The following is a 55,087-nucleotide window of genomic DNA, read 5'->3' as shown; positions in this document are numbered from 1 at the left end:
TTCGGTACGCTGCTGGCGTGGCTGGTGACGCGTTTTAACTTCCCAGGTCGCCAGCTGTTGCTGACGTTGTTCGATATTCCTTTTGCGGTGTCCCCGGTGGTTGCGGGTTTGATGTACCTGCTGTTCTGGGGGATCAACGGCCCGGCAGGTGGCTGGCTGGACGCACACAATATCCAGATTATGTTTGCCTGGCCCGGCATGGTGCTGGCGACCATTTTCGTTACCTGTCCGTTTGTGGTGCGCGAACTGGTGCCGGTGATGCTCAGCCAGGGCAGTAACGAAGATGAGGCCGCGGTGCTGCTTGGCGCATCCGGCTGGCAGATGTTCCGCCGCGTCACGCTGCCGAATATCCGCTGGGCGTTGTTGTACGGCGTGGTACTGACCAATGCCCGTACCATCGGCGAATTTGGTGCGGTCTCGGTGGTATCGGGATCGATTCGCGGCGAAACCTATACTTTGCCGCTTCAGGTTGAATTACTGCATCAGGACTACAACACCGTTGGCGCATTTACTGCCGCCGCGCTGCTGACCCTGATGGCGATAGTGACACTGTTTCTGAAAAGCGTGGTGCAGTGGCGTTTAGAGCATCAGCGGAAACGCCAACAGGAGGAAAATCATGAGCATTGAGATTAAACAAATTAACAAATCGTTTGGCCGCACGCCGGTGTTGAACGATATCTCTCTGGATATTCCTTCCGGCCAGATGGTGGCGCTGCTGGGTCCATCCGGTTCGGGTAAAACCACGCTGCTGCGTATCATCGCCGGTCTGGAACATCAGAACAGCGGTCAAATCCAGTTCCACGGTAAAGACGTCAGCCGCCTGCACGCGCGCGATCGCCAGGTGGGGTTTGTCTTTCAGCATTACGCGCTGTTTCGCCATATGACGGTGTTTGACAACATCGCGTTTGGTCTGACGGTGCTGCCGCGCCGCGAGCGTCCCTCCAGCGCGGAAATCAAACAGCGCGTGACCCGTCTGCTGGAGATGGTGCAGTTGAGTCATCTCGCCAGCCGTTTCCCGGCACAGCTGTCGGGCGGTCAGAAACAGCGCGTCGCACTGGCGCGTGCGCTGGCCGTAGAACCGCAAATTTTATTGCTGGATGAACCCTTCGGTGCGCTCGATGCCCAGGTGCGTAAAGAGCTGCGTCGCTGGCTGCGTCAGCTGCATGAAGAACTGAAATTCACCAGCGTGTTCGTGACCCACGATCAGGAAGAAGCGATGGAAGTCGCCGACAGCGTGGTGGTGATGAGCCAGGGCAATATTGAGCAGGTCGGCACACCCGATGAAGTATGGCGCGATCCGGCCACCCGCTTCGTGCTGGAGTTCCTCGGCGAAGTTAACCGCTTTGATGGTGAAGTGCATGGCTCGCAATTCCATGTTGCTGCCCATCGCTGGCCGCTGGGCTATACTCCGGCGCACCAGGGTCCGGTCGATCTGTTCCTGCGTCCGTGGGAGATTGATGTATCGCGCCAGAGCAGCCTGGAAACGCCGCTGCCTGTGCAGGTGCTGGAAGTTAGCCCACGCGGACATTTCTGGCAGCTGGTGGTACAACCGGCTGGCTGGCAGAGCGAACCCTTTACGCTGGTGTTTGATGGAGAGCAAAGCGCCCCGATTCGCGGCGAGCGTTTGTTTGTCGGCCTGCAACAGGCCCGGCTTTACCAGGGCACCACACCGCTACGCGCGGTTGCCTTTGCCGAGAGCGCCTGATATTTTTGACACTCCTTCGGGCGGGACTTTCCCGCCCGATTTCTTTGCCCCTCTTTCTCCGGGAATCTGACCGTGACCACACTGGAAAATACCATCGGTAATACGCCGCTGATTAAGTTGCAGCGCCTGACGCCTGACAACGGCAGCGAGATCTGGCTAAAACTGGAAGGTAATAATCCTGCGGGTTCGGTCAAGGATCGGGCGGCCTGGTCGATGATTCATCAGGCGGAACTGCGCGGTGAGATAAAACCAGGCGATACGCTGATTGAAGCCACCAGCGGCAACACCGGTATCGCGCTGGCGATGATTGCGGCAATGAAAGGCTATCGTCTGCGCCTGCTGATGCCGGAGAATATGAGCCAGGAGCGCCAGGACGCGATGCGTGCCTATGGTGCGGAACTGGTGCTGGTCACGCGCGAACAGGGTATGGAAGGGGCGCGGGATTTGGCGCAGGAGATGGCGGCGCGCGGTGAGGGCAGGGTGCTGGATCAGTTCAATAACCCCGATAATCCGCTCGGCCACTATCTGACCACCGGCCCGGAAATCTGGCAGCAGAGCCAGCAACGCATGACGCATTTCGTCTCCAGCATGGGAACGACCGGCACCATTACCGGTGTGGGACGCTACCTGCGCGAGTCTGCGCCGACGGTGAAGATTATTGGTTTGCAACCGCAGGAAGGCAGCAGCATTCCCGGTATTCGTCGCTGGTCGAGTGCCTATTTGCCCGGCATTTTTCGCCCGGAGCTGGTAGACGAAGTGATGGATATGACCCAGCAGGAAGCGGAAGAGACCATGCGGCTACTTGCACGGCGTGAAGGTATTTTCTGTGGTGTCAGTTCTGGCGGTGCGGTAGCCGGGGCATTGCGCGTTGCGGCGGCTCAGCCGGGTAGCGTGGTGGTGGCGATTATTTGCGATCGCGGCGACCGTTATCTCTCCACCGGTGTTTTCCACTAAACTCTCTTCTGGTACGACTTCGTCACGGCGCGATTTATCGCGCTGTTTTTCTGCGAGATAAATTCGCGCGATAAATCACGCTGCGACAGAGTCACCTTGTAAGGATCGAGTAAAACCGGCTGCGTTCGGGACGAACTCAGGACAAAATAGCGGCAATTTTGTACGAGAGATAAAGATGAAAATTCTGCTTGTTGATGACGATTTAGAGCTTGGTACTATGCTGAGCCAATACCTGATTGCGGAAGGCTTTGATGCACAACTGGTTTTAACCGGAAGTGCTGGAGTTGAAGGTGCGCTTTCAGGCAATTATACCGCCATGATCCTCGATATCATGCTGCCGGATATGAGCGGAATTGATGTGCTGCGCCAGGTGCGGCAGAACAGCCGCCTGCCGGTGATCATGCTGACGGCCAAAGGCGACAATATTGATCGCGTGATTGGCCTGGAGATGGGTGCGGACGATTATGTGCCGAAACCCTGCTATCCGCGTGAACTGGTGGCGCGCCTGCGCGCGGTGCTGCGTCGCTTTGAAGATCAGGCACCGTTGCCCGATAAAAAAGAAGTGCTGCGCTGGGGCGATTTAAGCCTCAATCCGGCGACCCGTATCACCGAGTGGCAGGGCAAAGCCTTTGACCTGACCGCTTCAGAATTCAATCTGCTTGACCTGCTGATGCGTGCCCCGGATCGTGTGGTATCGAAAGATGAACTGTCGGAGAAAGGGCTGGGCCGTCCGCGTGAAGCCTATGACCGTAGCGTCGACGTACATATCAGTAATATTCGTCAAAAGCTGGCGGCGTTAACCGCAGACAACGTCAACATTGAAACCGTGCGCAGTATTGGTTATCGCATTCGATGAAGCAGCACAGCTATCGTGGCCGGATGTTCTGGAAGATCCTGCTGGGCTTCTGGATCGTATTTGTGATTATCAGCCAGCTGCTGTGGCTCGGTTTTTCTCTCTCCGGTAATCGCCATGAACCCCCTGAAATCGTGGCGATTCGGCGCATTGTCAATTTGCAGATGGCGTCGGCAGTGTCGGTGCTGGAACGCGGTGGGCCAGGTGCACTCGACGATATGATGGCTGACTGGGAACCGAACGATCGGCAGTTCTTTTCGGTGATTCAGCACAATAAACCGGTAACCAATCAGAATACGCCACCCGAGGGTTTGCCACCGGAAGGGTTTAATGAACCCTTCCACGGCCCTTTCCCGGATGTGATTGTACGCTGGGTCAAAGGGTCTGACGGCAAAGAGTACGAACTACGCTACGATGTGAAAGGCCTGCGTGAGGATAGTTCAATGGGCGTGGGCGGCCCGCGTCGTATCCTGAATATTCCTGAGCCGATGTTTACCTTCGCGGGTGCGCTGGGGCTGCTGTTTAGCCTGCTGCTGGCGTGGAACCTGACGCGTCCGATGCGTCAGCTGCGTGAAGGTTTTGCCCGCGTGAGTAGCGGTGATTTGAGCGTGCGTCTCTACCCGGTGATGCGTAAGCGTCATGATGAGTTGTCCAGCGTGGCGCAGGATTTTGACGCCATGGTGGAACGGCTGGATACGCTGGTGAAAGCGCGTGAGGAGCTGTTGCATGATATCTCCCATGAATTGCGTTCGCCGCTGGCGCGTCTGCAACTGGCAACCGGTCTGGCGCGCCAGACGCCGGAAAGCGTAGAAACTTCCCTGAACCGTATCGATGAGGAAGCGCGTCGTCTCGATAAGATGATTGGCGAGTTGCTGACTTTGTCGCGTGCCGAGCACGAAAGTATGCCTGGGGAGCAGTATTTCGACCTCACCGGCCTGCTGCATGCGGTGGTGACCGATGTGCGCTATGAGGCACAGATTCCGGGCGTGAAGGTTGATTTTCAGGTTGATGAAAATGCCGACTACACCGTACACGGTAATGCGGAGCTGATTCGTCGTGGGGTGGAGAATGTGCTGCGTAACGCGCTGCGTTTCTCCCATCGCGGCCAGCATATTCAGGTGCGTTTGCAGGCGGAGAACCAGTGGCTGGCGATTCGTGTACGCGATCAGGGGCCGGGTGTCGATGACGAGAAGCTTTCCAGTATTTTTGATCCCTTCGTGCGGGTAAATTCACCGCTGATGGGCAAAGGTTATGGCCTGGGGCTGTCCATCGTTCGTAAGGTGATCCTGGCGCATCACGGTGAAGTGCAGGCGGTTAATCGCCCGGAAGGGGGCCTGGAACTGACGCTGAGGCTGCCACGCTGGAAGCAGAATTAAGTTCCTCGTAAACAAAAACGGCACCCATCGGGTGCCGTTTTATTATCCAGACTGCGAATTATTTCTTGATACGAATCACCGGGGTTTCACCCACGGTTACCGGACCAGAGAGTTTGATCAGGTCTTTGATCTCATCCATATTAGAGATCACAACCGGCGTCAGCGTGGACTTTGCTTTCTCTTCCAGCAGCGGCAGATCAAATTCGATCACCACGTCGCCTTTTTTCACTTTCTGGCCTTCTTCAGCGATACGTTTGAAGCCTTCACCTTTCAGTTCAACCGTGTCGATACCGAAGTGGACAAACAGCTCGATGCCGTTGTCAGACTCGATTGAAAATGCGTGATTGGTTTCGAAAATTTTGCCGATGGTCCCATCAACTGGTGCAACCATTTTGTTGCCTGAAGGTTTGATGGCGATACCGTCACCGACAATTTTCTCCGCGAATACCACATCTGGTACGTCTTCAATATTCACGATTTCGCCTGACAGAGGCGCTACGATTTCAATGGTTCCGGAAGCGCTTTCTGTTTTGTCGCCAAAAAGTTTAGAAAACAAACCCATGATCTTCTCCTAAGCAGTAATTTGGGGCCAGCGTCTCGCGGATCAGCAGAGCGTTTTTTCTTTAATAAACTTGTTAACCAGGTTCATCAAATCATCTGCTGTGGGTTGAGCCAGAGCCTGCTCCGCCAAAGCCTTCGCATCTTCAAAATTGGTATTACGAATAATTTTCTTGATGCTCGGGATTGAAATGGCACTCATGCTGAATTCGTCCAGCCCCATTCCCAGTAACAGTAGTGTAGCACGTTCATCACCAGCCAGCTCACCACACATGCCGGTCCATTTCCCTTCGGCATGTGATGCATCGATCACTTGCTTGATGAGGCCCAGAACGGAAGGCGACATTGGGTTATAGAGGTGAGAAATCAAATCATTACCACGATCGACCGCCAGAGTATACTGCGTCAGGTCGTTTGTCCCAATACTGAAGAAATCGACTTCTTTCGCCAGGTGGTGAGCGATAACCGCGGAAGCCGGTGTTTCTACCATGATGCCCATCTCAATGGTCTCATCAAAGGCTTTACCTTCTTCACGCAATTGCGCTTTCAGCATTTCCAGTTCGGCTTTCAGGAAGCGAACTTCTTCCACGGAAATGATCATCGGGAACATGATACGCAGTTTGCCAAACGAGGACGCACGCAGAATCGCACGCAGCTGGGCGTGCAGAATCTCTTTGCGGTCCATGGCGATACGAATCGCACGCCAGCCGAGGAACGGGTTTTCTTCTTTCGGCAGGTTCATGTATGGCAGGTCTTTGTCGCCGCCGATATCCATGGTACGAACGATAACCGCCTGGGAGCCCATGGCTTCAGCGACGGCTTTGTAAGCCTGGAACTGTTCTTCTTCAGTCGGCAGTGAATCACGGTCCATAAACAGGAACTCGGTACGATACAGGCCCACGCCTTCGGCACCGTTACGCTCGGCACCCGCCACATCACGGACGGTACCGATATTGGCGCACACTTCAACCTGATGACCATCCAGCGTGATTGCCGGCAGATCTTTCAGTTTCGCCAGTTCATGTTTTTCAGACAAATATTGCGTCTGGATGGCTTTCAGCTCTTCCAGTACGTCTGCTGTCGGGTTGATGTAAACTTTGTTGTTTACGCCATCCAGAATCAGAAAATCGCCATTGTTCACGGTGGCGGTCACGCTACCGGTACCGACAATCGCAGGCAGTTCAAGCGAACGCGCCATGATGGAGGTGTGCGAGGTACGGCCACCAAGATCGGTGATAAAGCCCAGCACCTTTTTCAGGTTCAGCTGTGCGGTTTCTGATGGTGTCAGATCTTTCGCCACCAGAATGGATTCTTCCTCGATGGCGCTCAGGTCAACGATATGCAGGCCAAGGATATTTTGCAGCAGGCGCTTACCGATATCACGCACGTCAGCCGCACGTTCTTTCAGGTATTCGTCATCCAGTTCTTCCAGCGCTTTCGCCTGGCCTTCAATGACGGAGTGGGCCGCAGCATCAGCAGTCGCGTGATCTTTCTTGATCAGGTCGATGATTTCCTGCTCCAGCTCTTCGTCTTCCAGCAGCATGATGTGACCTTCAAAGATCGCCGCTTTTTCTTCACCGAAGGTTTCACCGGCTTTGATTTTGATGGCTTCGAGCTGAGAAGCAGCTTTGCTGCGTCCATCAAGGAAGCGCTGTACTTCCTGCTCAACCTGGTCATCAGAAATCTTTTTACGGCTGATGACGATCTCATCTTCCTTCAGCAGCAGTGCTTTGCCGAAAGCGATACCCGGTGATGCTAAAATGCCTGAAATCATAACTCTACCTTTATAATCACGATGGCTCGTTGACCCGATGCATTGCCATTGTCGCGGATAAGTCAATCTACGGAAGCAATAACGCGGACAGGTTGTCCGCGATCAAGATGTTTGCACTCAATGGGGCAAAGGAGTCGGTTTAGTTACAAACTGAGCGGATTACTCCAGCTCAGCCATCAGTTTTACCAGGTGTTCAACCGCTTGCTGCTCATCTTCACCTTCGGCAGACAGCGTAACAACCGTACCCTGAGTCAGACCCAGTGTCTGCAGTTTGAACAGGCTTTTCGCGCTGGCGGATTTGCCATTGGAGGTCACTGTGATTTCTGACTGGAAAGCCTTGGCTTCTTTAACGAACTGAGCTGCAGGACGAGTGTGGAGGCCGTTAGGTGCGGTAATGGTAACTTCTTGCTGGAACATTCTATTTCCCCAACTTTATCAGGTTTGGTGTTATGGATCTAAAGTCTAGCCTGGAGCCGTAACTTTAGCCTGTGTAGGTGCGCGGGTCAGGCATCACGGATGACCAAAAAATGCGCATGAATGAGAGCGTCATTCCAGGTGAAGGATCAAAAGCAGAGATGATCGCTCCATCTGCTCATTATGCCGTGATTCGCCGTATCGCCAAATCAGTAAATCGATTCAGCTTGATCCACTTCAAAGCCTGATTAATTTCAGGCATCGAAATAATTGGCTGCTTAAATACCAGACCCTCGTCACTGAAAGCAATCTGCCAGGTGGTAAAAGTGAGATCTGAGCCACAAAAAAGCACCCATTCGGGTGCTTTTTTCGCCATTTTCAGACTTTGACCGTCACTGTTGCAGCTCTTTCTCGGTGAACAGATCGGCAAAAAGTGCAGTGCTCAGGTAACGCTCGCCAGAGGAGGGCAGGATCACCACGATATTTTTGTTGGCGAATGCTTCGTCTTCCTGCAGCTTCAGCGCGGCGGCGACGGCGGCACCTGAGGAGATACCGGCGAGGATGCCTTCTTCTTCCATCAGACGACGTGCGGTGCTGATGGCTTCCTCATTGGTGATGGCCACCACACGGTCAATCAATTTCAGGTCAAGGTTGCCTGGGATGAAGCCAGCACCGATACCCTGAATTTTGTGCGGGCCAGGTTTGATCTCTTCACCGGCCAGCGCCTGAGCAATCACCGGGGAATCGGTGGGCTCAACTGCCACCGAAATCAGATCTTTCTTCCCTTTGGTGTTTTTGATGTAGCGGGTCACACCGGTCAGCGTGCCGCCAGTACCAACACCGGCGATAAACACGTCCACAGCACCATCGGTATCTTCCCAGATCTCCGGGCCGGTGGTCTTTTCGTGGATTTCCGGGTTAGCCGGGTTGCTGAACTGCTGCAACAACACATATTTATCCGGATCGCTGGCAACAATCTCTTCCGCTTTGGCGATAGCACCTTTCATGCCTTTCGCACCTTCGGTCAACACCAGATTGGCACCGAGCGCTTTCAAAAGTTTACGACGTTCGACCGACATGGTCTCCGGCATGGTCAGCGTCAGCTTGTAACCACGCGCTGCGGCCACGTAGGCCAGGGCGATACCGGTGTTACCACTGGTCGGTTCAACCAGTTCTACGCCAGGTTTCAGGATGCCGCGTTTTTCTGCGTCCCAAATCATATTGGCACCGATACGGCATTTGACGCTGAAGCTCGGGTTACGGGACTCGACCTTCGCCAGAATGCGGCCGTTACCGATGCGGTTCAGTCGAACCAGCGGCGTATGACCAATTGTCAGCGAGTTGTCTTCATAGATCTTACTCATAGCTCGTCCTTAACTGTATGAAATATTGGGAACCCTCAGAGCATACCTTTTCTGCCCGAGTGCGGAAGGAAAGAAATCGTATATCTATATAGCCCACAACCATAAGCCCCATGCAAAAAAGCATAAGGCTCTGTGATGGATTAATGGCGGCGATGCTGCAGGCGATAACGATCCACCCACATCGCCGTGGCACCACAAACGGCCACCGGCATGATGGCCAGATTCACAATCGGGATCATGGTGAACAGGCTCACCAGCGCACCAAACTGCATATTGGCGGTTTTGTGCTGGCGTAACGCATTGCGCATTCGGGCAAAACTCACTTTGTGGTTATCAAAGGGATAATCGCAGTATTGCACTGACAGCATCCAGGCACTGAACAGGAACCATAAAAGCGGTGCCACGGTTTGACCAAAACCCGGAATAAAATGGAGCAACAGCAGGCCGAATGCGCGCGGCAAATAGTAACCCAGCTTCTGCATTTCACGTTTCATGATGCGTGGGACGTCTTTCAGCATGGCTACCCAGCCGCTATCAGGCAGGGGATTTCCGGTTAAACGTCCTTCCAGTTGTTCCGCCAGCAGGCCACAAAAGGGGGCCGCAATTAAGTTGGCAATGGTGGAGAAGAAGTAGCTGAATATCAGCACAATCGAGATCACCGTCAGCGGCCACAGCAGGTAGCTGAGCCACTGTAGCCAGTCGGGAATGTGCGCCATTAATTGCGGAATCCACTGTCCGAGGCGCTGAAACAGCCAGATAAAGGCACCACCGAGCAACACAATGTTGACCAGTAAGGGAATGATGACGTAACGGCGAATGCCGGGCAGGCGCACCAGTTTCCATCCTTCGGCGAAGTAATGAATACCATTAAATGATGAGACCGAATTCTCAGCGGGCATAGCGGGCCTTTCTCCATATGTGTGCGGGCGCAAACATCATAACCTGGCTTTTCCTGGCTTTTTATCGGCAACAGGGTCTCTTTGCGCGAAAAAACAGCAAAAAAGCGTGGGGGAGCTATCTTATTTGTCAGAAAATACTGCACAGACTTGCACTTGTGTAGCTGGGCAAATACAGTTAGAGGGTAAAGTTTGCCGTGGTGGCAAGGTATTGGAACAACAGAGAATACAATGATGCAGGATTTGCGTCTGATATTAATCGTTGTTGGCGCGATCGCCATAATAGCGCTGCTACTTCACGGACTGTGGACCAGCCGTAAAGAGCGCTCTTCTGTTTTTCGCGATCGCCCGCACAAACGTCTGAAACAACGCGAAGAAGCGGACGATGATCTGCTGAGCGACGATGATGAAGGCGTCGGCGAAGTCCGTGTTCGTCGCGATCATGACACGCACGATGAACCTGAGTTTGGCGGCTATGCTGAGAAGAAGCCTGCCAGCGCGCCGCGTGCGCCTGAACCTGTTCGTCAGCCTGCACCGCGCCAGGAAGCGCCAGTCGCGCACGATCCGCTGTTTGATGCGGAGCCTGAAGTGCGCCAGCCGCCTCAGCCGCCAGTGGCACGTCCTGCACCGCAGCCTCAGCCGATTCAGGCCGATCCGCTGCTGGACCAGGAACCACTCGCCGCCACCCAACCGGCACCTGAATTCCAGGCCGCAGAGCAACCCGAGCCGCATGAAGCTGCGCCGGTTGCCCATGAAGAAAAACAACCTCAGCCTGCTGCTGGCAGCAAGAAAGAAGCGGTGCTGGTATTGCATGTTGCTGCCCACGCGGGCGGCGTACTGAATGGCGAAGCGTTGTTGCAGGGGATTCTGCAGGCAGGCTTCCAGTTCGGCGAAATGAATATTTTCCATCGTCACCTCAGCCCGGCAGGTAGCGGTCCGGTGCTGTTTAGCCTGGCCAATATGGTGAAACCTGGCTCGTTCAACCCGGATGAGATGGGTGATTTCAGCACCCCTGGCGTGTCTATCTTTATGATGGTGCCGTCGTATGGGGATGCGAACCAGAACTTCAAACTGATGCTGCAATCCGCACAGCGTATTGCAGATGACGTCGGTGGCGTGGTGCTGGATGACGAGCGTCGCATGATGACACCGCAAAAGCTGGAAACCTACAAAGCGCGTATTCGTGAGGTTATCGGCTGATAACCCACGCAGGCGTCAAAAAACCTATACTTATAACCCCCGCCTGTCGGGGGTTTTTTATCGGATGAGGCATTATGAAATCGGTTCAGGAGCAGATCACCGCGCTGCGCACCACGTTACGTCACCACGAATATCTCTACCATGTGATGGATACGCCGGAAGTTCCGGATGCAGAGTATGACCGATTAATGGCGCAGCTGCGTGAGCTGGAGGCCGCGCATCCCGATCTGGTCACGCCGGATTCGCCGACGCAACGCGTCGGTGCTGAGCCACTGGCGGCGTTCGACCAGGTACGCCATGAAGTTCCTATGCTGTCGCTGGATAATACTTTCGACGAAGCTGGCTTCCTCGCCTTTAACAAACGCGTTCAGGATCGTCTGAAAAGCAGCGATGACCTGGTCTACTGCTGCGAACTTAAGCTGGATGGCCTGGCGGTAAGCCTGTTATACGAAGATGGCGTACTGGTGCGTGCTGCGACCCGTGGTGACGGCACCACCGGGGAAAACATCACCGTTAACGTTCGCACCATTCGTGCGATTCCGTTGCGCCTGCACGGCAACAACATTCCGGCGCGCGTTGAGGTCCGTGGTGAAGTCTTTATGACGGAAAGCGGTTTCGAAAAACTTAATGAGGAAGCGCGTCGCACCGGAGGCAAGGTTTTTGCTAACCCGCGTAATGCGGCCGCAGGTTCACTGCGCCAGCTCGATCCTCGCATCACCGCTAAGCGTCCACTGACCTTTTTCTGCTACGGCCTTGGCCTGCTGGAAGGGGGAGAAATGCCTGCCAGCCATCTTGGTCGTCTGGAGCAATTTAAGGCCTGGGGATTACCGGTGAGCAACCGCATCCGCCTGGCAAACAATGCGGCTCAGGTGCTGGAATTCTATCGTCAGATTGAACAGGATCGCCCAACGCTCGGTTTTGATATCGATGGTGTCGTTATTAAGGTTGATTCGCTGGCATTGCAGGAACAGCTGGGTTTTGTCGCGCGTGCACCGCGCTGGGCCGTGGCGTTCAAGTTTCCTGCCCAGGAACAGCTGACCTTTGTACGCGATGTTGAGTTTCAGGTAGGGCGTACCGGGGCCATTACCCCGGTGGCGCGTCTGGAGCCGGTACAGGTCGCCGGGGTTATCGTCAGCAATGCGACGTTACATAACGCCGACGAAATCGCCCGTCTCGGGCTGCGTATTGGCGATAAAGTGGTGATTCGTCGCGCAGGCGATGTCATCCCGCAGGTCGTGAATGTGGTGGAATCCGAGCGTCCGGCCGATACGCGCGAAATCGTGTTCCCCAGCCACTGTCCGGTTTGTGGTTCTGATGTTGAGCGTGTCGAAGGGGAAGCCGTGACGCGCTGTACTGGCGGCTTGATTTGCGGCGCCCAGCGCAAAGAAGCGTTGAAGCACTTTGTGTCGCGCCGTGCGCTGGATGTCGATGGCATGGGTGACAAAATTATCGATCAGCTGGTGGAAAAAGAGTACGTCAAAACGCCAGCCGATCTGTTCCGTCTTACCGCCGGTAAACTCACCGGGCTGGATCGTATGGGGCCGAAGTCGGCACAGAATGTGGTCGATGCGCTGGAGAAAGCCAAATTCACCACCTTGCCACGCTTCCTCTATGCGCTGGGCATCCGCGAGGTCGGCGAGGCCACTGCTGCGAATCTGGCAAACCATTTTGGCGAGCTGGAAAAGGTGATGGATGCTGATCTGGAGGCGCTGATTGCGGTACAGGATGTCGGCAAGGTGGTGGCCAGCCACGTGCGTAATTTTATGGATGAAGAGAGCAACCGGGAAGTGATCCGCGAGCTGACAGAACAGATGGGCGTACACTGGCCGCAGGTGGAAGTGGTCAATGCTGAAGAGATTGATAGCCCGTTCGCCGGTAAAACCGTGGTATTGACCGGCTCGCTGTCGCAGATGAACCGGGATGATGCCAAAGCGCGACTGACGGCGCTGGGTGCCAAAGTCAGCGGTAGCGTATCGAAGAAAACCGACCTGTTAATTGCCGGTGAGGCCGCAGGTTCCAAGCTGGCGAAGGCCCAGGAACTGGGCATTGCGGTGATTGACGAAGCAGAGATGATTCGCCTGCTCGGAGCCTGATATGGAAAAGCAGCAGCTGATTGAGATCGCCAACACGCCGATGCCTTTTGGTAAATACAAAGGCAGAATGTTGATCGACCTGCCAGAGCCTTATCTGCTGTGGTTTGCCCGTGGCGGTGAGTTCCCCGCCGGTAAACTCGGTGAGCTGATGCAGATAACGCTGGCGATCAAAATCGAAGGACTGGAAGGTCTGGTGAAGCCGCTGAAACGCAGTGAATAACAGAAGAAGGCCCGCATGCGGGCCTTTTTATCAGGATTTTTGCGCTTCAGCCCCTTGCTGTTGCGCCAGATGTTTTTCGTTGCTGGCTTTATAACGCTGTGCGATGAATGAACAGACCATCAGTTGTACCTGGTGGAAGATCATCAGCGGCAGCACGATAATCCCCACGCTGCTGGCCGGAAACAGGATATTGGCCATCGGCACGCCGTTTGCCAGGCTCTTTTTCGAGCCGCAGAACAACACGGTGATCTCGTCAGCACGTTTGAAGCCGAACAGACGTGAGGCCCCGAGGTTAATCAGCAGAACCACCACCAGCAACAACAGGCTGCCAGCCAGAATCCACAGCAGGGTATCCACACCCACGCGATGCCAGATGCCGTTCACCACCGCTTCACTGAAGGCGGAGTAAACCACCAGCAGAATCGAAGTCTGGTCGGTTTTGCCAATCAGGCTGCGATGTTTTTCTACCCAGCCCCCAATCCAGCGGCGTGAGATGTGACCAAGCACAAAAGGCACCAGCAATTGCAGCATGATTTTACCGATCTGCTCCAGACCATTACTCGGCGCATCGCTGTGTACATTCATCACCAGGTTGACCAGCAGCGGTGAAACAAAAACGCCGAGCAGACTGGAAGCAGAAGCGCTGCATACCGCTGCGGCGACGTTACCACCCGCCATTGAAGTAAAGGCGATGGCCGACTGTACGGTAGCAGGCAAAATGCACAGATAAATAAAGCCGGTGTAGATNTCGGTGCCAACATCAACCGGATGCCACCACACCAGCAGCAGGCCAAGGATCGGGAACAGTACAAAGGTGCTGCACATAATCCATAAATGCAGCCGCCAGTGGCTGCTACCGGCGATGATTTTTTCGCGTGATAGCTTAGCGCCATGCATAAAGAACAGCAGGGCGATGGCGGCGGTGGTCAGCCATTCGAAGAAATCGACAAACCCGCCTTTGGCCGGGAAGAAGCTGGCCAGCAGCACGGTGATGATGAGTTTGACCATCATCGGGTCGAGTCGTAAAAATCCCATTGTTACAATCCGGTTAAGCAAAAAATGATGTTGCTGATTGTGCGCTAGCTGGGTTTAGAAATAAAATTGATTTATTGCATCAATCTATGAGCGCTATCGATGAATTATACGCTACGCCAGTTGCGCACCTTTGTTGCTGTCGCGAAGTACGGCAGCTTTAGCCAGGCAGGGCAGGCGATTGGCCTTAGCCAGTCGGCGGTCAGCCACAGTATTAAAGAGCTGGAGGCGGATATGGGAGTGCGGTTGCTGGATCGTACCACGCGTGAAGTGCAGCTGACCGAAGCCGGCCAGCAACTGGCGACCCGGCTTGAGCGACTGCTGGAGGAGCTAAACACCACGGTACAGGATGTGCGCAGCTATGGTGAGCAGCGTAGTGGGACGGTGCGTGTCGCAGCCAGCCAGACTCCGTCTGCCCATCTGATGCCACAATGCCTCGCCAGCTGTCAGCAACACTATCCGGATATCCGCGTCATTCTGCATGATCGGGCGCAGCAATGGGTGCTGCAAAGCGTACGTAATGCGGAGGTCGATTTCGGCCTGATTATTGGGCCACTCAGCGATAGCGATTTTGATTATCAAACCATCATGAATGAGCCATTTTTATTGCTATGTCGGGAAGATGATGCGCTGGCACAGCTTGAGCGGCCACAATGGGCGATGCTGGATGGCCGCACCATGGTGTTACAGGATTATGCTTCCGGCAGCCGTGCGTTAATTGATGCCGCGTTGCAGCAGCAGTCGATTGCGGTGAATGTGGTGCAGGAGATTGGTCACCCGGCGACACTCTATCCGATGGTTGAGGCAGGAATTGGCATCAGCATCTTACCGGCGCTGGCGTTACCACTGCCTTCCGGACGGAAACTGACGGTGCGGCGGTTGTATCCTGAAATCAATCGCAGCCTGATGTTGATTAAACGCAGAAACCGCTCGCTGACACCGGCGGCAGAGGCCATCTGGCAGGAAGTGCGTCAGCAGGCAGAGCTGCTGACGCAACAACGTTCACTCAGACCGGCGTTTTAAACGTAAACGTTGATCTGATTGGTATCGGTAGGACGGTTGATTCCATCAGCCTTGGTGCTGGTGGAGGAGGAGGTATCCTGCTTTTGTTGCTGTTCCTGTTGCTGCTGGGCTTTTTGCGTCGCCTGCTGCTCGATTTGCGTGATCTGCGCCTCAATCATCTGAATCTGCGATTGAATCATTTGCTCCTGTGCTGATTTTTGCTCATCAGTCAGGGTGTCATCGCTGGACAGATCTTTGAGTTCTTTGGTGAGACTCTGGATTTGTTTATTCAGGCTGGCAATTTGTGAAGTGTTGCCGCCACTGCTGCTGCTACTACTGACACTGCTGGACACACTTGAAATGGTACTCATGGTTTTCTCCTTGCAATAGTTCACAGTCGTTATCGGCAAGGGGATAAAATCACATGAGGGCACAAAGCGTTAAGGTTGTGAAAGGAATTTGCAAAGTGGTGATGTTTTTTTCGCGCATAGCAAAAAGGCGCCTTTAGGGCGCCTTTCTACATTGGTGGGTCGTGCAGGATATGCCTCGGCCCATCCGGGGCCTCGCCCTGCGGGTGATGCTGGCGCATCAGCCTGAATCGCTCCCGGCGATTCAGTCGAACCTGCTGCAGGTTCTCATCCTGCACTTTGCGTGCATAGCAAAAAGGCGCCTTTAGGGCGCCTTTCTACATTGGTGGGTCGTGCAGGATTCGAACCTGCGACCAATTGATTAAAAGTCAACTGCTCTACCAACTGAGCTAACGACCCGAAGTGGTGGGTGATGACGGGCTCGAACCGCCGACCCCCTCCTTGTAAGGGAGATGCTCTACCAACTGAGCTAATCACCCACTTCGGTACTGCTTAACAAGAGTGTCATCTGACTAAGATATGGTGGGTGATGACGGGCTCGAACCGCCGACCCCCTCCTTGTAAGGGAGATGCTCTACCAACTGAGCTAATCACCCATATCTTATCTCTTGTTCACTGCGGGCCACCTTAAGAGTGGTGGGTGATGACGGGCTCGAACCGCCGACCCCCTCCTTGTAAGGGAGATGCTCTACCAACTGAGCTAATCACCCCCGCTGTGTGGAGTCGCATTATAGGGATCCTTCGAAGTGAGTCAACGCTTTTTAAAACATAAATGTGCGTTCGCTTTAAAATTAAACATCCTGTGGGGCTTTTAGCCAATGTGCTGGTTTTATTAGCAGAAAACTGGCGCTCTCCAGCAGTCCCCGCCGCGACAATCATTGAGGAATCACGGTCAGCTGCTAGAATATGCCCACTGTTTTTCGCGTTAACCTGTTTTTTGTCATCCAGACAATGAACCTCCGCGCATTTAAGGCAATGCTGAATGAAAATCAAAACTCGCTTCGCACCCAGCCCCACTGGCTATCTGCATGTGGGCGGTGCTCGTACTGCTCTTTACTCCTGGCTTTATGCTCGTCATAACAAGGGCGAATTTGTTCTGCGTATCGAAGATACCGATCTGGAGCGATCCACACCGGAAGCCATCGAAGCCATTATGGATGGCATGAACTGGCTGAGCCTCGACTGGAACGAAGGTCCGTACTACCAGACCAAACGCTTTGATCGCTATAACGCGGTGATCGATGAAATGCTGGTGGCTGGCACTGCTTATAAATGTTACTGCTCCAAAGAGCGTCTGGAAGCGTTGCGTGAAGAACAGATGGCGAAGGGTGAAAAGCCGCGTTACGACGGTCATTGCCGCGACAGCCATGAACATCATGCTGCCGACGAACCTTGCGTAGTGCGTTTTCGTAACCCGCAGGATGGCTCCGTCATTTTTGATGACCAGATTCGTGGTCCGATTGAGTTCAGCAACCAGGAACTGGATGACCTGATTATTCGTCGCACCGACGGTTCACCGACCTATAACTTCTGTGTGGTGGTGGACGATTGGGATATGGGCATCACCCACGTTATCCGTGGTGAAGACCATATCAACAACACACCGCGTCAGATCAACATCCTGAAAGCGATTGGTGCTGAAGTCCCTACCTACGCACACGTATCGATGATCCTCGGTGATGACGGGAAGAAACTCTCTAAACGTCATGGTGCCGTGGGGGTGATGCAGTATCGTGATGATGGCTACCTGCCGGAAGCGCTGCTCAACTATCTGGTGCGTCTGGGCTGGTCACATGGCGACCAGGAAATTTTCAGCGTGGCGGAAATGACCGAGCTGTTTACCCTCGATGCGGTGAGCAAATCGGCCAGTGCCTTCAATACTGAAAAATTGCAGTGGCTGAACCATCACTACATTAATACCCTGCCGCCGGAATATGTGGCGACGCACCTGCAGTGGCATATTGAACAGCAGAACATCGATACCCGTACCGGCCCGGAACTGGCGAAGCTGGTTACCCTGCTGGGCGAGCGTTGCAAGACGCTGGTGGAAATTGCGGCATCCTGCCGTTACTTCTATGAAGAGTTCGATGCCTTTGATGCTGACGCTGCGAAGAAGCATCTGCGTCCGGTGGCGCGTCAGCCGCTGGAAGTCGTGCGTGACAAACTGGCTGCCATCAGCGACAACGACTGGACCGCAGAGAATGTGCATCATGCCATTCAGGGCGCCGCAGACGAACTGGAGCTGGGGATGGGTAAAGTGGGCATGCCACTGCGCGTTGCCGTAACCGGTGCGGGTCAGTCCCCGGCGCTGGATGTGACTGTCCAGGCCATTGGTCGCAGCCGTAGCGTAGCGCGTATTGAAAAAGCGCTGGCATTTATTACTGAGCGCGAAGCCCAGGCATAATGTTCCGCGCTAACATCTGACGGGCATAAAAAAAGCCGGAAGCATCTGCTCCCGGCTTTTTTATTTTTCCTGAATTCCCAGCCGTTGTAACACGCCTCTGATCCCTTCCCGTAGCAGAAGAGCCACCAGTTGTTCCTGTTCGGCTGCCGTCATTTGCTGGACAGAATTTATTAATAACGCAGGTAACGTATTTTGCTGTGCACCGTAATGAGCTGCCGGTTCGTTCGCATGGCGGGTGGATTGGATAAAGCTTTTCACGCGTTCATCAATATGGATCAATCGCGCCTTACCGCCCTGTACACCGGGCTTTGGCGTGGTTGTCCAGTTTTCGCGTTTAATCCATTTGTTCACAGTCTGCCGACTGTAGCCCGTTTCCAGCGCGAGTTCTTCGGGTGTTAGCCATTCCTTTTTCACGACGCTTTCCCTGTTAAATACATTAGCTCTACATATTACAACAAAACGTTACAGGAAAAAGTAATCACGACGGAAAATGCCTTCCGCCATCTGGCAAAAGGCATAAATCGATTAAGAGGCTTCGGTGGCTGCTGCCTGCGCCGGACGGAAGGCGATGAAGTAGGTCAGACCGACAAAAATTGCGCCGCCAACGCCGTTACCGAGGAACACGGCAACGAAATTCGGCAGGTATTCCGCCCAGCTGAGTTGTCCGGCAAAAATCGCGGCAGGCACGATAAACATGTTCGCCACCACGTGCTGGAAACCAATCGCGACGAAAGCCATCACCGGGAACCACATGCCGAAAATCTTGCCCACGACATCTTTACTGGCGAAGGCCAGCCAGACGGCGAGACACACCAGCCAGTTACAGCCAATACCGGAGATAAAGGCATGCAGGAAGTCAGCATTCACTTTAGCGGTGGCAATCGCGACGGTTTTCTTCAGGTAATCGCCTTCGGTCATGCCGAGCATATGACCGAAGAACCAGGCCACGGCGATACTGCCGAGGAAGTTGGCAATGGTGACCCAGAACCAGTTACGCAGCAGACTAAAACCGCTGATGCGGCGCGCGAACCAGGCAATCGGCATGGTCATCATATTACCGGTCAGCAGTTCACCACCGGCCAGCACGGTCAGAATCAGCCCGACGGGGAACACCGCCGCACCGAGAAATCCGCCAAAGGAACCCCAGTTGGCAGGGAGTTGGTTAATCACATGGAGATCGAGCAGAAAGCCGGTAGCAATGAATGCACCTGCCATAAAGCCGAGAATCAATAAGGTTGAAACGGACGCCTGGCTTTTAACCACGCCAGACTGAATCGCCAGCTGGGCGATCTCTTTTGGTGTATGCAGCGACATAAACTCACTTTTCTTTTATTGGCAAAGGGAAGGTGCTAACCGGCAAAAGGTTAAACCCTGGTCGGTGACCGGTTAATTAGCGTGCTAAGTTTACACTCCCTTTTAATGAAAACAAGATTTCTCCTAACATGATTAACGCATAATTAACCTGGCGGGTTGTGGCGGGGGAAGGGGGGATGCCTGGCAAAAGCCTGGTGATGATGAAAAAAAAGCCAGCGCGGCGCGGGTTTGCCGCCTTTTTCAGCGATTGAACACAGAACCGAAATTTGACGTTGACACCCAGGAATGGGTTTCATATTATGCCGTCCGTCGAGGTGACTCGGCGGTTTTTTCGGTTCGGGGCTATAGCTCAGCTGGGAGAGCGCTTGCATGGCATGCAAGAGGTCAGCGGTTCGATCCCGCTTAGCTCCACCAAACTTCTTCCCAGGGGTTTGGCACTGAAAAAACGATTCCAGATGTGGGGGTATAGCTCAGCTGGGAGAGCGCTTGCATGGCATGCAAGAGGTCAGCGGTTCGATCCCGCTTATCTCCACCACTCATCCTGATTCATTGCAATCAATCAATTACCTGATTTCACATGAGTCACTTAAACTTTGAAATTGCCGCATGTTTGTTAGTTGGCGATTTGAGAGTCTATCATCCGTGCGGCCTGTAGTTAAGAGCTTCGAACAGGTATCATCTCAGAACTCGAAAGCTAATGACGAGCCTCCGTCTCTAAAAATCCTCTCAAGAACTTTCATTCGTTCCACACTTAGCGCGGTGTTCCGTAATGCCATGTCGTGAGACAGAACAGGGAATAAACAGGCGATAGATGGGAATCCTAACCAGATCGGGAAAATATCTGGCTCTGCCACGGTTTCAGCCACCGGACTATAACGGCTACCTGATAAGAGAATGAGTGAAAGCAGAACACAGATGACGCCTACGGCGCTGATCGGTTAATACCCCATCACGGCGCTTATTGGCTTCTATTGTCCTCAGTCTGATAGCAAACTAAAATAGCTCGAAACTTGGCCGATGGTGCGGTATGCGTAAAAAACAGAGGTTGCAGGTAGTCGAAAGGGAGGGGGGCCTGATGAAAAACTTAAGAGAGCGCCTGAGATAAAAGTGAGTCGCAAGCACTATCGCAAGATGCGACTGCAAGAGTAGGATGATGACACTTTGGATCGCGATTCTCTATAGCATTTCAAATCTATCTAATAATGACTAAGACGGACGATAATGAAGAAAATAGCTACCTGGTGTAAATACGCTCTTATTTATTCGGCAGGTTTTTTGACAAGTTTTAGTGGCGCACTGGAAAGTTTGGTTAAAATTCCGGCTTCGTATTCAGAACTTAAAAAAACGTATCTATATGACACGGATTTCCTTAGTGGACACTGGTCAACTAATGCTGAGTATTTATTGAATAATGGGGATTCTGGATTAGATATTAACCAGCCCAAAATGATTCTCAACTTTGATGTTTCTGATGATGGGAGCGTAAAGGGAGAGATTTTGAGCAAGGAAATTTGTGATGCTCTACCAATTACTTACGTAATCATTCTTGAGAGTGGGGAGCCGGGAATCAGAGACTTCTTTTTCGATAGGAAATTCTATTTAGAGCAATTGCATGAAGGAAAAATGCAAGCTGTCGCAGTTTTAAAACTGGTCAAGAAAGACAAGAAAAATTCCGCGATAAAGTTTAAAGTAGTAGGTGGTGGTAGTTTTTTACCTAAAGAGATAACATTTGGTAAAAATCTCCCTCAATATAAGGATGATTTTAAAGTGCTTTCTGATTATTGTGCCGAGTCTCCAGAGAAGTTTTGGAAAGAATACTTCCTAAAGCAAGGTAAATCCTTTAAGTAAAATCTCTGATTTAATCTCAAGTCAATGTATGGTGGCAGTGTACCGACTTTGACATGTTTTTTCAGTGAGGAATAGAATGATTGGAATCTGTAAACTTTGTTTGGAAGTGAGAGAGTTGCAACAGTCACATATAATACCCAGAAGCTATTTCAAAAACCTAAAAAAGGAAGACGGTAAGATTGTAGTGTTAGAGGAAGGAAAAAAAAGCATTACTGGAAACTTCGACCCTAAAGAACCAATGTTATGTCGTGCATGTGAACAATTCTTATCAATAAACTATGAACATTATGGGATAAGAGTTTTAAGAGATCATAAAAATTTCCGCAAAAATTCAAATCACATCGTAATTTCATCATTTGATTATAAACGATTCTACCTTTTCTTAATCAGTATCTTATGGCGCGCATCAGTTGCAAAGCATATCCACTATGATAATGTGCATGGGAGTGAAGAAATCGATGACATTTTGAGACTTTGTATCTATCAAAATGATATTAATCTAGATAAGAGATATGGCTTAAAACTTGATCACTTCATGAGAATGTCCATTTTCAGGATAGTTGACAGCACTCAATCAATTAAAGATGAAGTTATAAAGGTTTTGTTGTCAAATATCATTCAAAAAAATGTGGACAGTTCTGGTGGGGTAATGTGGTATTTTATGGTTGAAGGATTCATTGTATTTTACCATTTGTCTGTTGGTAAGGATTTGCATGAGATTAGAACGTTACGTTTTCATTCTCAATTGAAGAAAGGAAGTCATCAGAAAATAATGAAACTTGAGATTACTAAGAGTGAAATCTTAATAGAGCTTTTTAGAAGTATGATCGAAGCAGCTAGGCAAGATGATTAGTGTTTGTAATGAAAATATATTGGCAGTTTTAGCACCAATAAAGGTTCAATTAAAGCTGTTATTTACCCTATTAAATACGATTTAGAAATACATTAAGGTTTTTATAAATATTAATAAAATCAATATCTTAAGCGATAATTGGTTGTTTGTATCTGCTTTTTACCCTCATTCATCCCCTCATAAAAAAATTTACCTCAGTCTGTTCATCTGGCCAATTTTTCTTATCTCATTTAGTCAACTTTGATGTCTGAGTGATTCCCTAGAGACTACCCAACCCCGCCTACACGATTAACAATTGGCAGGTCATTAACCAGCAATCAGCCTGCATAAATATCATCGTCTCCATTGGATATCCTTTAAGCAGTTTCCATACTCGATAATCATTATCATTTAGATTTGGCAAAATATCTTGATGCTTTTTCTGCCGTCATCAGACCAGTTGCCATGACAGTGCGCACTGCCAGCAAGCCCGCGCCAGCACTGGATAATTTGTCGATTTCAGGGGGTTTTAAACATAATAGCTGTTGTTGGTATTTGACCTATAGAAGCACCGCTGAAACAGCTCCGCTTTATGCTATTGAACAAACTAGACTGGTCGAAAAATGTTCTGTAGTATAAGAAATTCTTAATGAAAGGGAGTTTCAGGAATGGATACGACGGAGCAGCTAAATGGGACATACTTCTACAAGGGATTAACCAATCTTACCGCTGGTGAGTTGTTCTTTTTTGTCTTTCTGGAAGAAGCTCAAAAGCAGCTTGGTGCAGGTGATGTGGTGGCTCTGGCTCTTATCATCTTAGGGCAGCCAACTCAAAGTACCAGAGGAAAGCCTGCTGGAGCAACGCCAGGAACATCAATTCTCAGTGAAAATCTTCGACGCTGGTTAAAGTTTCGTGTCAACCGTTGGCCCACACTGACAAACGAAAGCATCCGACACTTACGCTTTAGCTATGTGACTAATCTGGGAGCCTTTGCTGGTCGCTGGATACCGGTTTTGGGCATCGCTTTTATGATGAATGATGTTGCGCGGATAGGGTTTAATACTCTCAATACTTATAATCAAATTGCCAGAGAGGGTGATCGCTTATGGTGAAAGATATCGAAAAAGCGGTTATTGAATGGTATGCGAAAACCTACAACAGCAAGCCTCTCTTTGCCAAAACTAAACCCGTATTGACGCCTGCAACGAGTCTGAACATGGGAAAATATCCCTGGGCGAGGGAGACAGGCGACGAAATCATGAAAGACTACTTCCAACGTTTTAATGTTGACACCAGTGACTTTAATTTCATTGCATACTGGCCCTATGAGAAGGGAATGCTACCTAATTTTCTTCGCCCGAAGTCGCAAAAAATCACTCAGGTGGAGCCTAAATCACTCACCATTCATATGCTGATCGAATCCGCCAAAGCCGGGCGTTGGCTGTTTGATTAATCAACAGTCTGCATAACCGTAGCGGCGCGATTTTTCGATATTGCACATAAAATTGCGCGATAAATCGCGCCGCTACGAATGTTACTGCCCCTCAGCAATCGGCTTTAGCACGCGGAACCCATGTGTCCCATCGCGGTCCAGTTGTGCCACCAGGCCATATTCCCAGTCGAGATACGCTTGCATCACCGCGGGTTCGATATCGGTGCCTTCATAGGGACGGCGATAACGATCTATCGCTGGTGACAGCAATTGTTGCGATCCCTGCTCAGTTGGCAGACCCGCAGCGCGCCAGGCGGTGTTGCCTCCGGCCAGGAGATAGACCGGCTTCCCGCTCAGCTCTGCGATCTGTTGCACGGCATAGCCCGCCAGCAGGCTGCTGCCGCAGGTCAGTACATAACGTTGCGCCTCGGGAAGTAACGCTTTGCCCTGTTGTTGCAGGGTTGAGCGCAGCAGCCAGGCGGCACCAGGGATATGACTGTTGAGATGATTGGCGTGCGTGGTGAAATCCAGCACCTGAGTTTGCCCCTCATCCAGCCAGCTGGCGAGCTGGGTGGGTGAGACAAATTCAGCATGGGCGGTGGGTGGTACCTGTGCCTGCCATGCTCCGGTGGCGCTGAAGTCACTGGCCTGCAATCCATCCAGCACCGCGACCTGCCAGCCAAGTTGAGCCAGCCAGGATGCCGCCATGTTAGCGCGGACGTTGTCATCATCGATCAGCACGATGCGGGCTCCACGAACGCTGGAGTAATGATCGGTCTCCTGCACCAGTTGCCCGCCGGGTACATGGCGGCTGCCAGGCAGATGGCCTGCTGCATATTCCTGCGCATCACGCACATCGAACAGATAGACGGTGCGGTTGTCCTGCTGAAGACCCGGTAGCGCAGAGAGATGAATACGCTCCACGCCTGCCTGGTCAGCCAGCTGACGAGCTTTAAAGGCGGCCTGTCGCTGGGCGGTTTCGCTGGTGGTACCATAGCGGCGCGCCTGTCCTGTATCGAGCGGATGTCCGGCCAGCGTCCAGCCGATGGTGCCGTTGCGCAGTGCATAAACCGGGTTACGGATACCAGCATTGACCAGCGATTGCGTGCCTATAATGCTGCGGGTACGACCCGCGCAGTTAACGATCACCGTGGTAGTCGGTGAAGGGGCCAGATCGCGTACCCGCAGCACCAGTTCACCACCCGGCACGCTGGTTGCGCCGGGAATACTCATGGTCTGGTATTCATCAAAACGACGCGCATCCAGCACCACCACATTGTTGCCGTTTTCCAGCAACGCATGCACCTCGTCAGCCGATAGTGACGGCGTCTGGTTATGATGCTCCACCAGTTCACCAAAAGCTTTGCTGGGTGAGTTGACGTCAATAAACAGCTCTCCACCCGCATCCTGCCAGCCCTGCAGATCGTCAGCCAGCAGCGCGACGTTGTGATACCCCAGCGCAGCTATGCGCTCCGCCGCCGTTTGTGCCAGACCTTCGCCGTTATCATATAAAGTGATGGCCGTCTCACGCCGGGGAATACGATCCAGCCACTCCAGCTCCAGTTTGGACAAGGGAATGTTCACCGCAAACAACGGATGACCAGTGGCATACAACGCTTCGTCGCGGACATCCACCAGCGCCACTTCCTGCTGCTGGCGCAGCGCTGCAATAATGTCGGCCGTCTGGCGCAACGGGAAAACCGATTTAGTCATGTGAAAGATCCCAGATGTTGGGTAAATAACGGTTGCTGTAACCGGAGATAAACACGTTTTCGCTGCCGTCTTCACGATATACCGCGCGCTGAACCGCGCCGATATTTGCGCCATAAACGTGGATGCTGATGGAGACGCGATCGTCAAACGCATTGCTGACACGATGGATATCGCCCACGGTGGGTGACACCGCTTCAACGCTGCCCGGCTCCAGACGCACTGGCGAGCCTTCTGGTTGTAATCCCTGTGGCCCGGGTTGCCACGACTGCGAAATTTCCGCGCCGCGTAACATGCCAATCAAACCCCAGACGCGATGGTCGTGAATCGGGGTTTGCTGGCCCGGTCCCCAGACAAAACTCACCACCGAGAAGCGTTGCTGTGCATCGGCGTAGAGTAAATATTGTTGATAATGCTGCGGATGTGGCTGGGTGAAGGCTTCATCCAGCCAGTCATCATGACGGATTAACTCACTCAGCCAGCTGCTGCCGCGTTGCAAAATAGTGTGTTCATCGGGCTGGCTATCGAGCAACTGCGCCAGATGGCTGACAAAGGTCCGTAAACGATGGTGCTGAAGCTCACTCACGATTTATCCCCCTGGGCACTTTTCGCTACCTGGTTGGCTCCTGCCGCGAGGCTGAAATCAAAGGCTTTGCTGACATCGACCTGTTTTGGCAGCACCTGGTAGCGGTGGAAGAAATCCGCTGATTTTTGCAGGGTGCCGATCAGGCTGGCATCAAACACCAAAGGACGGATGCGCGCATCAGCGATCCAGCTGGCAGTAATGTTGGTTGGCATGTTGAGGGTTTTACCCAGCACACGGGCGAATTCTTCGGGATGATGCTGTGCCCAGATCTGAGCTTTGGCTAAGCGCACCAGCAAATCGGCAATGGCTTTGCGCTTTTCCGGATTGCTCAACGCTTCATCGCGCGCCAGCGCGTAAGAGTAGCCAGACATAATCCCCTTGCCGCCCCCCTGCGGTACACGTACCGTGCCATCCACGACCGTGGAGGTGGCAATGTATGGTTCCCACGGTGCCCAGGCGGCTACTGCGCCGGAAGTTAACGCGGCGCGGCCATCAACCGGCCCCAGAAAGCGCAGCGTAACGTCGTCAGGTTTCAGGCCTGCGCGTTCCAGCAGGCCAAGAATCAGATAGTGGCCCCATCCGCCACGATTCACCGCAATTTGTTTGCCTTTCAGATCCTGCAGGCTGTGCACCCCGGCATTGGGACGGGTGAGCAGGGCGATGCTATCGGGATTGTTCTGCCACGCCCCCACGGCTTTAACCGGCGCGCCAGCGGCATAGACAAACAGGAAGGGAAGGTCGCCGGTGAAACCGACATCCAGCGCCCCTGCGTTCAGGGCTTCCTGCACCGGTGCACCAGAATCAAACGCCGTCAGTTTAAGATCGTATGGCAGGTTGTTGAGCTCGCCTGAGGCTTTCAGCGCGGCAAAGCGGTCGCCTTTGACATCCCCCAGCCGCAGGGTGACTTTTTCTGCCGCAAACAGCGGATTAAGGGATAACGCCAGGGTCAGACTGGCAAATAAAGCAGCCAGGCGCATCAGGCGCTCCTTTTTTCTTTGTTATCAAGCGCTGCCACTTTTTCCCGCGTCAGCGGCAGCAACTCACGACCATATTCCACCACGTCATTGAGCGGATCGAAGCCGCGAATCAACACGTTGTGGATGCCGAGGCGATAGTAATCGAGCAGCGCATCAGATACCTGTTCTGGCGTTCCCACCAGCGCTGTCGAGTTGTAGCCACCCTGCACCAGTTTGGCGACGCCAGTCCACAGCACTTTATCCAGCCTATCGCCTTCATTCGCGGCAGCCAGCAGGCGTTGCGCACCGACGCTCTGTGGTTTCGGCAAACCGAAGGTATACCCTGTTTCCGCCAGCTGCTTTTCGGCGGTTGCGCGGATATATTCGGCGCGTTCCCAGGCTTCTTTTTCGGTTTTGCCGAGGATCGGACGGAAGGAGATATTAAAATCGATGTTCCTTCCCTGTTTCGCCGCTGCGGCCCGCACGTTGCGAACCGTTTCTTCTGCGCCTTTAAGCGGCTCGCCCCACAGCGCAAACACATCCGCATGACGCGCGGCGACGTCAATAGCTTCGACAGAAGAACCGCCAAAGTAGATCGGCAGCTTTTTCTGCAAGGGTTTGATGGCGGAAAAGGCCTGTTCGGCCTGATAGTACGTTCCCTGGTGGTCGTAGGGCTGAGTCGATTCCAGACTCTGCTTCAGCACCGTCAGAAACTCATCGGTACGCGCATAGCGTTCGGTTTTGTTGCGAAAATCGCCGTCGCGACGTTGTTCGCTATCACTACCGCCACTGATGATATGCACCGCCAGACGGCCATCGGTCAGATGATCGAGCGAAGCCAGTTTACGTGCGGCCAGCGTGGGTGCGACAAAACCAGGGCGGTGTGCCAGCAGGAATTTCAGCTTTGTAGTGTGTGCCGCCGCGTGAGCGGTAACCAGAAAGCCATCGGGTTGATCGGACCAGTAACCGACCAGAATACGGTCAAATCCAGCGTCTTCATGGGCGCGAGCAAAACGGGCGATGTAATCTTTGTCAAATAACGAGCCGCTGGCCGGGATGATCTCGGAGGCGAGACGGTGGCCAATCATGCCAAGGAATTGAATGCTCATGCTGTTCTCCTGATATGAGGTCAGGGAGAAAAGCTACGGGTGCAGGCGGTGGCAACGGAAATTCAATATTGTGCAAAGGTTTTGCGTGGCGCGGCGAAGCAGGAGCGGGCGTGGCGAGCGGTGGGGAAAATTGAGATATAACGGATAGGAATAATTAAGAAGGGAAGGGCGAGCCGCAGCTCGCCCTGTGCATCAGAATGCCAGCACCAGTCCGGCAATCGCGGCAGAAAGCACGCTCACCAGGGTGGAACCGTACAGCAGCTTCAGACCAAAGCGGGAAACCACGTTACCCTGTTCTTCGTTCAGGCCTTTAATCGCGCCAGCAACAATGCCGATAGAAGAGAAGTTGGCGAAGGAGACGAGGAACACCGACAGAATGCCTTCAGCATGTGGAGAAAGCTGGCCGGCAATTTTCTGCAAATCCATCATCGCAACGAATTCGTTAGAAACCAGTTTGGTTGCCATGATGCTGCCAACCTGCAACGCTTCGTTAGATGGCACGCCCATCACCCAGGCAAACGGGTAGAATACATAGCCCAGCACGCCCTGGAAGCTGATACCGAAGATCACGTCAAACAACGCATTCAGGCCGGAAATCAGGGCGATAAAACCGATCAACATCGCTGCAACGATAATGGCAACGCGGAAACCGGCCAGGATGTACTCACCCAGCATTTCGAAGAAGCTCTGGCCTTTATGCAGGTCCTGCAATTGCAGATCTTCTTCACTATCAACGCGGTACGGGTTGATCAGCGACAGCACGATAAAGGTACTGAACATGTTCAGCACCAGCGCGGCGACCACATATTTCGGCTGCAGCATGGTCATGTAGGCACCGACAATCGACATCGACACCGTTGACATCGCGGTGGCGGCCATGGTGTACATGCGGCGCTGTGACATTTTGCCGAGGATATCCTTATAGGCGATAAAGTTTTCTGACTGTCCCAGAATCAGAGAGCTGACGGCGTTAAAGGATTCCAGTTTGCCCATGCCATTGATTTTTGACAGCACGGTACCGATGCCACGAATGACCCAGGGCAGGATACGAAAGTGTTGCAAAATACCGATCAGGGCAGAGATAAAGACGATCGGGCACAGAACATTGAGGAAGAAGAAGGCGAGGCCTTTTTCATTCATGTTGCCGAACACGAAGTTGGTGCCTTCTGCTGCGTACTTCAGCAGATGGTCAAACAGGCCAGCAAACCCTTTTACGAAGCCGAGGCCCGCTTCAGAGTTGAGGAAGAACCAGGCAAGCAGAACTTCAATCACCAGAAGCTGAACGATATAGCGAATACGGATGCTTTTACGATCGTGACTGACCAGCAAGGCCAGCACGGCTACCACCACCAATGCTAAAAGAAAGTGCAAAATATGGGACATGTCGGCTCCAAATTTGAGGAGGGTTGTATTTTGCTGCGTATTCTATGTAACGCGTTACTTAAAAACGAGATCTAAACCACATTATAAGTATTCGGTATCGACATATTTCTCGGATTAGTCTCAGCCATCACAAGTTCTTCACACCTCCTTTACAAGAAAAATAACCACAAAGTGATTGTCTATAAAATAAGCCGAGGGTAGATTAAATTCTGTTGTGTAAATTTTGGCAAAACCTGGCTTTACCGCAAGATATAGCAAAGGCTATACTTTATAGCATCATCTATTAAAGCGATAACTATAACCATTTTTCACTTGCCTTGAATGCCCCGTAATCTGTACGGGTAAACAAGCGTTAAGACAGGGTCAAAAACTATGTCAGAAAGCCGCACCGCAGAGCGCGCCGCTCGCGGAGCCAGAAAGGTTAAACTTGCGTTGCTGGGACCGGCCTTCATCGCGGCCATCGGTTATATCGATCCTGGTAACTTTGCCACCAATATCCAGGCGGGGGCTGCCTACGGCTACAAATTGCTGTGGGTGGTGGTCTGGGCAAACATTATGGCTGCGCTGATCCAACTCATGTCGGCCAAGCTGGGTATCGCCACCGGCAAAAATCTCGCGGAACACATCCGTGACCGCTTTCCGCGTCCGGCAGTATGGTTCTACTGGGTTCAGGCCGAAATCATCGCCATGGCCACCGATTTAGCAGAATTTATTGGGGCTGCGCTCGGCTTTAAGCTGTTACTGGGTATCTCACTATTGCAGGGGGCGGTGCTGACAGGCATTGCCACTTACCTGATTCTGATGCTGCAAAATCGCGGGCAAAAACCACTGGAACTGGTGATTGGCGGCCTGCTGATGTTTGTCGCGGCGGCTTATATTGTCGAGTTGTTCTTCTCACAGCCGAAGGTCAGTGAACTCATCACCGGCATGGCGCTGCCATCGTTGCCGACTTCTGATGCGGTGTTCCTCGCGGCCGGGGTGCTGGGTGCGACCATTATGCCGCATGTGATTTATCTGCATTCGGCGTTGACCCAATACGGTAATCAGGGCACCAAAGGACAGCGTTACTCCTCCACCAAACTGGATGTGGCTATTGCCATGACCATCGCCGGATTTGTTAACCTGGCGATGATGGCAACTGCCGCGGCAGCCTTTCACTTTAGCGGCCATAGCGGTATCGCCGATCTTGATCAGGCCTATCTGACGCTGCAACCGCTGTTAAGCCACGCGGCGGCAACGGTATTTGGTTTGAGTCTGGTGGCAGCGGGTCTTTCTTCCACCGTGGTCGGCACGCTGGCCGGGCAGGTGGTGATGCAGGGGTTTATCCGTTTTCATATCCCGCTGTGGCTGCGTCGCACCATTACTATGCTGCCTTCCTTTATTGTTATCTGGGCAGGCTGGGATCCGACACGGATTCTGATACTCAGCCAGGTGTTGCTGAGTTTTGGTATCGCACTGGCGCTGGTGCCGCTGCTGTTTTTCACCGGCAATCGTGCGCTGATGGGTGAGGAGATGGTCAACTCACGTCTGATGCAAACCATTGGCTGGGTGATTGTGGTGCTGGTGGTGACGCTGAATATCTATCTGCTGGTCGGACAGGCGCTGGGGTTATAAAAAAGGTGCGCATCAAGCGCACCCCGACAGATCATCGATGGTCATGATGACCAGGTCCACGACCAGGATGGTCGTAACGATGTTCATAACGCCAGCGTTCATGGCGGCGACGCTCACGTTCACGCTCCCAGGCCTGATGACGACGCCATTCTTCATGTCGCCACCAGCGGTGGTCATGGTAGCGATAACGATCGTTCCACCAGCGCGGTTCGCGCCAGCGACCGCCGTCCCAGTAATAACCACGATTATCGCGGTCGCCTAATTGCAGGGTGATGCCGGGTGCCAGGTTAATGGTGGCGCCACTGGCATGGGCTGTGTGTAGGGCCAGGGGTGACAGCGTTGCCAGCAAGGCGGCAAACAAAATTCCACGTTTCATAATTCTCCTTTGCGGCAGCTTATCGGTTGCTGCCGTTGCGCTAGTTTGCCATATCGGACCAGTAAAGCTTTAAGAAGCAGTCCGAAAGCGCTGAGGAAAGTCTGAAATAAGAGTTTTCTGCTGAGGAAGGCGCCCGGCGCTCACCGGGCGGGAAAGCGGTTACATCAAAATAGCGGCGATAGCCTGAAGTTCTGCCTGGCTCAGCTCTGGCTGGCTCAGCATGTCGACGGCATCATCAATTTGCGCGGTTTTGCTGGCGCCAATTAATACCGAGGTGACACGCGCGTCGCGCAGCACCCAGCTCAGCGCCATCTGCGCCAGTTTTTGCCCACGTTGCTGGGCGATGGCATGCAATGCGCGAACTTTCGCCATTTTTTCCTGCGTCAGCTGATCTTCACGCAGAAACTTACTGCCGCTGGCCACACGCGAATCTTCGGGGATCCCCTGCAAATAGCGATCGGTCAGCACGCCGCTAGCCAGCGGCGAGAAAGCGATACAACCCACACCCTGCTCGCCAAGTACATCCAGCAGCCCCTGCTCCGGCGTGCGTTCAAACATCGAATAACGTGGCTGATGAATCAGGCAGGGCGTGCCCAGATCACGCAGGATGGCAATCGCCTCGGCGGCTTTCTCTGCCGGATAATTTGAGATCGCGGCATACAGCGCTTTACCCTGGCGTACCACCTGATCCAGCGCCCGCATGGTTTCCTCCAGCGGCGTTTCGGGGTCCGGGCGGTGATGATAAAAGATATCCACATACTCCAGCCCCATCCGTTTCAGGCTTTGATCGAGACTGGAAATCAGATATTTGCGTGAACCCCAGTCGCCGTAAGGGCCGTCCCACATGGTGTAACCGGCTTTGGTGGAGATCACCAGCTCATCGCGGTAGCCACGAAAATCTTCCCGCAGAATACGGCCAAAATTCTCTTCTGCGGAACCCGGCGGCGGCCCATAGTTATTCGCAAGGTCAAAATGCGTGATGCCACGATCGAAGGCATGGCGCAGCAGCGTCCGGCTGTTATCAACCCTGGTGCTATCACCAAAGTTGTGCCAAAGGCCGAGAGAAATAGCGGGCAATTTCAGGCCGCTACGTCCACTGCGGCGGTATTGCATTTGTTGATAGCGTTCGGGATGGGGAAAAGCAGTCATGCAGCGTTCCTGTCGCAAAGGGAAGGAGAAAGTGTCATTAGCATAGCAGTGTATGCGTTTACACTAATGGCAAACGCGCGGGGGATCGCAACTTACAGATTTTTCCTTCAACGTAACGATCGCTTGCCAGATCTTTCTGAGTAACTTCGGTTAAAACTCAACCAATTCAGCCTCATCGGTAATACTCCTGATATAACCCACAAAGGAGTAGCTGCGCATGAAAACGTTTAAAGTTGGCGAATACTTGTTGTTGCGTTTACAGCAGGCGGGCATCCGGCACTTATTCGGGGTGCCGGGCGATTACAATTTACAGTTCCTGGATAGCGTGATTGAACATCCGGAGATGACCTGGGTGGGGTGTGCCAATGAGCTGAACGCGGCTTATGCTGCGGATGGCTATGGCCGCTGCAACGGCGCGGCCGCGTTGCTGACCACTTTTGGCGTCGGCGAGTTGAGCGCGATTAACGGTATCGCCGGGAGCTATGCGGAATATGTTCCGGTTATTCATATTGTTGGTGCGCCAGCCAGCGAGGCACAACGGCAGGGGGATTGCGTCCATCATTCGCTCGGCGATGGAGATTTTCGCCACTTCAGCCGGATGGCGCAAGAGGTCTGTGCTGCGAGCGCGGTGCTGACGGCGGAGAATGCGGTTCAGGAAATTGATCGTGTGATCAGTGAGGCGCTTCATCAACACCGGCCCGGTTATCTGTTGATGGCGGTTGATGTGGAGCAGGCTGAGGTTGAACTGCCGTCGCTGCCATCCTCTGTCAGCACGCCTGCTTCGGCAGCAGAGGCGTTTGCAAGGGCGGCGGAACGATTGCTGGCTTCAGCACAGCGCGTGGCGCTGCTGGCCGATTTCCTTGCATCCCGCTGGCAATTGCAGGCTCAGCTGGCGGCGCTACGCCAGATTCGCGCCATTCCCGCAGCCACCTTATTAATGGGCAAAGGGGTGCTGGATGAGCAGCAAGCGGGTTTTGTCGGCACCTACGCCGCTGAAGGCAGCACGCCGCAGGTGCAGTCGGCGATTGAGGAGACTGACGTTACGATCTGTGTTGGTGTGCGTTTCACCGATACCTTAACCGCGGGTTTTACCCAGCAACTGCCCGCTGCCAGACTGATCGATCTGCAACCTTTCCATGCGATGGTTGCCGGGGAAACCTTCGCCCCGCTGACCATGGCGCAAGCGCTCAGCGCGCTGGAACCGCTGTTCAAACAATATGGCGCGCAGTGGGCGCTGGGACAAACCCCGATCAGCACGAGCGAGCCGGTTGATGACGCATTAATCACGCAAAACGCTTTCTGGCAGGCGATGCAGCAGTTTTTGCAGCCCGGTGATATTATCCTGGCCGATCAAGGCACTGCCGCCTTTGGTGCTGCGGCGCTGCGGTTGCCGCAGGATGCCCAGTTGCTGGTACAGCCGCTGTGGGGATCGATTGGCTATACTTTACCGGCAGCCTTTGGTGCGCAAACCGCGCGAGCGGACCGCCGCGTGATTTTAATCATCGGCGATGGCTCGGCGCAGTTAACCATTCAGGAACTGGGCTCGATGCAGCGCGATGGTCAGCAGCCGATTATTTTTCTTCTGAATAATGAGGGCTATACCGTCGAGCGGGCGATACACGGTGCGCATCAGCGTTACAACGATATCGCCCAGTGGAACTGGACCGCGTTGCCACAGGCGCTCAGTCTGGAGGGGGCTGCACAAAGCTGGCGCGTCAGCGAAACGGTGCAACTGGAAGGGGTGATGGCGTTACTGGCGCGCAGCGAGCATCTGTCGCTGGTGGAAGTGGTGCTGGATAAGGACGACCTTCCGCCATTGCTACGCAAGGTGACTGCCTCGCTCCATCAGCGCAACGGCGGCTGAGTTTCGGACAGTTGCCTCTGTGCAGTCAGCCGGGTGCATGTCAGGATGTGCCCGCACCTGAGTGAATACGCCCATCTGACGCACTGATGGGCGTTGTTGTTTTATTGGCAGGCTTTTATAGTGTCCTGCAATTATTTATGACCCAAGCGGAGCAGCAGAAGAATGACAAAATACGCCCTGGTCGGCGATGTGGGCGGTACTAACGCCCGTCTCGCCCTGTGTGAGGTGGAAACCGGTGCCATCTCCCAGGCCAAAACATTCTCAACATCAGACTATGACAACCTTGAAGCGGTCATCCGTCACTATCTGGATGAGCAGAAACAGGACATCAAAGATGGTTGCATCGCCATCGCCTGCCCGATTACCGGCGACTGGGTCGAAATGACCAATCATGACTGGGCCTTCTCCACGAAGCAGATGAAAGAGAGCCTCGGTTTTGCCCATCTGGAAATCATCAATGATTTCACCGCGATTTCGATGGCGGTGCCGATGCTGGCAGAAAACGATGTGATTCAGTTCGGCGGCAAAGCGCCGGTGCAGGACAAACCGATCGCCATCTATGGTGCAGGCACCGGGCTTGGTGTCAGCCATCTGGTCCACGTGGATAAACGTTGGGTGAGCCTGCCAGGTGAGGGCGGTCACGTTGATTTCGCCCCCAACAGCGAAGAAGAGGGCGAGATTCTGGAAGTATTGCGGGCGGAGCTGGGCCATGTCTCGGCGGAGCGCGTGTTGTCCGGTTCCGGGCTGGTCAACCTGTACCGCGCCATCGTTAAATCGGATCAGCGTGAACCGGAAAACCTGAAGCCGAAGGATGTCACCGAACGCGCACTGAAAGACAGCTGCATTGATTGTCGTCGCGCCCTGTCGCTGTTCTGCGTCATCATGGGACGCTTCGGCGGTAACCTGGCGCTCAACCTGGGCACCTTTGGTGGCGTTTATATTGCCGGTGGTATCGTGCCGCGTTTCCTCGACTTCTTTAAAGCCTCGGGTTTCCGTGCCGCGTTTGAAGATAAAGGTCGCTTCCGCGATTACCTGGTGGATATCCCGGTTTATATGATCACGCACGATCAACCGGGTCTGCTCGGTGCCGGTGCCCACCTGCGCCAGACACTGGGTCGCGTGCTGTAATCCTTCACAGGCGAACGGCTGAAGACGTCGTTCGCCTTACAAACGCATCAATTGCCGGAAGGCTTTCACCTTGCTGCGGCTCACCGGGACCTGCGCGTCCAAATCACGGAGTTTCACCAGATAGGTATTGTTAAACCAGGGTTCGATTTCGCGAATTTTACTCAGGTTGACGCAGTACGAACGGTGACAACGAAAGAAAGCGGATTCGGGCAGACGGCTGCAAAACTCACTGATGGTCATCGACATCACGTAGGCTTCACGTCGCGTATAAACGAACGTCAGCTTCTCGTGCGCTTCGACATAATAAATATCGTTGATGTCGGTCACGATGATGCGCTCATCTTTTACCAGATTCACCGTCTGCGGAACGCTGGATTGCGGATTGCTGGCGGGCGATTGCTGCTGTTGCCAGCTGGCTTCCAGTTTGTTGAGCATGGTGATAATGCGCGACTCGTGATACGGCTTCAGAATGTAGTCAAAGGCTTCCAGCTCGAAGGCTTCCACCGCATGTTCTTTCCAGGCGGTGATAAACACGATCAACGGTTTGTGCGCGAACTGATTAATGTTTTGCGCCAGCAACATGCCATCCAGTGACGGGATATTGATGTCGAGGAAAATGACATCGACACGATGGTTTTGCAGATATTTCAGCACTTCCAGACCGTCATCAAAACAGGCTTCAATGCTGATCTGGCTATGATGCTGAATCATCCAGCTCAGCTCCTGCTGCGCCAGAAACTCGTCTTCGACAATGATGGCTTTCACGCTGAGGTTTCCGTCTGGCTGACAAGCGGTGTGGGCAACCGGTGGCCATTTTTGCTAAGGGTAAAGGAAATTTCGGTGCCGGGCTGATGACGCACGATGGTTAATCCCTGGCCGGAAAGCAGTTTCACCCGATGATGCACATTAAGCAGGCCGATTTTATTACCGGGCATTTCGTCACGCGCCACGCGCGCCATCACGTCGTCGCTAATGCCGGCTCCGGTATCACGCACTGACACGCGCACCTGGTCGCCCAGGTCTTTCACGCTGAGCGTGACCACCCCTTTACCACGGCAGGGCTGAATGCCGTGCACAATGGCATTCTCCACCAGTGGCTGGATCAGCAGGCTGGGCAGGGTGAAATGCAGATCTTCATCGACATCGTAAATCATCGACAGTTTGTCACCGAAACGTGCCTGTTCGATCGCGATATAATCCTTCACCTGCCACAGCTCTTTCTTGATATCGATAGGTTCGTCATCATTCAGTTCCAGGTTATAGCGCAGGTAGCGTGACAAATTGATCACCAGTTGCCGGGCGGTATCGGGATTGAGGCGAATCGAGGCGGAGATTGCGTTCAGCGCGTTAAACAGGAAATGCGGGTTGATCTTGCTTTGTAACGCGCGCAGCTCAGCTTTGTTTGCCATCTCACGCAGCTGCTCAGCACGCGACACTTCCAGCTGGGTGGAGATGATTTGCGACAGGCCAACCGCCATCTCTTTCAGCGATCCGGTGATGCGATGCGCGCGACGATAATAGATTTTTAGCGTCCCGGTGACTTCCCCTTTTTCCCAAAGGGGAATAACCAGCATCGAGTGGATATCTTTGGTTCGGTGCGCTTCGTCATTATTCTTGATGATAATTTTTCGGCTGGTGATCGCCTGGGCGGTGGTGGGGCTGAGGCCGTCATCCCCATCGTGATAGTTTTCTTCGCCATAGCCGACGTAGGCAAGAATCTGTTTGGTATTGGTGATCGCCACCGCATCCGCATGAATTTCGCTGCGTATGATGTCGCAAATCTGGTGCAATGAATCGCTGTTGACCTGGCGAAACAGCGGCAGCGTTTTGTTAGCAATCTCCAGCGCCAGCTTGGCCTGGCGGGCCGCAATCGCCTCTTTTTCCCCTTCAACGCTCTGCACCAGCAGTACGATTAACCCGATGCTGGATGCGCCCAGGATCATCGGCAGTGCAATCTCGGAAACAATATCGAGACCGAGCGACATCGGTCTGGCCCACAGCACAATCAACAGCATGGTCAGGGTTTCACACAACATGCCACCGAGAATACCCGCACGCCAGCGCTGCTCCTTGCTGACCCGGCGATTAATCGCCCCTGAGGCGATACCGGCAATGATGCTGGTGATCAGACAGGGAATCGAAGTAATGCCATGAATATCAATCAGAAAGCGGTGTAATCCGGCAATAACGCCCGTGGCGATGCCCACCCAGGGGCCAAATAAGATGCCACCCGACATCACCGCAATCACGCGCACATTAAGCAGTGAACCATCGACATCAATACCTGACCAGGTGCTGAACAGCGCAAACAGCGAGAAGATTGCCGTCACCACCACTTTTTCCTGACGCGAGTGCTCATCTTTTTGCAACAGCTGGCGAAACGCCCGGGTACGGGTGAGGAAAAACAGGCAAATCAGCATCAGTGCGGCGCGGTCAAAAACCGCCAGCAGCATGTCAAAGTGAGAGGGCACAGGCATCTCGTCGCTAACGAAAAAGGGTTAGGGCTATGATAAAAAATGTGATCGAGATCTGCCAGCGCCCTGGCAGGCTCCGGGCACTTCTTATGGCCAGGATCAATTTTTAACGGCCAGAAAACAAAAAGAGGAAATCCTGAGTGCTAAAAAGAGGATTATCTTTTCCCGGTAGTTGCGACTTCCGGTCACTGGTCCGGTTTGTTATGTTGGCCTAAGCCTTTTTCGGAGTGTAACCATGCAATTAGTCACTGCTCGTTTGACCCTCAGCCGGTTGCAACCGGAAGACTGGCAGATCTTTAAAGCGGTCCACGAAGATGCCGCGACCATGACCTGGGTCAGTGAGATCCCCGACGAGGAGGATATCCGGCAGCGCTTTACCGAACGTCTTGCCCCCTGGCTGGTCACCAGTTTTCATATGCTGTGCCTGGTCGCCCGTCTGCGCGACAGCGGAGAGGCCATCGGCTTGTTTGGTTGTAACCCCGAATGGGAGCCAAATCGCCAGGCTGAAGTCGGTTACATGATGTTGCACCGCTTCACCGGGCAGGGTTATGGCAGTGAGGCGTTGGGCGCGCTGTGCACGTTTTTGTTCCAGGCGGAATTTCATAAACTAAAAGCGCTGGTGGTGGAGGGGAATTGGCCGTCACGACGCATTCTGGAGAAGAATGATTTCGCGCTGGAGGGGATTCTGCGGGATAATTATCTGCTAAATGGCCAATGGGTAAACGATTGGGTGTTCGGCCGCCTGAATCCACAAAAATAAAAAAATTATCTTCGGCGCTCGACAATCCGGTTATCGCCGCGTTATGTTCTTGGTTCGGTCACAGCAGTGACCCACGTCGCTCGGACGGTCCGGGCGCTAACGTACTCCAGAGGACATCATGGCTGATAACAGCACACCCCGTCGTTTTTCCCGTATTGAACGCCTTCCCCCTTACGTTTTTAACATCACCGCTGAATTGAAGATGGCTGCGCGTCGGCGCGGCGAAGACATCATCGATTTTTCGATGGGGAACCCGGACGGCCCTACGCCGCCGCATATCGTGGAAAAGTTGTGCCAGGTGGCGCAGCGTGACGACACCCATGGTTACTCCACCTCCAAAGGTATTCCGCGTCTGCGTCGTGCTATTTCGCGCTGGTATGCGGACCGCTATCAGGTGGATATCGATCCGGAGTCCGAAGCCATTGTTACCATCGGTTCGAAAGAGGGGCTGGCGCATCTGATGCTGGCGACGCTCGACCATGGCGACACCGTGCTGGTGCCGAATCCCAGTTATCCCATTCATATCTACGGCGCGGTGATTGCCGGTGCACAGGTCCGTTCTGTGCCGCTGGTAGCGGGCGTCGATTTCTTTAACGAACTGGAACGCGCGATTCGCGAAAGCTACCCGAAACCGAAGATGATGATCCTCGGCTTCCCGTCGAATCCAACCGCGCAGTGCGTCGAGCTGGACTTCTTCGAGCGGGTAATTGCGCTGGCGAAGCAATACAACGTGCTGGTTATCCACGATCTGGCCTATGCCGACATTGTTTACGATGGCTGGAAAGCCCCGTCTATCATGCAGGTGCCGGGTGCTCGTGATGTGGCGGTGGAGTTTTTCACCCTGTCGAAAAGCTACAATATGGCGGGCTGGCGTATCGGCTTCATGGTCGGCAACAAAGAGCTGGTGGCGGCGCTGGCACGTATCAAGAGTTACCATGACTACGGCACCTTTACACCGTTGCAGGTGGCGGCGATTGCTGCGCTGGAAGGCGATCAGCAATGCGTTCGCGACATCGCCGAGCAATATAAACGCCGTCGTGATGTGCTGGTGAAAGGACTGCATGAAGCGGGCTGGATGGTGGAGATGCCAAAAGCCTCCATGTATGTCTGGGCGAAAATACCTGACCACTATGCGCATCTCGGTTCGCTGGAGTTTGCCAAACTGCTGCTACAGGAAGCTAAAGTGTGCGTGTCACCGGGTATCGGCTTTGGTGATTACGGCGATACTCATGTGCGTTTCGCACTGATTGAAAACAGTGACCGTATTCGTCAGGCGGTGCGCGGCATTAAAGCGATGTTTCGTGCGGATGGTATTTTGCCGGGAACGTTGAAGGTAACAGAAGAAGAGTAGAATTTTTGAGCAAAGGGCGACAGTGTTGTCGCCCTTTATGACTTTCTGGTGGCTCTATAGCATCAGCACGAAGGTGCCGACCCAGATTAACAGGAAAAAAGAGATTCCCATCAAAGCGTATTTCACACAACAACTCCTCTGAGCGGTTACGACGATGGCGATCCCAGGCCAGCGTAACGCGACAGAATAAGAGAAAGGTGAAGTTCATAACCGCCGCACGCTTTTCTCTCAGGTCGTCCAGAGCAAACTCAGAACAGGATCGAACGCTAATTTACGCGTAATCTTTCCGAAAAGAAAGTGATCGGATCTGAGATATTTATCACGTTTTTACCGCACCTCAATTTCCGGGATCGCCGACATTCCTACCCGTAATTGCGCCAGATCGGATTGGTTCGGATCCAGCACGATTTTCACCGGCAGACGCTGAATCACCTTAGTATAGTTGCCAGTGGCGTTATCCGGCGAAATGGCGGAAAAGGTGGCTCCCGTCGCGGGAGCGATGCTGTCAACGTGACCAGAAAACGTTTTGCCGGGCAGGGCATCCACCCGCACCGTCACCGGCTGACCTGGGTGAACATCTGTCAACTGCGTTTCCAGAAAATTAGCTGTGATATAGGTTTGCTGCAACGGTACCACTGCCAGCAAACGGGTACCCGCCGTGACATAGGCCCCGAGACGCACCGAACGCTGTCCAACCATGCCATCAACCGGTGCGACGATGCGCGTGTAAGACAGGTTTAACTGCGCCTGGTCGACACTGGCCTGGGCGGCGCTGACATCCGCTTCAGCCTGACGCAATGCGGCCTGCAACACTCCCACCTCCTTGACCGATGCGGCGAGAGCCGCTTCGCTCTGGCGCACCGTGGCGGCGGCAGAACGCTGGGTTGACGACGCTTTTTGCTGCTCGTCGGCCGCGATGGTGCCGCTTTTATACAGGCTGTCGTAGCGGGCAGCACTCTGTCCGGCGTACTGCGCTGAAGCCTGGCTGGCCGCCAGCGTGGCTTTAGCCTGGTCGATGGTGGATTGCTGCTGCTCCAGCTGCGCCTGGCTGCTCAGACGTTTGGCCTCGCTTACTTCCAGATTGGCTTTGGCGGTTTCCAGTGCCACGCGGTAATCACGATCGTCCAGTGTGGCCAGCAGTTCCCCGGCTTTGACGCGCTGGTTATCCTGGACATTGACGCTGGCGATATAGCCAGAGACTTTCGGTGCCACCAGCGTGTAGTCGGCGTTGACGTAAGCATCATCGGTTTGATGATCGTTGCGGGTCATTGCCGACCAGACAAAAAAGGCCATCACCAGCAACAGCAGCAATAAGGCGCTCAGCAGCACCGTTCTCTTCAGAGCAAAAGCACGCATATCATTTATCTCGACGTGTTTGTAACAGGTTGAATCAGGGTTTGTGGCGGCCAGACACGTTTCGGCAGCCAGGCGGTAAGCAACAGCATCAGCGCGGCGAAGCCGATCAACATCAGATAGCTGTCGCTCAGGCTCAGCACCATCGCCTGATGTTTAAGCAGGCTGGCGAAACCACTCAGGTTTTCGCTGCTGCTGGCGCTGCCATCGGGGAGTAACGGAAAACTGCTGCTGGCCAGGGCGCTGGTTGGCGCGGTCATCAGCCAGGAATGGCTGGCGGCATTCCCCACCAGGATATTGGAATGAAACTGTTCGCGATGGCTGATAAACCACTCCACCAGGGTACTGGCGGCGACGCTGGAGAATCCACGGACGGTGTTGAACATCGCCGAGGCAAACGGACCTTCCGGCGGTGCGACGACGCTGGTGGCGCTCATCAGCACCGGCAAAATCACCATCGGCTGACCAAAAGCCTGCAAAATTTGTATCAGCCAGAAATTCTGACGTCCCCAGTCGGTGGTTACCTGCATGCCCATCAGGCAGGAAATGACCAGCAGCGCCACGCCAGCCGTCAGCATCCAGCGGCAGTCAATCCAGCGGATATTCAGCAGGGCGGCAATCAACGGTGCGATCAGCAACTGCGGCAAACCCACCGTCAGCGCCAGCGGCGCGAATTGCAGGGTGCGGAAACCTTCAATCTGGCCGAAGTAGGCAGAGGGCAGGGCAGAGCCGGACAGTGACAAAATCAGCACGCCCGCCAGCGCCAGCAGACCGTGCGCCAGATTGCGCCGCAGCAGCATCTGCAACTTAAAGAGGGGGAGCGGGTGAAACCATTCATTAATAAAGAACACAATCAGCAATGCCGCTGCGCTGAATAATAGCGCGATGATTAACGGTGAACTGAGCCAGTCCAGCCGTTCTCCCTGGGTCAGCGCCAGCACCAGCATAGCAATGCCGCTACAACCGGTGAGCATGCCGAACAGATCCATCTGCCGGAAACGCTCGAAGCGCAGGGGATCCTGCGGCAGGCCCCAGCCAATCAGCAGCATGGCGACCAGCATGGAGGGGACAATCTGCCAGAACACAAACATCCAGCTGACGTCATCGGTCCAGAAGGCAGCGAGGGTGGCGGCGAGATTGGGGCCGAAGGTGGCAGTCAGTGCGTAAGCACCGAGGCCGTAAAGTTTGATCGGCGGAGGTAAAAAGCGTAGCGCTACCGTCATCAGCAACGGGGGCAGCGCGCCGCCGAATAATCCCTGAATGACACGCAGGGTGATAAACAGCGTGGCATTGGGCAGCAGGGGTAACAGAAGACCGGTAAGCATAAAGCCTGCTGACACCGTCAGTGCAAAACGACGTAACGAGAAGGTCACCGCAAGCCAGGGGGCGATCATCATCGCGGCCACTTCGGCAGCCTGATAGGCGGAAATAATCCAGCTACCCTGATCGTAACTGATGCCGATGGCCGCACGAATATCCGCCAGCGCAATATCGGTGACGCGATCGTTTAAACCGGAGGTGAGTGCGGCAATCAGGACCCCCACCAGACCGAGCGCGAGGCGCAGGGTAAAAGGATGAGGTGCCGGCGCCGCTGCAGGCTGGGCGTTCATAGCAGGAATCTCGTTATGTTGATGCAGTGTATTGCGATGTGATACAGCTCGCATCTTACATCCCGGTATGTTGTATTGCAATGTGATACAGGGTGTAAAAGTGCGGTAATCGCGCTACAGTAGGCCAGGCCACAAAGGAACGAACTATGGTTGAACTCCCCTCCTGCCGTGAGGATGAAAAAGCGGGCGGCATTCAGGTCATTGCCCGCGCGGCAAAAATTTTAAATGCTCTGGGTGAGCATCCCGGCGGTATGAGCCTGGGGGAGATCGCTCAGGCGGTGGATTTACCGCGCTCAACGGTGCAACGCATTATCGCCGCGCTGGATAACGCCCAACTGGTGCGCAGCAGCGGTGCGGGTGGCTTGCGGCTCGGGCCAGCGTTGCTGAAACTGATCTCCAGTGTGCATAGCGACGTGGTTGAAGTGGTGCGCCCCTTCCTTGAACAACTTTCTGCCGATACTAATGAAACCGTTTCACTGGCGCGTGCCAGCGGTACGCAATTGGCTATCGTCCATTATGTGGTGGCTTCGCGCGAACTGCGCGTGGTGCCCCGCATGGGACTGAATCTGCCGCTTTACAGCACTTCGGGTGGACGTGCCCTGCTGGCGCTGGAGAGCGATGATGATGTACGGGTTATTGTCGGTGAGGCTTATAAAGAACTGACCGAAATGACGATAAAAACGCTGCCGCAATTGCTGGAGCTGATTGGTGAAGTCCGTAAAACCGGCTTTTCCTACGATCGTGGTGAGACGCTGGAAGGCATCTCCACCATGGCGGTGGCGATCGATACTTTATTTGGACGTTTTTCTATCTCACTACTGGTGCCAACAGCGCGTTTCCGTAAACATGAAACGCGTTATTGTGAGGAAATCCTGAAGTGTAAAGAAGCGCTGACCCGCGAAATTGGCAAAATGACCGCTGTTGAAGGATAACCACAAATGAAAACCTTGCTGATGGCCATAGATAACTCTCCGGTGGCGGAAAAAGTGATCGCCCTTACCATTGATCAGGCCCTGGCTCACCAGGCGCAGGTCGTGGTGTTGTGCTGCGTCGATCCCGCTTATTCATCCTGCAATCAACCGATCGAAATCGATGCCGGTGAAGATCCGGATGATTTTCTGGTGGCAAAGGATGAGCAGAATACCGCGGAAATGGTGGTGCGCCATGCGCTCGCCCCCATTCTGCGCGCAGGTGTGACGGCCAAAGGGGTGATTCTGGCCGGTGAGGCGGCGGAAACCATCGTTGCGCAGTCGGCGGCGGTGCAGGCCAGCATGATCATCATGGGACGCCGTCATCTTTCACCGTTTAACCGCCTGCTGAAAGGCTCGGTCAGTGCTGCCGTGATTGAACGTGCCAGCTGTCCGGTTCTGATTGACGTTCGCAAGGATTAATAACCGCTCCATGCTCTCGCTTTTCCCTGTTACGCTGGCAGCCTTTGTGCTGCTGGCGCTGATTATTATTATGCTGATACGTACCACCTCACTCCGTCTTTGGCAGGGGGTGGTGTTGTTCCTGTTACCGGTGTTGCTGGCGAATCTGCTCTGGTTTAGCTGGCTGCATCCACGCCAGCAACGGCAGGCGTTGGCAGCTGACGTGGCCAGCCAGCTCAGCCAGGCACCGGGGTATCGATTGCTGAAAACTCAGGAACCGGCCTTGTGGCAGCTACTTAATCATGAACTGTTGCACAAACGCCTGGCCGGGGTGCCACCGGATGAAGCGCTGGGTGAAATGCGTGGCTGGCTGCTCGACCTGGTCAATCAACGTCTGATGCGTGCCAGCGATGCGGCGATCATCAATTATATTTCCGTGTCGGTTGAGGAGATGAAGGCGCTGCAACTACAGGATGCGCAAAGCTGTTTCCGTTTCCTCTATCCCCAGGTGATTGGCGGCATTAATTTGCAACGCGTGCTATCACCCGCGCTGAACCAGCGTGATGCTCAGGCGCTGGATGAACTGCTGGCGCAGAGTACCGGTAATGATCAGGTGGTGGATAATCAGGCGGCACAACGTGATTTGCAAAAAGTGGTGGAAACCCTGTACGGCAAATGGGGTGATCGCCTGCAGCAGCTGAATATGCCAGCGGATACCACGGTGGATCGTTCAGCAATGTGTGCGATGTCAATTGACCTGTACAGTGGCATTCTGGCATTGCCTGCCAAACAAGCCGCCAATCTCTTGCGTAAAATGGTCAGCCTTACCGGATAGCGGGCAAAAAAAAGCCCGCTCAGCACGGGCATAAGGTCACAATCAGTCAGTCTCTTATTTATTCACCTGGTGTGGTGCCGACTTCTTTTTGTCTGAACGCATCATGGCACGGCTGTGCTGATAAGAATAGCCGTTTGGTTTTATCGATTTGATTGGTAAAAGCTTGGTTTTGTACAGATATTTCTCGCCTTATTCCTATGGTAAGGCGCTATGTCGCCATTTACACTGCGGCATCGAATGAGGACATCATAATGAAAAAGTGGTTATCAGGCGCTGCGGCGCTTTTAATGCTGACCGGTTGTAGTGTCAGCCATCCAGGTGGATTTGAGCGTGTCGATGAAGATCCCAGTTCAAATACTGTTCAGTACCGCTACGATCCGCAGAAATTTAATCGCGATGCAATGGAAATGGATTTGGCTGAATATTGCAGCAAGCGTGGGTTTGATAAAGTGGAATCGTTGCCAGCAGAAGATAGTCATATTCCAGGACTAAAGAAAGCCTGGTATCAATGTAATTATGCGGTAAAGAGCTAAAAAATAGGGCGGGATATTTCCCGCCCTTTTTGTTTTTTATTATTTGCTGTGTGTGCTTTGCCCAATTACCACCGGCCATAACCCGGACCACCGTGGTGCCATCCTCCGTGTGGCGGTCCCCAGCCGGGTCCACGCCCATGCCCATGTCCGGGATCAATAATACAACCACTCAGCATGACCATAACGGCAACAACGGACGCGACTTTAATTAATTTTTTCATGGAGAGTCCTCCTCTTTTCCAATGAGGCCAGATTACAACGGAAAAGTGGAGCTAAGATGCAGGCAATGTAGAGTTATTTCTGGATCTATTTCTGAATATTTCAAATCGATGAATGAATTTGCGGAGAGGAATATAAACCAATCGGAATAAGCTGAATACAGAATGATAATAACGCGATTACTCTGAAAAGCAAGCTTGAATAATATCCGTTCTCAATTAACGTACATCGTGCAGAACGGTGGGATACCCGCTAAAGTCAGGGCTGCTTAAATAAGGAGAACATCATGGCGTACGAAGTAAGAAATGTACTGGCATTGCAGGCGGAACTGGCTGAGTGCCCGCTATGGTCAACCCGGGAACAGCTGCTGTGGTGCGTAGATATTCTCGCCCCCGCCATTCACCGCTTCGATCCAGCCAGCGGTGAGTTACGCACCTTCCCACAACAGGAAGAGGTGGGATGTATCGGACTGCGCGAGCAGGGCGGCCTGATTGCTGCTTTACGCAGTGGCGTCTGGCTGCTGGATGATGCAGGCAAGCCACAGCGTAAACTGGCGGATAATCCGGGTGTCGCGGCTAAAAGCCGTTTTAATGATGGACGCGTGGACCCCTGGGGGAATTTCTGGTGCGGTAGCTTATGGGAACCGCAGGATAAAAACGGCGGCCTGTTGTGTCGCGTCACCCCCGATGGTGCGCTGCGGGTGATGGCACAGGATGTCAAAATCTCCAATGGGCTGGCATTCTCGCCGGATCGCCAGTGGATGTATCACAGCGATACGCCAAATGAGGTGCTGTATCGCTATCCGCTTGATGCACAGAGCGGGGAGCCGGGTGCTCGCCAGCGTTTCCGGCAGTTTGACGCAGCGGGGGGATTACCGGATGGTGCTGCGGTGGATAGCGCAGGGTATTACTGGTCAGCCTTGTTTGATGGTGGTCGCGTGGTGCGTATTGATCCTGTGACGGCAGAGATTGTTGATGAAATTGCTTTGCCGGTGCGCTGGCCGACCATGGTGGCATTTGGTGGCGCAGATCTGAAGACCTTGTACATCACCTCATCGCGTGAGCATCGCACCGCAGAGGAGCTGGCACGTTATCCACAATCGGGCGATATTTTTGCGGTAGACGTTGCGGTGGCGGGGATCGCTGAGCCGTTATTCAAAGGCTAAGCAGCATGATGCCGTGCCCAGGGGCACGGCATCGGGAGGAAACTTAGCTGCGATGCAGCACCGGTTCCTGCACATCGTGACGCTGTGGCAAGCGGATGCTGATGGAGAGGAACAATGAAATCACCAGCAGGGTCATAATCAGGCTGAAAGTGATGGTGAAGCCACCAAATACCGACGCCACCAGCGAACCCAGCACGCTGCCGATACCAAAGCCGAGATAAATCAGGCCATAGTTTTTGGTCAGATTATTCAGGCCGAAGAAATCGCTCACCAATGACGGGAACACGGTGATGGTGCCGCCGAAGCTGAATGCCACACAGGCCAGAGAGATAAAGAAGGTAGATTCATTCATATGGGTGAACAGCAGGATGCCCATGCCCAGCAGTGACACCACCTGCGCCAGCGAAATCACCCGAATGCGCGCCATTTTATCGGACAGCACACCCAGAACCAGACGGCCGCTCAGATTGGCGATGGCAATCACGGTGACTGCGTTGGCAGCGGTAGCGGTACTGAGATGCACCAGACCTTCACCGATATCTTTCGCCACGCCGATGACATACAAACCGCTCATGCAGGCAGTCAGGAACATCAGCGCCAGCATCCAGTATTGTGGTAAACGCACGGATTGCGCCAGGGTGTAATCTTTAGCCTGCTGAACGGAAGCATTGTTGCTTTGTTGTACCGGTGCATCCCGCATCAGCAACGCACCGATCACAATCATCACCATCGCCATGACGCCCCAGATGATAAAGGTGTTTTCCAGTCCCTCGCTGCTGAGCAACGCGCCGCAGATAAATTTAAAGCCCAGACTCCCCAAACCGTAGGCACCAATCGCACAGGCGGAAATCACCCCTTTGCGTTCCGGGAACCATTTAACGCAGTTGGATAACGTCATCAGATAGCCTGCACCATCGGCCAGGCCAACCAGCACACCGGCGCTGAGGTACAGCATCATCAGATTATCGGCATGGGCAGTTAACCAGAAGCCCAACGCCATCAACACGCCAGCACCAATGGTGACGTTGCGTACGCCAAAACGTTCCTGCAATTTGCCCGCCAGTGAGGAAGCAATGGCCAGGCCAAGGCTCAGTAAACCAAAGGAGAAAGCCACCTGGCTGACAGGAGCATCGAGCTTCTGCGCCAGCTGACCATTAAACAGACTCCAGGTGTAGACCGAACCCAGCGCAAATTGGGTCAAAATGGTGCCAGCAAGCGTTAGCCAGCGGGTACGTTGATAACTCGGTGTTGTGCTTTTCATTTTTTTCTCTCCCATCCGGGAATTCGGAAACTGAGGCGATGATAAGCTCCCCTCGCGTACGCGTGTGGGGAAAGGGCGTGAAAGGCTGTGAGGGGGGAATGAAATGCAGCGAAACGGGTATGAACGACATTGCTGGCATGAAGCGATGTCATCGCGTGTGAAGCTATTGCTTTGCGTGATGATGTGTAACCAGATACGTCCGCAGCGGCGCTTTAGCTGCAAAATGGTGAAGTTTTGCCAGGCTTAAAATTCACTTAACAGGAGGAAATATGAAAGACCGAGCATATGAATCCGCGTCCAGTGAGGATGAAGTTTGCTGCATCATCGGTCAGGCGGTGATCGAGTTAAGCGATGAGCATCAACCGGTGAATAAATCCACGCTGTCGTTGAAACTACTGGCAATGGCCGACCGCGACAGAGACGATGAACGCATACTGCTTTACTGGATCGCCAGAAAAGCGATCAATCAACCTCACCAGCTCAATATCGGCGTGCAGGGCTGGCGCTAAGAGGACGAGAGAGCGGGCGCAATGCCCGCTCTCGTGTATTACGCCAGACGCAGACGTTTGGCTGCGGGCCAGCGGGCAAACATCACCATATTTCCCGCCAGAATCATCACCAGGCCAATAATGGCATTGCTATGCCACTGATAACCTTCATACAGAGTCGATAAGGTCAGCGCCACCAGCGGGAACAGCAACGTGCTGTAGGCTGCCTGGCTGGCACCAATGCGACCCACCAGCGTGAAATACGCACCAAATCCCAGCACCGAGCCAAAAATCGCCAGATAACTCATCGAACCCAGCCATTGCAGATTGAACGCCGGTGCCAGCGAATCGCCGTTGAGCAGCGCGAGGGCAGCCATGATCAGCGCACCGTACAACATGGCGTAGCTATTGGTGGTGAGTACATCACGCTGACGACGCTGGTGACGTGTGGAAATCATATTGCCAAAGGAGAAACCCAGCGTGCCGAGAGCGCTCAGCCCCACACCCCACAATAATTGCGGTGCCGGATGCGCGACGCGAATATCACCCCAAAACAGAGCGACGATGCCGCCTAATCCCAGAATCGCGGCGGGCAACAGGCGAAACGAGGGGCGCTGACGGAAGAAGATCCAGCTATTTAAGGCGTTATACAGCACCGCCATGGAGAAAATAACCGATTCCAGACCGCTGCTGATCCAGGCTGCGGCATGATAGAAACAGACAAAATTGAAGCCGAATACGCAGCAACCCTGCAAAACGCAGAACAGATGATCCTGCGCATCCAATTTTTTCAGGCGGCGAATCAGTTTCAGGATCACCAGCATGACCAGCGACGCCAGTAAAAAACGCCAGAACACCGCCACAAAGACCGGCGTATTGGCCGCTTCCTGTTGTAAAAAAATGGCGATCCAGGTTGTTCCCCAGATCATCACCACCGCCAGATACAACATCAGGTTCATTTTGCTCACTCCACAACACATTTGCGTTGAGTGTGCTGTGGAATGGGTTGGCTTACTTGCATCACCTTGCGTGTGAATTGCAAAATCTTGCGCTTTTTCCGCATGCGTCCCGATGTGGTCTGTTTTCTGTCCGGATGAATCCGTAAAATACCCGTTATCCACTAGAGAGCGATCCTGACCATGCCTGATTACCAGACTTTTAACATGCTACAGCGCCATAAAGCACAGCTGCGTGACAGCGTGCAGCTGAATAGCGGCATCAAGCTGGCGGCCTGGTTTAACAGTGGCGATCGCGTTACTAACCTCAGCGATCACCATACGCTCAGCCTGTACACCGCAGATGGCTACGATACCTGGCATAAAACGCAGCATGGCTGGCGCAATGGCGGTGGGCCGGACCGTTTCTGCCTGATGCCTTCCGGCACGGAATCGGTCTGGGACATCCGTGCTGACTTGTCGTTTGTACATCTTTATTGCACCGACCAGCATTTGCGGCAGATGGCCGAGCAGATTTGGGATCGCGACGCGGCTCGCCTCAATCTGCATGAGAAAGTGTTCTCAGATGACGATCGTATCACCCAGTTGTATCGTCATTTCCTGCTCAGCACCGACTGGCAACAGCCTGCCAACCAGCTGATGCTCAGCAGTGCATCGACCTTGCTGATGACACACCTGTTGCAGCACTACAGTGATGTCCAGTGGCAGGCACCCCAGGTACGCGGCGGGCTGGCACCGGTAGTGTTACGTCGCATCCTGGCTTATATCGATGAACATCTGGATCAACCGTTGACCCTGGCGCAGTTGGCGGGAGAGGCGGCGCTGAGCGAGTTCCATTTTGCCCGCATGTTCCGCACCAGCGTTGGCGTGGCCCCGCATCGATATGTGATGCGTCGTCGTATGGATGAAGCCCTGACGCTGCTGAAGCACACGGCGCTACCACTCACGGACATTGCGTTACGCTGTGGCTTCCATTCCTCCAGCCACTTCAGTAACCGCTTTCGTCAGCTGCATGGCGTGACGCCTTCGTTATGGCGGCAGAAGCAGGGGTGAGATCGTCTCGCGGTGTCCTACAGGAAGGGATTGATTCTGCAACGTAATGAAACGCGGGATTTGTTCTGCGAGTTCGTTTGCATTTCACGTTTTTGCTGCGTTTTTTTGGTGATTTTTCTGGGGATGTCGTTAGCATGGTAAATGATAACTTTTGGGATTATCACGGGATTTACAATGATAGCTAACATAAGGAGATCACATATGGAGATACAGACAACAAAGCAGGACGTGGATCTCGCCGCAATGAAAATTGATTTGGCGGTAATTAAGTCAAATTACATGACGCGCAGCGATCTTCATGAAGAAATCGGCAAACAAACGAAATGGCTGATGGCGGGTATAGTTACGACAGCCGGGCTTTCTCTGGCACTGGCTCGCTGGTTGTTTTGAATCTGATTCTAAAAGGGCTGCAACCGGCCCTTAATTTCCTTCCCTGTCAGGTCTTATCCCTGGCGTCATCAGATCCGCTGATAGGCACAACCCACTTTTAACCACACATTTCGTTAGTGACGTAGATGTCTTTCAGATGGGATGAACAGGAAGGAAAGGTGGCTCATGGCGTTCCCTGCAGGGATCGAACCTGCAACTAGCCCTTAGGAGGGGCTCGTTATATCCATTTAACTAAGGGAACGTCGGCGCGCAGTATAGCGTACCACCAGCACGAATTTAACCGCGTAGTCACCGTTTGCTCAATATCTCGACAAATCAGAGGGATTTCTCACATTTCCTTCCGTTTTTGCTCCGCGCGAGCTTTCGCTTTTGCCGCTTCACTCATGTCATTACGAATCTGGGCGTGGCTGATTAAGGCAAAAATCAGCGTACCGCCAGTGATGTTCCCGAGCAGCGTCGGCAGGGCGAAGGGCCAGAAAAATTCATACCAGGCGATGTTGCCGGCAAACACCAGATACAGCACTTCCACCGAGCCAACCACGATGTGCGCTAAGTCGCCCAGCGCGACCAGCCAGGTCATCATCACAATCACCACGATTTTTGCTGCACCCGCATAAGGGAACATCCACACCATGGTGGCGATGATCCAGCCGGAAATCACCGCATTGGCAAACATCTCGCCCGGCGTATTCGCCATCACTTTTTCACTGATGACGGTGAATGCCTGACGAGTGGCGTCGTCGAAAATCGGCATATGATTAAAGGCCAGTGCGCCCAGCGCCGTGCCTGTCAGGTTGCCTGCCAGCACCACGCCCCATAAACGTAGCAGCAACAGAAAATTGCCCGGGGTAGGTTTGTGCATCACCGGTAGCACTGCCGTGACGGTGTTTTCAGTGAAAAGCTGCTGGCGCGCCATGATCACAATGACAAAGCCGAAGGTATAACCCAGATTTTCCAGTAAAAAAGCCCCTGGCACGCCTGCCAGATGGACCTGGAAAATACCTTTCGCCATCAGAGACGCTCCCATAGAAAGGCCAGCCGCAATCGCCGACCACAGCAGCGCCATACCATCACGTTCCAGCTCTTTTTCCCCGTCCTGGCGAATCTCCTCATGAATGGCGGCAGCGCGTGAGGGCAAGGCATCTTCATCCACTTCAATTTCCCTGCCCTGATCTTTTTCTTCACTTTCTACATCGTTGTGACCCTGTGAAACTGATGATGATGATTTCATGTTTTCCTCCGGTGATAATGCCGGTACGTAATAAGCGTAGCCGTTTTGCGCAACACTAATTTGTTACGTGAATTCAAATTAAGAGTAACAAGACTTTAACTGAGGTGGTTTTTTGAGCAGTTTATTGATCTGAACCGCCTGATTACCCCGATCGGGGGAGGTGTGACGGAGTTCACAGACTACGGCCCACAGATTCATTGTGGTATTATCCTGGCCTAATTTCATTGCTGTGATTCTCCCTTCTATGCTCGAAGTCATTAATCTCTCTTGCGTTCGCGATGAGCGTACCCTGTTCAATGGGCTGAGTTTTCGTGTTGAGGCAGGCGACATTGTGCAAATAGAAGGACCGAATGGCGCAGGCAAAACGTCACTGCTGCGTTTACTGGCGGGACTGAGTCGGGCGGAAGAGGGAGAGGTGCAGTGGCAGGGGCAGCCAATTCGACAGCAACGGGAAACATGGCATCAAAACCTGCTTTATCTTGGCCATCATCCGGGCGTGAAATCGGTACTCTCTCCGTTGGAAAATCTGCATTTCTGGCATGGCGACAGCCACGGTGAGGCGATTTTTGCCGCGCTGGAGCAGGTGGATCTGCTGGGTTATGAAGAGGTGCCAGTGGCACAACTTTCTGCCGGACAACAACGGCGCGTGGCGCTGGCCCGATTGTGGCTCAGCCCGGCAAAATTGTGGATTCTGGATGAACCGTTAACGGCAATCGATAAGGCCGGAGTGGAAAAACTCATGACACGCTTTGCCTGGCATGCCGATAACGGTGGGGCGGTGATTCTGACCACGCATCAGGATTTGCCGGATAGCGCGCAGCGCGTGCGTAAAATCCGCCTGACGTCGGAGTGGGCATGATGCTGGGCCGTGTTATTCAGCGCGAGCTGAAAATTGCTTTCCGCAGCGGGGCGGAAGTGATTAACCCGCTGTGGTTTTTCCTGATTGTCATCACGCTGTTTCCGCTGGGCATTGGTCCGGATCCGCAGCAGTTAGCACGGATTGCCCCCGGCATTGCCTGGGTCGCTGCTTTACTGGCATCACTGCTGGCGCTGGAGCGTCTGTTCCGCGATGACTTTCTGGATGGTTCGCTGGAACAGCTTTTGCTGTTACCCACACCGCTACCGGTAACGGTTCTGGGCAAAGTGATTGCTCACTGGCTGATTACCGGATTACCGCTGATTTTATTATCGCCGCTGGCGGCGCTGCTGTTGTCGCTTGATTTTGCCAGCTGGCGTGCCATGGCGTTGACCCTGTTACTGGGTACGCCAACCCTGAGTTTTCTTGGGGCAATTGGTACCGGATTAACCGTCGGGCTGCGACGTGGCGGGGTGTTACTGAGTTTGCTGGTATTGCCGCTGGCGATACCGGTTTTGATTTTTGCCAGTGCGGCGATTGATGCCGCCGGACAGGGACTGCCGATTGGTGGCTATCTGGCGATTCTTGGCGCCATGCTGGCAGGCAGCGCTACGCTCTCCCCGTTTGCAACGGCGGCGGCGCTGCGCATCAGCCTGCATTAAATCGTGCATCCACAGAGATGCAGTAATCTCTCTTCTTATATTGTGAGCTATGCAAATGTGGAAATGGTTAAACCAGTGGGCAAAGCCTGAAAAGCTGTATCAGCTTTGTGGCCGCTTAATTCCCTGGTTCGCGGTACTGGGGGTTGCCACCTTGTTGCTGGGGTGGGCGTGGGGTTTTGGTTTTGCGCCCGCCGATTATCAGCAGGGTGACAGCTTCCGCATCATGTACATCCATGTACCCGCGGCAATGTGGTCAATGGGCGTGTATGCCTCCATGGCGATTGCGGCGTTTATCGGCCTGGTGTGGCAGATGAAGATGGCTGACCTGGTCTCGGCAGCGATGGCACCGGTTGGGGCGGTGTTTACCTTTATCGCGCTGGTCACCGGTTCCGCTTGGGGTAAACCGATGTGGGGTACCTGGTGGATTTGGGATGCGCGGCTGACCTCCGAACTGGTGCTGCTGTTCCTTTATATGGGAGTGATTGCGCTGTATCACGCCTTTGATGACCGCCGTACCGCGGGTCGCGCCGCCGGGATTCTGATTCTGGTTGGTGTGATTAACCTGCCAATCATCCACTTCTCGGTACAATGGTGGAACACCCTGCATCAGGGCTCGTCTGGCATCCTGCAACAGGATATTGCGCCAAGCATGCGTACCCCGCTGCGCTGGGCAATTCTCGGTTATCTGCTGGTTTTCGTCTCGCTGACGCTGATGCGCCTGCGCAACATGATTTTGTTTACCGAACGTCATCGTCCGTGGGCGATTGAGGTAGCACAGGGAGGGCGCAAATCATGACGCCAGCTTTCTCTTCCTGGCAGGATTTCTTTGCCATGGGCGGTTATGCCTTTTATGTCTGGCTCGCCGTCGTCTTCACGCTGATTCCGCTGATAGGTCTGGTGCTGCACACCGTGCTGTTTCGCCGCCGGTTACTGGCGGAGATTCGCCAGCGTCAATCCAGGGAGCGTCGCATCCGTGCGGCCAAATCGAAAAAAGCCGCCAGTGAAG

General features: G+C 53.6%; 57 protein-coding genes, 7 tRNA genes and 1 other RNA gene (2 of these 65 cut by a window edge). 33 read left to right on the top strand and 32 right to left on the bottom strand.

What is annotated here, in order from left to right:
• The 5 genes from cysW to CUN67_RS14515 all read left to right on the top strand — a co-directional run.
• Positions 1 to 627: the 3' portion of a sulfate/thiosulfate ABC transporter permease CysW gene (gene cysW / locus CUN67_RS14535; protein ID WP_208717230.1), read on the top strand. It extends 246 nt beyond the left edge of the window; the window shows 627 of its 873 coding nt (coding positions 247-873); the start codon falls outside the window, past its left edge; the stop codon is at positions 625 to 627.
• Entirely contained in the window at positions 617 to 1,705 is a 1,089-nt protein-coding gene (gene cysA / locus CUN67_RS14530; RefSeq protein WP_208716000.1) for a sulfate/thiosulfate ABC transporter ATP-binding protein CysA, read from the top strand. Before cysW ends, cysA begins: the two co-directional genes overlap by 11 nt.
• Before the next feature lie 72 nt (positions 1,706 to 1,777).
• Positions 1,778 to 2,659, top strand: coding sequence for a cysteine synthase CysM (cysM, locus tag CUN67_RS14525; RefSeq protein WP_208715999.1), 882 nt, complete (start codon positions 1,778 to 1,780; stop codon positions 2,657 to 2,659).
• Positions 2,660 to 2,834: 175 nt separating this feature from the next.
• On the top strand, positions 2,835 to 3,515 hold the full coding sequence (locus CUN67_RS14520; protein ID WP_208715998.1) for a response regulator transcription factor: 681 nt from the start codon (positions 2,835 to 2,837) through the stop codon (positions 3,513 to 3,515).
• Positions 3,512 to 4,888 carry an ATP-binding protein gene (locus CUN67_RS14515; RefSeq protein WP_208715997.1) on the top strand — a complete coding sequence of 459 codons (1,377 nt, stop codon included), beginning with the start codon at positions 3,512 to 3,514 and terminating at the stop codon, positions 4,886 to 4,888. The genes CUN67_RS14520 and CUN67_RS14515 overlap by 4 nt, the downstream gene beginning before the upstream one ends.
• Before the next feature lie 58 nt (positions 4,889 to 4,946).
• Here the strand turns inward: CUN67_RS14515 and crr are convergent, their stop codons facing one another.
• The 6 genes from crr to cysZ form a co-directional block, all read right to left on the bottom strand.
• Positions 4,947 to 5,450: a PTS glucose transporter subunit IIA gene (gene crr / locus CUN67_RS14510; protein WP_084876224.1), complete on the bottom strand. Its 504-nt coding sequence runs from the start codon at positions 5,448 to 5,450 to the stop codon at positions 4,947 to 4,949.
• A gap of 42 nt (positions 5,451 to 5,492) precedes the next feature.
• Positions 5,493 to 7,220 (bottom strand): phosphoenolpyruvate-protein phosphotransferase PtsI, encoded by a 1,728-nt coding sequence (gene ptsI, locus CUN67_RS14505; protein ID WP_208715996.1) that lies wholly within the window; start codon positions 7,218 to 7,220, stop codon positions 5,493 to 5,495.
• A gap of 159 nt (positions 7,221 to 7,379) precedes the next feature.
• Positions 7,380 to 7,637 (bottom strand): phosphocarrier protein Hpr, encoded by a 258-nt coding sequence (gene ptsH, locus CUN67_RS14500; protein WP_007889063.1) that lies wholly within the window; start codon positions 7,635 to 7,637, stop codon positions 7,380 to 7,382.
• A gap of 178 nt (positions 7,638 to 7,815) precedes the next feature.
• On the bottom strand, positions 7,816 to 8,010 hold the full coding sequence (locus CUN67_RS14495; RefSeq protein ID WP_208715995.1) for a hypothetical protein: 195 nt from the start codon (positions 8,008 to 8,010) through the stop codon (positions 7,816 to 7,818).
• A 16-nt stretch (positions 8,011 to 8,026) separates the two neighbouring features.
• Positions 8,027 to 8,998 carry a cysteine synthase A gene (cysK, locus tag CUN67_RS14490; RefSeq protein ID WP_208715994.1) on the bottom strand — a complete coding sequence of 324 codons (972 nt, stop codon included), beginning with the start codon at positions 8,996 to 8,998 and terminating at the stop codon, positions 8,027 to 8,029.
• A 140-nt stretch (positions 8,999 to 9,138) separates the two neighbouring features.
• Entirely contained in the window at positions 9,139 to 9,897 is a 759-nt protein-coding gene (cysZ, locus tag CUN67_RS14485; protein WP_208715993.1) for a sulfate transporter CysZ, read from the bottom strand.
• A gap of 228 nt (positions 9,898 to 10,125) precedes the next feature.
• Between cysZ and zipA the strand changes: the two genes are divergently transcribed.
• The 3 genes from zipA (at position 10,126) to CUN67_RS14470 (ending at position 13,407) form a co-directional block, all read left to right on the top strand.
• Complete coding sequence (gene zipA / locus CUN67_RS14480) at positions 10,126 to 11,094, top strand: cell division protein ZipA (protein ID WP_208715992.1); 969 nt, start codon at positions 10,126 to 10,128, stop codon at positions 11,092 to 11,094.
• Positions 11,095 to 11,168: 74 nt separating this feature from the next.
• Entirely contained in the window at positions 11,169 to 13,187 is a 2,019-nt protein-coding gene (gene ligA, locus CUN67_RS14475; protein WP_208715991.1) for an NAD-dependent DNA ligase LigA, read from the top strand.
• A 1-nt stretch (position 13,188) separates the two neighbouring features.
• A complete protein-coding gene (locus CUN67_RS14470) occupies positions 13,189 to 13,407 on the top strand; it encodes a DUF3820 family protein (protein ID WP_084876217.1) in 219 nt (72 codons plus the stop codon).
• Positions 13,408 to 13,437: 30 nt separating this feature from the next.
• On the opposite strand, the gene CUN67_RS14465 is transcribed toward CUN67_RS14470, so the two are convergent.
• Positions 13,438 to 14,442, bottom strand: a complete 1,005-nt coding sequence (locus CUN67_RS14465) for a bile acid:sodium symporter family protein (protein ID WP_208715990.1) — start codon at positions 14,440 to 14,442, stop codon at positions 13,438 to 13,440.
• 99 nt (positions 14,443 to 14,541) lie between these two features.
• Here CUN67_RS14465 and CUN67_RS14460 point away from each other — a divergent pair, with 99 nt between their 5' ends.
• Positions 14,542 to 15,462 carry a LysR family transcriptional regulator gene (locus CUN67_RS14460; protein ID WP_208715989.1) on the top strand — a complete coding sequence of 307 codons (921 nt, stop codon included), beginning with the start codon at positions 14,542 to 14,544 and terminating at the stop codon, positions 15,460 to 15,462.
• On the opposite strand, the gene CUN67_RS14455 is transcribed toward CUN67_RS14460, so the two are convergent.
• From CUN67_RS14455 to CUN67_RS14430, 6 genes are all read right to left on the bottom strand, one after another.
• Positions 15,459 to 15,812, bottom strand: a complete 354-nt coding sequence (locus tag CUN67_RS14455) for a FlxA-like family protein (RefSeq protein WP_208715988.1) — start codon at positions 15,810 to 15,812, stop codon at positions 15,459 to 15,461. The two genes, CUN67_RS14460 and CUN67_RS14455, sit on opposite strands and share 4 nt — an antisense overlap.
• Positions 15,813 to 15,964: 152 nt before the next feature.
• Positions 15,965 to 16,101: non-coding RNA, RtT sRNA (locus CUN67_RS14450), on the bottom strand.
• Between the two features lie 31 nt (positions 16,102 to 16,132).
• Positions 16,133 to 16,208: transfer RNA gene (locus CUN67_RS14445), tRNA-Lys, on the bottom strand.
• Between the two features lie 4 nt (positions 16,209 to 16,212).
• Positions 16,213 to 16,288 (bottom strand) — tRNA-Val (locus tag CUN67_RS14440).
• Positions 16,289 to 16,329: 41 nt separating this feature from the next.
• A tRNA-Val gene (locus tag CUN67_RS14435) sits at positions 16,330 to 16,405 on the bottom strand.
• Between the two features lie 38 nt (positions 16,406 to 16,443).
• A tRNA-Val gene (locus tag CUN67_RS14430) sits at positions 16,444 to 16,519 on the bottom strand.
• A 272-nt stretch (positions 16,520 to 16,791) separates the two neighbouring features.
• On the opposite strand from CUN67_RS14430, the gene gltX reads away from it, so the two are divergent.
• Positions 16,792 to 18,213: a glutamate--tRNA ligase gene (gene gltX / locus CUN67_RS14425; protein WP_208715987.1), complete on the top strand. Its 1,422-nt coding sequence runs from the start codon at positions 16,792 to 16,794 to the stop codon at positions 18,211 to 18,213.
• A gap of 60 nt (positions 18,214 to 18,273) precedes the next feature.
• On the opposite strand, the gene CUN67_RS14420 is transcribed toward gltX, so the two are convergent.
• Together CUN67_RS14420 and CUN67_RS14415 are read right to left on the bottom strand one after the other, a co-directional pair.
• Positions 18,274 to 18,627 carry a YfeC-like transcriptional regulator gene (locus CUN67_RS14420; RefSeq protein WP_084876212.1) on the bottom strand — a complete coding sequence of 118 codons (354 nt, stop codon included), beginning with the start codon at positions 18,625 to 18,627 and terminating at the stop codon, positions 18,274 to 18,276.
• Between the two features lie 111 nt (positions 18,628 to 18,738).
• Positions 18,739 to 19,527 (bottom strand): formate/nitrite transporter family protein, encoded by a 789-nt coding sequence (locus tag CUN67_RS14415; RefSeq protein ID WP_208715986.1) that lies wholly within the window; start codon positions 19,525 to 19,527, stop codon positions 18,739 to 18,741.
• 338 nt (positions 19,528 to 19,865) lie between these two features.
• On the opposite strand from CUN67_RS14415, the gene CUN67_RS14410 reads away from it, so the two are divergent.
• From CUN67_RS14410 to CUN67_RS14385, 6 genes are all read left to right on the top strand, one after another.
• Positions 19,866 to 19,941, top strand: a tRNA-Ala gene (locus tag CUN67_RS14410).
• A gap of 45 nt (positions 19,942 to 19,986) precedes the next feature.
• Positions 19,987 to 20,062, top strand: a tRNA-Ala gene (locus CUN67_RS14405).
• A 686-nt stretch (positions 20,063 to 20,748) separates the two neighbouring features.
• A complete protein-coding gene (locus CUN67_RS14400) occupies positions 20,749 to 21,375 on the top strand; it encodes a hypothetical protein (RefSeq protein WP_208715985.1) in 627 nt (208 codons plus the stop codon).
• A 76-nt stretch (positions 21,376 to 21,451) separates the two neighbouring features.
• Complete coding sequence (locus CUN67_RS14395) at positions 21,452 to 22,228, top strand: hypothetical protein (RefSeq protein ID WP_208715984.1); 777 nt, start codon at positions 21,452 to 21,454, stop codon at positions 22,226 to 22,228.
• 647 nt (positions 22,229 to 22,875) lie between these two features.
• Entirely contained in the window at positions 22,876 to 23,319 is a 444-nt protein-coding gene (locus tag CUN67_RS14390; protein WP_208715983.1) for an STM2901 family protein, read from the top strand.
• Positions 23,313 to 23,660: a DUF1493 family protein gene (locus CUN67_RS14385; RefSeq protein ID WP_208715982.1), complete on the top strand. Its 348-nt coding sequence runs from the start codon at positions 23,313 to 23,315 to the stop codon at positions 23,658 to 23,660. The genes CUN67_RS14390 and CUN67_RS14385 overlap by 7 nt, the downstream gene beginning before the upstream one ends.
• Positions 23,661 to 23,741: 81 nt before the next feature.
• Here CUN67_RS14385 and CUN67_RS14380 read toward each other — a convergent pair whose 3' ends face one another.
• The 5 genes from CUN67_RS14380 to CUN67_RS14360 form a co-directional block, all read right to left on the bottom strand.
• Positions 23,742 to 25,352, bottom strand: a complete 1,611-nt coding sequence (locus CUN67_RS14380; protein WP_208715981.1) for a rhodanese homology domain-containing protein — start codon at positions 25,350 to 25,352, stop codon at positions 23,742 to 23,744.
• Positions 25,345 to 25,935, bottom strand: coding sequence for a cysteine dioxygenase (locus CUN67_RS14375; protein WP_208715980.1), 591 nt, complete (start codon positions 25,933 to 25,935; stop codon positions 25,345 to 25,347). The genes CUN67_RS14380 and CUN67_RS14375 overlap by 8 nt, the downstream gene beginning before the upstream one ends.
• Positions 25,932 to 26,912 (bottom strand): ABC transporter substrate-binding protein, encoded by a 981-nt coding sequence (locus tag CUN67_RS14370; RefSeq protein WP_208715979.1) that lies wholly within the window; start codon positions 26,910 to 26,912, stop codon positions 25,932 to 25,934. The genes CUN67_RS14375 and CUN67_RS14370 overlap by 4 nt, the downstream gene beginning before the upstream one ends.
• Positions 26,912 to 28,000, bottom strand: a complete 1,089-nt coding sequence (locus tag CUN67_RS14365; protein ID WP_208715978.1) for an LLM class flavin-dependent oxidoreductase — start codon at positions 27,998 to 28,000, stop codon at positions 26,912 to 26,914. Before CUN67_RS14365 ends, CUN67_RS14370 begins: the two co-directional genes overlap by 1 nt.
• Positions 28,001 to 28,192: 192 nt before the next feature.
• Complete coding sequence (locus CUN67_RS14360) at positions 28,193 to 29,383, bottom strand: NupC/NupG family nucleoside CNT transporter (RefSeq protein ID WP_013509976.1); 1,191 nt, start codon at positions 29,381 to 29,383, stop codon at positions 28,193 to 28,195.
• A 372-nt stretch (positions 29,384 to 29,755) separates the two neighbouring features.
• Here CUN67_RS14360 and CUN67_RS14355 point away from each other — a divergent pair, with 372 nt between their 5' ends.
• Positions 29,756 to 30,997, top strand: coding sequence for an Nramp family divalent metal transporter (locus tag CUN67_RS14355; protein ID WP_208715977.1), 1,242 nt, complete (start codon positions 29,756 to 29,758; stop codon positions 30,995 to 30,997).
• Between the two features lie 31 nt (positions 30,998 to 31,028).
• On the opposite strand, the gene CUN67_RS14350 is transcribed toward CUN67_RS14355, so the two are convergent.
• Positions 31,029 to 31,373 carry a DUF2502 domain-containing protein gene (locus tag CUN67_RS14350; RefSeq protein ID WP_208715976.1) on the bottom strand — a complete coding sequence of 115 codons (345 nt, stop codon included), beginning with the start codon at positions 31,371 to 31,373 and terminating at the stop codon, positions 31,029 to 31,031.
• 159 nt (positions 31,374 to 31,532) lie between these two features.
• Complete coding sequence (mgrA, locus tag CUN67_RS14345) at positions 31,533 to 32,522, bottom strand: L-glyceraldehyde 3-phosphate reductase (protein WP_208715975.1); 990 nt, start codon at positions 32,520 to 32,522, stop codon at positions 31,533 to 31,535.
• Positions 32,523 to 32,739: 217 nt separating this feature from the next.
• Here mgrA and CUN67_RS14340 point away from each other — a divergent pair, with 217 nt between their 5' ends.
• Both CUN67_RS14340 and glk read left to right on the top strand, forming a co-directional pair.
• Positions 32,740 to 34,386, top strand: a complete 1,647-nt coding sequence (locus tag CUN67_RS14340; RefSeq protein ID WP_208715974.1) for an alpha-keto acid decarboxylase family protein — start codon at positions 32,740 to 32,742, stop codon at positions 34,384 to 34,386.
• A 162-nt stretch (positions 34,387 to 34,548) separates the two neighbouring features.
• Positions 34,549 to 35,514: a glucokinase gene (gene glk, locus CUN67_RS14335; RefSeq protein ID WP_208715973.1), complete on the top strand. Its 966-nt coding sequence runs from the start codon at positions 34,549 to 34,551 to the stop codon at positions 35,512 to 35,514.
• 36 nt (positions 35,515 to 35,550) lie between these two features.
• Here the strand turns inward: glk and CUN67_RS14330 are convergent, their stop codons facing one another.
• Together CUN67_RS14330 and CUN67_RS14325 are read right to left on the bottom strand one after the other, a co-directional pair.
• Positions 35,551 to 36,279 carry a LytR/AlgR family response regulator transcription factor gene (locus tag CUN67_RS14330; protein WP_208715972.1) on the bottom strand — a complete coding sequence of 243 codons (729 nt, stop codon included), beginning with the start codon at positions 36,277 to 36,279 and terminating at the stop codon, positions 35,551 to 35,553.
• On the bottom strand, positions 36,276 to 37,967 hold the full coding sequence (locus tag CUN67_RS14325) for a sensor histidine kinase (protein ID WP_302882465.1): 1,692 nt from the start codon (positions 37,965 to 37,967) through the stop codon (positions 36,276 to 36,278). Before CUN67_RS14325 ends, CUN67_RS14330 begins: the two co-directional genes overlap by 4 nt.
• 256 nt (positions 37,968 to 38,223) lie before the next feature.
• On the opposite strand from CUN67_RS14325, the gene CUN67_RS14320 reads away from it, so the two are divergent.
• The gene (locus tag CUN67_RS14320) at positions 38,224 to 38,748 is read left to right on the top strand and encodes a GNAT family N-acetyltransferase (RefSeq protein ID WP_208715970.1); all 525 of its coding nucleotides are present in this window, start codon (positions 38,224 to 38,226) and stop codon (positions 38,746 to 38,748) included.
• Between the two features lie 118 nt (positions 38,749 to 38,866).
• Positions 38,867 to 40,099 carry an alanine transaminase gene (gene alaC / locus CUN67_RS14315; RefSeq protein ID WP_208715969.1) on the top strand — a complete coding sequence of 411 codons (1,233 nt, stop codon included), beginning with the start codon at positions 38,867 to 38,869 and terminating at the stop codon, positions 40,097 to 40,099.
• 54 nt (positions 40,100 to 40,153) lie between these two features.
• Here the strand turns inward: alaC and ypdK are convergent, their stop codons facing one another.
• The 3 genes from ypdK to CUN67_RS14300 form a co-directional block, all read right to left on the bottom strand.
• Entirely contained in the window at positions 40,154 to 40,225 is a 72-nt protein-coding gene (ypdK, locus tag CUN67_RS14310; protein ID WP_128178783.1) for a membrane protein YpdK, read from the bottom strand.
• 201 nt (positions 40,226 to 40,426) lie between these two features.
• On the bottom strand, positions 40,427 to 41,455 hold the full coding sequence (locus CUN67_RS14305; RefSeq protein WP_208715968.1) for an HlyD family secretion protein: 1,029 nt from the start codon (positions 41,453 to 41,455) through the stop codon (positions 40,427 to 40,429).
• Positions 41,456 to 41,460: 5 nt separating this feature from the next.
• Positions 41,461 to 43,062, bottom strand: coding sequence for an MFS transporter (locus CUN67_RS14300; protein WP_208717229.1), 1,602 nt, complete (start codon positions 43,060 to 43,062; stop codon positions 41,461 to 41,463).
• Positions 43,063 to 43,208: 146 nt separating this feature from the next.
• Here CUN67_RS14300 and CUN67_RS14295 point away from each other — a divergent pair, with 146 nt between their 5' ends.
• The 4 genes from CUN67_RS14295 to CUN67_RS14280 all read left to right on the top strand — a co-directional run bounded on the left by CUN67_RS14295 (position 43,209) and on the right by CUN67_RS14280 (position 45,800).
• Positions 43,209 to 43,994 carry an IclR family transcriptional regulator gene (locus tag CUN67_RS14295; protein ID WP_208715967.1) on the top strand — a complete coding sequence of 262 codons (786 nt, stop codon included), beginning with the start codon at positions 43,209 to 43,211 and terminating at the stop codon, positions 43,992 to 43,994.
• Positions 43,995 to 44,000: 6 nt separating this feature from the next.
• On the top strand, positions 44,001 to 44,453 hold the full coding sequence (locus tag CUN67_RS14290) for a universal stress protein (RefSeq protein WP_208715966.1): 453 nt from the start codon (positions 44,001 to 44,003) through the stop codon (positions 44,451 to 44,453).
• A 10-nt stretch (positions 44,454 to 44,463) separates the two neighbouring features.
• Positions 44,464 to 45,267: a hypothetical protein gene (locus CUN67_RS14285; RefSeq protein ID WP_208715965.1), complete on the top strand. Its 804-nt coding sequence runs from the start codon at positions 44,464 to 44,466 to the stop codon at positions 45,265 to 45,267.
• 251 nt (positions 45,268 to 45,518) lie between these two features.
• Positions 45,519 to 45,800 (top strand): lipoprotein, encoded by a 282-nt coding sequence (locus CUN67_RS14280; RefSeq protein ID WP_208715964.1) that lies wholly within the window; start codon positions 45,519 to 45,521, stop codon positions 45,798 to 45,800.
• Between the two features lie 65 nt (positions 45,801 to 45,865).
• Here the strand turns inward: CUN67_RS14280 and CUN67_RS14275 are convergent, their stop codons facing one another.
• Positions 45,866 to 46,021 carry a hypothetical protein gene (locus CUN67_RS14275; protein WP_208715963.1) on the bottom strand — a complete coding sequence of 52 codons (156 nt, stop codon included), beginning with the start codon at positions 46,019 to 46,021 and terminating at the stop codon, positions 45,866 to 45,868.
• A 284-nt stretch (positions 46,022 to 46,305) separates the two neighbouring features.
• On the opposite strand from CUN67_RS14275, the gene CUN67_RS14270 reads away from it, so the two are divergent.
• Positions 46,306 to 47,184: an SMP-30/gluconolactonase/LRE family protein gene (locus CUN67_RS14270; RefSeq protein WP_208715962.1), complete on the top strand. Its 879-nt coding sequence runs from the start codon at positions 46,306 to 46,308 to the stop codon at positions 47,182 to 47,184.
• Between the two features lie 43 nt (positions 47,185 to 47,227).
• Here CUN67_RS14270 and CUN67_RS14265 read toward each other — a convergent pair whose 3' ends face one another.
• Positions 47,228 to 48,445 carry an L-lactate MFS transporter gene (locus CUN67_RS14265; protein WP_208715961.1) on the bottom strand — a complete coding sequence of 406 codons (1,218 nt, stop codon included), beginning with the start codon at positions 48,443 to 48,445 and terminating at the stop codon, positions 47,228 to 47,230.
• Between the two features lie 269 nt (positions 48,446 to 48,714).
• Between CUN67_RS14265 and CUN67_RS14260 the strand changes: the two genes are divergently transcribed.
• A complete protein-coding gene (locus CUN67_RS14260; protein ID WP_013509957.1) occupies positions 48,715 to 48,954 on the top strand; it encodes a hypothetical protein in 240 nt (79 codons plus the stop codon).
• A gap of 38 nt (positions 48,955 to 48,992) precedes the next feature.
• Here the strand turns inward: CUN67_RS14260 and CUN67_RS14255 are convergent, their stop codons facing one another.
• The gene (locus tag CUN67_RS14255) at positions 48,993 to 49,892 is read right to left on the bottom strand and encodes a DMT family transporter (protein ID WP_208715960.1); all 900 of its coding nucleotides are present in this window, start codon (positions 49,890 to 49,892) and stop codon (positions 48,993 to 48,995) included.
• Between the two features lie 180 nt (positions 49,893 to 50,072).
• On the opposite strand from CUN67_RS14255, the gene CUN67_RS14250 reads away from it, so the two are divergent.
• Together CUN67_RS14250 and CUN67_RS14245 are read left to right on the top strand one after the other, a co-directional pair.
• Entirely contained in the window at positions 50,073 to 50,942 is an 870-nt protein-coding gene (locus CUN67_RS14250) for a helix-turn-helix domain-containing protein (RefSeq protein ID WP_208715959.1), read from the top strand.
• Between the two features lie 201 nt (positions 50,943 to 51,143).
• Positions 51,144 to 51,332 carry a hypothetical protein gene (locus tag CUN67_RS14245; RefSeq protein WP_208715958.1) on the top strand — a complete coding sequence of 63 codons (189 nt, stop codon included), beginning with the start codon at positions 51,144 to 51,146 and terminating at the stop codon, positions 51,330 to 51,332.
• A 166-nt stretch (positions 51,333 to 51,498) separates the two neighbouring features.
• Here the strand turns inward: CUN67_RS14245 and CUN67_RS14240 are convergent.
• A tRNA-Arg gene (locus CUN67_RS14240) sits at positions 51,499 to 51,573 on the bottom strand.
• A gap of 87 nt (positions 51,574 to 51,660) precedes the next feature.
• Positions 51,661 to 52,563: a formate/nitrite transporter family protein gene (locus tag CUN67_RS14235; protein ID WP_208715957.1), complete on the bottom strand. Its 903-nt coding sequence runs from the start codon at positions 52,561 to 52,563 to the stop codon at positions 51,661 to 51,663.
• A 244-nt stretch (positions 52,564 to 52,807) separates the two neighbouring features.
• On the opposite strand from CUN67_RS14235, the gene ccmA reads away from it, so the two are divergent.
• The 4 genes in view from ccmA to ccmD are tightly spaced (at most 55 nt apart) and all read left to right on the top strand, a layout consistent with a single transcriptional unit that may run on beyond the window.
• Positions 52,808 to 53,422, top strand: a complete 615-nt coding sequence (ccmA, locus tag CUN67_RS14230; RefSeq protein WP_208715956.1) for a cytochrome c biogenesis heme-transporting ATPase CcmA — start codon at positions 52,808 to 52,810, stop codon at positions 53,420 to 53,422.
• Positions 53,422 to 54,081 carry a heme exporter protein CcmB gene (gene ccmB / locus CUN67_RS14225; protein WP_084878536.1) on the top strand — a complete coding sequence of 220 codons (660 nt, stop codon included), beginning with the start codon at positions 53,422 to 53,424 and terminating at the stop codon, positions 54,079 to 54,081. Before ccmA ends, ccmB begins: the two co-directional genes overlap by 1 nt.
• A gap of 55 nt (positions 54,082 to 54,136) precedes the next feature.
• Positions 54,137 to 54,877, top strand: a complete 741-nt coding sequence (locus CUN67_RS14220; RefSeq protein WP_208715955.1) for a heme ABC transporter permease — start codon at positions 54,137 to 54,139, stop codon at positions 54,875 to 54,877.
• Positions 54,874 to 55,087, top strand: the 5' portion of a protein-coding gene (gene ccmD, locus CUN67_RS14215; protein ID WP_021185134.1) for a heme exporter protein CcmD. 20 nt of this gene lie beyond the right edge of the window; only the first 214 of its 234 coding nucleotides appear in the window; the start codon lies at positions 54,874 to 54,876; the stop codon falls past the right edge of the window. Before CUN67_RS14220 ends, ccmD begins: the two co-directional genes overlap by 4 nt.

The sequence above is a fragment of the Pantoea cypripedii genome (assembly GCF_011395035.1).
In the GTDB taxonomy this organism is placed as follows: Bacteria; Pseudomonadota; Gammaproteobacteria; order Enterobacterales; family Enterobacteriaceae; genus Pantoea; species Pantoea cypripedii_A.
This window is presented reverse-complemented; position numbering and strand designations above follow the sequence as displayed.

What these genes read in the sequence shown, in the direction of transcription:
- cysA (WP_208716000.1), top strand. Translation starts at nt 617, where the DNA reads ATGAGCATTGAGATTAAACAAATTAACAAATCGTTTGGCCGCACGCCG.
- CUN67_RS14520 (WP_208715998.1), top strand. Translation starts at nt 2,835, where the DNA reads ATGAAAATTCTGCTTGTTGATGACGATTTAGAGCTTGGTACTATGCTG.
- CUN67_RS14515 (WP_208715997.1), top strand. Translation starts at nt 3,512, where the DNA reads ATGAAGCAGCACAGCTATCGTGGCCGGATGTTCTGGAAGATCCTGCTG.
- crr (WP_084876224.1), bottom strand. Translation starts at nt 5,450, where the DNA reads ATGGGTTTGTTTTCTAAACTTTTTGGCGACAAAACAGAAAGCGCTTCC.
- ptsI (WP_208715996.1), bottom strand. Translation starts at nt 7,220, where the DNA reads ATGATTTCAGGCATTTTAGCATCACCGGGTATCGCTTTCGGCAAAGCA.
- ptsH (WP_007889063.1), bottom strand. Translation starts at nt 7,637, where the DNA reads ATGTTCCAGCAAGAAGTTACCATTACCGCACCTAACGGCCTCCACACT.
- CUN67_RS14495 (WP_208715995.1), bottom strand. Translation starts at nt 8,010, where the DNA reads ATGGCGAAAAAAGCACCCGAATGGGTGCTTTTTTGTGGCTCAGATCTC.
- cysK (WP_208715994.1), bottom strand. Translation starts at nt 8,998, where the DNA reads ATGAGTAAGATCTATGAAGACAACTCGCTGACAATTGGTCATACGCCG.
- cysZ (WP_208715993.1), bottom strand. Translation starts at nt 9,897, where the DNA reads ATGCCCGCTGAGAATTCGGTCTCATCATTTAATGGTATTCATTACTTC.
- zipA (WP_208715992.1), top strand. Translation starts at nt 10,126, where the DNA reads ATGATGCAGGATTTGCGTCTGATATTAATCGTTGTTGGCGCGATCGCC.
- ligA (WP_208715991.1), top strand. Translation starts at nt 11,169, where the DNA reads ATGAAATCGGTTCAGGAGCAGATCACCGCGCTGCGCACCACGTTACGT.
- CUN67_RS14470 (WP_084876217.1), top strand. Translation starts at nt 13,189, where the DNA reads ATGGAAAAGCAGCAGCTGATTGAGATCGCCAACACGCCGATGCCTTTT.
- CUN67_RS14460 (WP_208715989.1), top strand. Translation starts at nt 14,542, where the DNA reads ATGAATTATACGCTACGCCAGTTGCGCACCTTTGTTGCTGTCGCGAAG.
- CUN67_RS14455 (WP_208715988.1), bottom strand. Translation starts at nt 15,812, where the DNA reads ATGAGTACCATTTCAAGTGTGTCCAGCAGTGTCAGTAGTAGCAGCAGC.
- gltX (WP_208715987.1), top strand. Translation starts at nt 16,792, where the DNA reads ATGAAAATCAAAACTCGCTTCGCACCCAGCCCCACTGGCTATCTGCAT.
- CUN67_RS14415 (WP_208715986.1), bottom strand. Translation starts at nt 19,527, where the DNA reads ATGTCGCTGCATACACCAAAAGAGATCGCCCAGCTGGCGATTCAGTCT.
- CUN67_RS14400 (WP_208715985.1), top strand. Translation starts at nt 20,749, where the DNA reads ATGAAGAAAATAGCTACCTGGTGTAAATACGCTCTTATTTATTCGGCA.
- CUN67_RS14395 (WP_208715984.1), top strand. Translation starts at nt 21,452, where the DNA reads ATGATTGGAATCTGTAAACTTTGTTTGGAAGTGAGAGAGTTGCAACAG.
- CUN67_RS14390 (WP_208715983.1), top strand. Translation starts at nt 22,876, where the DNA reads ATGGATACGACGGAGCAGCTAAATGGGACATACTTCTACAAGGGATTA.
- CUN67_RS14385 (WP_208715982.1), top strand. Translation starts at nt 23,313, where the DNA reads ATGGTGAAAGATATCGAAAAAGCGGTTATTGAATGGTATGCGAAAACC.
- CUN67_RS14380 (WP_208715981.1), bottom strand. Translation starts at nt 25,352, where the DNA reads ATGACTAAATCGGTTTTCCCGTTGCGCCAGACGGCCGACATTATTGCA.
- CUN67_RS14370 (WP_208715979.1), bottom strand. Translation starts at nt 26,912, where the DNA reads ATGCGCCTGGCTGCTTTATTTGCCAGTCTGACCCTGGCGTTATCCCTT.
- CUN67_RS14365 (WP_208715978.1), bottom strand. Translation starts at nt 28,000, where the DNA reads ATGAGCATTCAATTCCTTGGCATGATTGGCCACCGTCTCGCCTCCGAG.
- CUN67_RS14360 (WP_013509976.1), bottom strand. Translation starts at nt 29,383, where the DNA reads ATGTCCCATATTTTGCACTTTCTTTTAGCATTGGTGGTGGTAGCCGTG.
- CUN67_RS14355 (WP_208715977.1), top strand. Translation starts at nt 29,756, where the DNA reads ATGTCAGAAAGCCGCACCGCAGAGCGCGCCGCTCGCGGAGCCAGAAAG.
- CUN67_RS14350 (WP_208715976.1), bottom strand. Translation starts at nt 31,373, where the DNA reads ATGAAACGTGGAATTTTGTTTGCCGCCTTGCTGGCAACGCTGTCACCC.
- mgrA (WP_208715975.1), bottom strand. Translation starts at nt 32,522, where the DNA reads ATGACTGCTTTTCCCCATCCCGAACGCTATCAACAAATGCAATACCGC.
- CUN67_RS14340 (WP_208715974.1), top strand. Translation starts at nt 32,740, where the DNA reads ATGAAAACGTTTAAAGTTGGCGAATACTTGTTGTTGCGTTTACAGCAG.
- glk (WP_208715973.1), top strand. Translation starts at nt 34,549, where the DNA reads ATGACAAAATACGCCCTGGTCGGCGATGTGGGCGGTACTAACGCCCGT.
- CUN67_RS14325 (WP_302882465.1), bottom strand. Translation starts at nt 37,967, where the DNA reads ATGCTGCTGGCGGTTTTTGACCGCGCCGCACTGATGCTGATTTGCCTG.
- CUN67_RS14320 (WP_208715970.1), top strand. Translation starts at nt 38,224, where the DNA reads ATGCAATTAGTCACTGCTCGTTTGACCCTCAGCCGGTTGCAACCGGAA.
- alaC (WP_208715969.1), top strand. Translation starts at nt 38,867, where the DNA reads ATGGCTGATAACAGCACACCCCGTCGTTTTTCCCGTATTGAACGCCTT.
- CUN67_RS14305 (WP_208715968.1), bottom strand. Translation starts at nt 41,455, where the DNA reads ATGCGTGCTTTTGCTCTGAAGAGAACGGTGCTGCTGAGCGCCTTATTG.
- CUN67_RS14300 (WP_208717229.1), bottom strand. Translation starts at nt 43,062, where the DNA reads ATGAACGCCCAGCCTGCAGCGGCGCCGGCACCTCATCCTTTTACCCTG.
- CUN67_RS14295 (WP_208715967.1), top strand. Translation starts at nt 43,209, where the DNA reads ATGGTTGAACTCCCCTCCTGCCGTGAGGATGAAAAAGCGGGCGGCATT.
- CUN67_RS14290 (WP_208715966.1), top strand. Translation starts at nt 44,001, where the DNA reads ATGAAAACCTTGCTGATGGCCATAGATAACTCTCCGGTGGCGGAAAAA.
- CUN67_RS14285 (WP_208715965.1), top strand. Translation starts at nt 44,464, where the DNA reads ATGCTCTCGCTTTTCCCTGTTACGCTGGCAGCCTTTGTGCTGCTGGCG.
- CUN67_RS14280 (WP_208715964.1), top strand. Translation starts at nt 45,519, where the DNA reads ATGAAAAAGTGGTTATCAGGCGCTGCGGCGCTTTTAATGCTGACCGGT.
- CUN67_RS14275 (WP_208715963.1), bottom strand. Translation starts at nt 46,021, where the DNA reads ATGAAAAAATTAATTAAAGTCGCGTCCGTTGTTGCCGTTATGGTCATG.
- CUN67_RS14270 (WP_208715962.1), top strand. Translation starts at nt 46,306, where the DNA reads ATGGCGTACGAAGTAAGAAATGTACTGGCATTGCAGGCGGAACTGGCT.
- CUN67_RS14265 (WP_208715961.1), bottom strand. Translation starts at nt 48,445, where the DNA reads ATGAAAAGCACAACACCGAGTTATCAACGTACCCGCTGGCTAACGCTT.
- CUN67_RS14260 (WP_013509957.1), top strand. Translation starts at nt 48,715, where the DNA reads ATGAAAGACCGAGCATATGAATCCGCGTCCAGTGAGGATGAAGTTTGC.
- CUN67_RS14255 (WP_208715960.1), bottom strand. Translation starts at nt 49,892, where the DNA reads ATGAACCTGATGTTGTATCTGGCGGTGGTGATGATCTGGGGAACAACC.
- CUN67_RS14250 (WP_208715959.1), top strand. Translation starts at nt 50,073, where the DNA reads ATGCCTGATTACCAGACTTTTAACATGCTACAGCGCCATAAAGCACAG.
- CUN67_RS14245 (WP_208715958.1), top strand. Translation starts at nt 51,144, where the DNA reads ATGGAGATACAGACAACAAAGCAGGACGTGGATCTCGCCGCAATGAAA.
- CUN67_RS14235 (WP_208715957.1), bottom strand. Translation starts at nt 52,563, where the DNA reads ATGAAATCATCATCATCAGTTTCACAGGGTCACAACGATGTAGAAAGT.
- ccmA (WP_208715956.1), top strand. Translation starts at nt 52,808, where the DNA reads ATGCTCGAAGTCATTAATCTCTCTTGCGTTCGCGATGAGCGTACCCTG.
- ccmB (WP_084878536.1), top strand. Translation starts at nt 53,422, where the DNA reads ATGCTGGGCCGTGTTATTCAGCGCGAGCTGAAAATTGCTTTCCGCAGC.
- CUN67_RS14220 (WP_208715955.1), top strand. Translation starts at nt 54,137, where the DNA reads ATGTGGAAATGGTTAAACCAGTGGGCAAAGCCTGAAAAGCTGTATCAG.